29 protein-coding genes and 2 pseudogenes are annotated in these 43,523 nt (G+C 69.2%); 17 read left to right on the top strand and 14 right to left on the bottom strand.

What is annotated here, in order from left to right; genetic code table 11:
* Nucleotides 1-327 precede the first annotated feature (327 nt).
* The 4 genes from ABT186_RS23540 to ABT186_RS23525 are packed head-to-tail and all read right to left on the bottom strand — an operon-like array spanning nucleotide 328 to nucleotide 3,502.
* Nucleotides 328-1,200 carry a hypothetical protein gene (locus ABT186_RS23540; protein ID WP_351926681.1) on the bottom strand — a complete coding sequence of 291 codons (873 nt, stop codon included), beginning with the start codon at nucleotides 1,198-1,200 and terminating at the stop codon, nucleotides 328-330.
* A gap of 2 nt (nucleotides 1,201-1,202) precedes the next feature.
* On the bottom strand, nucleotides 1,203-1,883 hold the full coding sequence (locus ABT186_RS23535; protein WP_351926679.1) for an SAF domain-containing protein: 681 nt from the start codon (nucleotides 1,881-1,883) through the stop codon (nucleotides 1,203-1,205).
* A 42-nt stretch (nucleotides 1,884-1,925) separates the two neighbouring features.
* On the bottom strand, nucleotides 1,926-2,876 hold the full coding sequence (locus ABT186_RS23530; RefSeq protein WP_351926677.1) for an ATP/GTP-binding protein: 951 nt from the start codon (nucleotides 2,874-2,876) through the stop codon (nucleotides 1,926-1,928).
* 38 nt (nucleotides 2,877-2,914) lie between these two features.
* Nucleotides 2,915-3,502 (bottom strand): hypothetical protein, encoded by a 588-nt coding sequence (locus tag ABT186_RS23525; RefSeq protein ID WP_351926675.1) that lies wholly within the window; start codon nucleotides 3,500-3,502, stop codon nucleotides 2,915-2,917.
* Nucleotides 3,503-4,065: 563 nt separating this feature from the next.
* On the opposite strand from ABT186_RS23525, the pseudogene ABT186_RS23520 reads away from it, so the two are divergent.
* Nucleotides 4,066-5,019, top strand: a pseudogene (locus ABT186_RS23520) (ABC transporter ATP-binding protein); the annotation flags it as partial.
* A gap of 9 nt (nucleotides 5,020-5,028) precedes the next feature.
* Here ABT186_RS23520 and ABT186_RS23515 read toward each other — a convergent pair.
* From ABT186_RS23515 to ABT186_RS23500, 4 genes are all read right to left on the bottom strand, one after another.
* Entirely contained in the window at nucleotides 5,029-5,364 is a 336-nt protein-coding gene (locus ABT186_RS23515) for a P-II family nitrogen regulator (RefSeq protein ID WP_351926673.1), read from the bottom strand.
* A gap of 125 nt (nucleotides 5,365-5,489) precedes the next feature.
* On the bottom strand, nucleotides 5,490-6,908 hold the full coding sequence (locus ABT186_RS23510; RefSeq protein ID WP_351926671.1) for an ammonium transporter: 1,419 nt from the start codon (nucleotides 6,906-6,908) through the stop codon (nucleotides 5,490-5,492).
* Nucleotides 6,909-7,311: 403 nt separating this feature from the next.
* Nucleotides 7,312-7,569 carry a hypothetical protein gene (locus tag ABT186_RS23505; RefSeq protein WP_351926669.1) on the bottom strand — a complete coding sequence of 86 codons (258 nt, stop codon included), beginning with the start codon at nucleotides 7,567-7,569 and terminating at the stop codon, nucleotides 7,312-7,314.
* A gap of 84 nt (nucleotides 7,570-7,653) precedes the next feature.
* Nucleotides 7,654-9,084 (bottom strand): DUF3560 domain-containing protein, encoded by a 1,431-nt coding sequence (locus tag ABT186_RS23500; protein WP_351926667.1) that lies wholly within the window; start codon nucleotides 9,082-9,084, stop codon nucleotides 7,654-7,656.
* 1,279 nt (nucleotides 9,085-10,363) lie between these two features.
* On the opposite strand from ABT186_RS23500, the gene ABT186_RS23495 reads away from it, so the two are divergent.
* The 11 genes and pseudogenes from ABT186_RS23495 to ABT186_RS23450 all read left to right on the top strand — a co-directional run bounded on the left by ABT186_RS23495 (nucleotide 10,364) and on the right by ABT186_RS23450 (nucleotide 30,179).
* A complete protein-coding gene (locus ABT186_RS23495; RefSeq protein WP_351926665.1) occupies nucleotides 10,364-12,259 on the top strand; it encodes a 3'-5' exonuclease in 1,896 nt (631 codons plus the stop codon).
* 153 nt (nucleotides 12,260-12,412) lie between these two features.
* A pseudogene (locus ABT186_RS48010) lies at nucleotides 12,413-12,726 on the top strand (transposase); the annotation flags it as partial.
* Nucleotides 12,727-12,800: 74 nt separating this feature from the next.
* Nucleotides 12,801-15,629, top strand: coding sequence for a DEAD/DEAH box helicase (locus tag ABT186_RS23490; RefSeq protein WP_351926663.1), 2,829 nt, complete (start codon nucleotides 12,801-12,803; stop codon nucleotides 15,627-15,629).
* On the top strand, nucleotides 15,626-17,947 hold the full coding sequence (locus ABT186_RS23485; protein WP_351926661.1) for a hypothetical protein: 2,322 nt from the start codon (nucleotides 15,626-15,628) through the stop codon (nucleotides 17,945-17,947). Before ABT186_RS23490 ends, ABT186_RS23485 begins: the two co-directional genes overlap by 4 nt.
* 720 nt (nucleotides 17,948-18,667) lie before the next feature.
* Nucleotides 18,668-19,920 (top strand): IS3 family transposase gene (locus ABT186_RS23480; RefSeq protein ID WP_351926659.1). Its coding sequence is split into 2 segments (ribosomal slippage): nucleotides 18,668-18,950 and nucleotides 18,950-19,920, totalling 1,254 coding nucleotides; the frame shifts between segments, so codons are not numbered across the junction.
* Between the two features lie 184 nt (nucleotides 19,921-20,104).
* The gene (locus ABT186_RS23475; RefSeq protein WP_351926657.1) at nucleotides 20,105-21,721 is read left to right on the top strand and encodes a serine/threonine-protein kinase; all 1,617 of its coding nucleotides are present in this window, start codon (nucleotides 20,105-20,107) and stop codon (nucleotides 21,719-21,721) included.
* 1,043 nt (nucleotides 21,722-22,764) lie between these two features.
* Complete coding sequence (locus ABT186_RS23470) at nucleotides 22,765-24,507, top strand: ATP-binding protein (RefSeq protein WP_351926655.1); 1,743 nt, start codon at nucleotides 22,765-22,767, stop codon at nucleotides 24,505-24,507.
* Nucleotides 24,508-24,584: 77 nt separating this feature from the next.
* Nucleotides 24,585-25,754, top strand: a complete 1,170-nt coding sequence (locus ABT186_RS23465) for an exonuclease SbcCD subunit D (protein ID WP_351926653.1) — start codon at nucleotides 24,585-24,587, stop codon at nucleotides 25,752-25,754.
* 39 nt (nucleotides 25,755-25,793) lie between these two features.
* Nucleotides 25,794-28,982: an AAA family ATPase gene (locus ABT186_RS23460; RefSeq protein WP_351926651.1), complete on the top strand. Its 3,189-nt coding sequence runs from the start codon at nucleotides 25,794-25,796 to the stop codon at nucleotides 28,980-28,982.
* A 16-nt stretch (nucleotides 28,983-28,998) separates the two neighbouring features.
* Nucleotides 28,999-29,148, top strand: a complete 150-nt coding sequence (locus ABT186_RS23455) for a hypothetical protein (protein WP_351926649.1) — start codon at nucleotides 28,999-29,001, stop codon at nucleotides 29,146-29,148.
* Entirely contained in the window at nucleotides 29,145-30,179 is a 1,035-nt protein-coding gene (locus ABT186_RS23450) for a hypothetical protein (protein ID WP_351926648.1), read from the top strand. Before ABT186_RS23455 ends, ABT186_RS23450 begins: the two co-directional genes overlap by 4 nt.
* Before the next feature lie 405 nt (nucleotides 30,180-30,584).
* On the opposite strand, the gene ABT186_RS23445 is transcribed toward ABT186_RS23450, so the two are convergent.
* The 3 genes from ABT186_RS23445 to ABT186_RS23435 are packed head-to-tail and all read right to left on the bottom strand — an operon-like array spanning nucleotide 30,585 to nucleotide 35,309.
* Nucleotides 30,585-32,882, bottom strand: coding sequence for a stress protein (locus ABT186_RS23445; protein ID WP_351926646.1), 2,298 nt, complete (start codon nucleotides 32,880-32,882; stop codon nucleotides 30,585-30,587).
* Nucleotides 32,875-34,941 carry a DEAD/DEAH box helicase family protein gene (locus ABT186_RS23440; protein ID WP_351926644.1) on the bottom strand — a complete coding sequence of 689 codons (2,067 nt, stop codon included), beginning with the start codon at nucleotides 34,939-34,941 and terminating at the stop codon, nucleotides 32,875-32,877. The genes ABT186_RS23445 and ABT186_RS23440 overlap by 8 nt, the downstream gene beginning before the upstream one ends.
* Nucleotides 34,938-35,309, bottom strand: coding sequence for a hypothetical protein (locus ABT186_RS23435; RefSeq protein ID WP_351926642.1), 372 nt, complete (start codon nucleotides 35,307-35,309; stop codon nucleotides 34,938-34,940). The genes ABT186_RS23440 and ABT186_RS23435 overlap by 4 nt, the downstream gene beginning before the upstream one ends.
* An 815-nt stretch (nucleotides 35,310-36,124) precedes the next feature.
* On the opposite strand from ABT186_RS23435, the gene ABT186_RS23430 reads away from it, so the two are divergent.
* Entirely contained in the window at nucleotides 36,125-36,808 is a 684-nt protein-coding gene (locus ABT186_RS23430) for a DUF6308 family protein (RefSeq protein WP_351926640.1), read from the top strand.
* 82 nt (nucleotides 36,809-36,890) lie between these two features.
* Here the strand turns inward: ABT186_RS23430 and ABT186_RS23425 are convergent, their stop codons facing one another.
* The 3 genes from ABT186_RS23425 to ABT186_RS23415 all read right to left on the bottom strand — a co-directional run bounded on the left by ABT186_RS23425 (nucleotide 36,891) and on the right by ABT186_RS23415 (nucleotide 39,592).
* Complete coding sequence (locus tag ABT186_RS23425; protein ID WP_502973294.1) at nucleotides 36,891-37,262, bottom strand: GntR family transcriptional regulator; 372 nt, start codon at nucleotides 37,260-37,262, stop codon at nucleotides 36,891-36,893.
* A gap of 419 nt (nucleotides 37,263-37,681) precedes the next feature.
* The gene (locus ABT186_RS23420) at nucleotides 37,682-38,326 is read right to left on the bottom strand and encodes a hypothetical protein (protein ID WP_351926638.1); all 645 of its coding nucleotides are present in this window, start codon (nucleotides 38,324-38,326) and stop codon (nucleotides 37,682-37,684) included.
* A 198-nt stretch (nucleotides 38,327-38,524) separates the two neighbouring features.
* Nucleotides 38,525-39,592, bottom strand: a complete 1,068-nt coding sequence (locus tag ABT186_RS23415) for a hypothetical protein (RefSeq protein ID WP_351926636.1) — start codon at nucleotides 39,590-39,592, stop codon at nucleotides 38,525-38,527.
* A gap of 177 nt (nucleotides 39,593-39,769) precedes the next feature.
* Between ABT186_RS23415 and ABT186_RS23410 the strand changes: the two genes are divergently transcribed.
* From ABT186_RS23410 to ABT186_RS23395, 4 genes are all read left to right on the top strand, one after another.
* On the top strand, nucleotides 39,770-40,033 hold the full coding sequence (locus ABT186_RS23410) for a helix-turn-helix transcriptional regulator (protein WP_351926634.1): 264 nt from the start codon (nucleotides 39,770-39,772) through the stop codon (nucleotides 40,031-40,033).
* A 247-nt stretch (nucleotides 40,034-40,280) separates the two neighbouring features.
* On the top strand, nucleotides 40,281-41,063 hold the full coding sequence (locus ABT186_RS23405; protein ID WP_351926632.1) for a DUF6083 domain-containing protein: 783 nt from the start codon (nucleotides 40,281-40,283) through the stop codon (nucleotides 41,061-41,063).
* Between the two features lie 2 nt (nucleotides 41,064-41,065).
* Nucleotides 41,066-41,542, top strand: a complete 477-nt coding sequence (locus ABT186_RS23400; protein ID WP_351926630.1) for a hypothetical protein — start codon at nucleotides 41,066-41,068, stop codon at nucleotides 41,540-41,542.
* Entirely contained in the window at nucleotides 41,539-43,008 is a 1,470-nt protein-coding gene (locus ABT186_RS23395) for a UvrD-helicase domain-containing protein (RefSeq protein ID WP_351926628.1), read from the top strand. The genes ABT186_RS23400 and ABT186_RS23395 overlap by 4 nt, the downstream gene beginning before the upstream one ends.
* The last annotated feature ends 515 nt before the right edge of the window (nucleotides 43,009-43,523 follow it).

The following is a 43,523-nucleotide window of genomic DNA, read 5'->3' as shown; positions in this document are numbered from 1 at the left end:
GCCTTCTGCACCCTCCGACGCCTGGCAGGCGCCCCAAAAGACACGGCGCAGGACTGAGCCTCTACCAAGCAGTCCGCGAGCTGCAGACACTCCTCACCCTCTGGGCCGGCACCTGCCCCACCTGCCACCGAGACATACCCACCCCAATACGAACCTGACCAAGCCCTACTAGTGGTTGCGCCGGATGCCGTCGGCGGGGCCGCCACGGCGGGACGCGGTGGGGGCGCCGCCCGTCGCTCGCCGAGTTTGCCGGTCAGGAGGTGGGCGATGTCCTCGCGGTCCATGGGGGCCGGGACGTGTCCGTTGGCGCCGGTACGCGGTTGGGTGTCAGCCACGGGCACCTCGGCGGTTGGCCAGGCGGTCCAGGACCCCCGCGAGCTGCGGGTGGGACGGCGGGGCGGGGAAGTGCTGCTGGACCTTGCGGCGGGCGGCGATGGCCTCGAACTGTTCGGTGGCCGTGCGTGCGTAGCGCAGCAGCGGGCTGCGGGCGAAGCCGCGCGGCGGCTTCCCGCCGGCCGTGAGGTAGGCGGCGGTGTCGGGGTCCCACGGCAGCGCGGCCAGCACGGGTGTCTGGAGGGCCTCGGCGACCTGGTGGGAGCGGAACGGGCCGTCCTCGATCAGGAGCAGGCCGAGCGCGTCGGCGCCCGTGCCGTGCTCCTCGAGCTCGGCACGCAGCGGGTGGATCAGGTGACGGGCGAGGGTCAGGGACTGCTCGGTGCCGCGGACTGCGATCAGCACGAGGTCGGCTTTGTGCAGCAGGGGCGCCGGGGTGAGCGTGGGGTGCAGGCGCCCGGCTTCCAGGGCGAGCCGCCCGGCGTCGATGAACACGTCGTGGCCGGCGGATTCGGCCATGACGTGCAAGACGTCGGAGAGTGCGGGCCAGGTCCTGCTGAGTGCGGCGGCCTGAGCGGGGTCGGTCAGGCCGGGCAGCACCTTGCGGTGCCCGGTCTGGCCGTCCAGCGGCCATAGATGCGAGGCGAACGCGTTGGCCAGCTCGACCGGGCCGACGCGCTCGGCGGCCGCCAGGTGGTAGAGGCCGTATCCGGCGCTGACTTGTCCGGTGAGCAGTCCGGCCCGGATGGTGCCGCCGGCCGGGTCGCACTCGGCGAGCAGAGACGGGCGGGCGGAGGCCAGGGTGAGGGCGAGCGTGGCGGTGGTGACGCCGCAGGATTTGGCGGAGGCGATGCTGGTGACGGGCATGGTCAGTTGCTCCGCGGTTCACGGACCAGGGCGATGCGGCCCTGGGAGGCACGGGTGGCCAGCACGGGGCCGTCGGTGGTGGCGACAGCGAGGTTGACCACGACCGAACCAGTGGCGTCGGGCCGGGAGACGCTCACGACGACGGCGCTGATCGAGGACGGCGGCGTCTCGTTCTTTGCGCTGGTGTCGTCTCCTTGTGCGGGCGTGGTGACAGCGAGGACCTTGTCGCCCGAAGCGAGGGTGCCGGCCGGGGCCTGGCCCCGCTTGACCAGGACGCCTACCTGCTGCTGGGAGTCGCCCAGGCCGCTTCCCGGGTTCAGCTCCGAGGCGAGGAGCAGTCCGCCCTTTTGGAGGTCGACAGCGGCTCGTCTCCCGAGGACGGAGTTCTTGTCGGCGGCAGGGAGCGGGGAGAGGGCGGCGTCGGCGGAGACCTCGGCGACAGTCACGTCCGCGGCGGTCACGGCATGCCCCGCAGGTACGTCGCGGGCAACCGCCAGCACCTTGCTGCGGCTGCTTGCGGAGTTGACGGCTGCGGCCGCGGCGAGAGCGGACAGAACAGCGAGCAGGACGTACACGGCGACCATGGACCATCGGCGTTCCCGCTTGACCGGCGGGGTCGTGGTGATGGGCACCTCAAGGCGGGCCGGACGCGGCAGCGCCGGTGCGGCGGCGGGGGTTTCCATGACGGTTGGGCCTTTCCGGGGTGTTCGAGAGGCGCGGGCCGGTCAGTTGAGGACCTGGACCTCGGCGACGGTGATGTCCACGGCGCTGTTGCGGATCTCGGTGAGCTGGCCGGTCTGGCCGCCGCCCTGCCAGTCGATGGTCCAGGTGGAGGTCGCCGTGACGTGGAACTTGCCGCCGGACTCGGTGGAGGAAGACTCGGTGTAGCGGTAGCCGCAGTCCGGCGAGGAGCTCTTGCCGTACGCCGCTTTGTACGGGGTTCCGGCATTGGTACAGGGGACCGCGTTCCCGTCGCCCATCTTCCACACGATCTTCGAGACTTTCGCGGTGGCCGTCACGGTGACGCCGCCCGCGGAGGCACTTGCGGTGTTGGGGCCCCACGTCTCGGCTTTCTTCTGGTTCCACAGCCACACCGGCATGCCCACCACGCCCTTGCCTCCAGGCTTGGGAGTGATGCCGATCTGTGGGCCGCGCAGCGTCATCTTGTCGATGGCTTCCTGGGCGAGCTGCGCCGGATCGACAGCGGCCACGGCCGGTGGCTGGGCCATCCACACGAAGCCCTCGGCCAGGACACCGTTGCCAGGGACGCCGAAGGGGCAGCTGCGCTGATAGATCGCCCCGTCGCCTGGCTTGTGCCCCTGCCAGGCGGGATCACCGGCCGGGGGCTGAGGGTCGGCCTTCTTGTAGTAGCAGCCGCCGGAGAAAGAGCCCAGGTCAGGGTCCTCGCACGGGACTTCGTACCCGCGAGGGCCCTTTTCGTCGATTCCGCCAGCCTTGCTAGCGGAGAAGTAGGTGCTACAGGTGCGTTTCTTGCTGGTTGAGGTCTTCGCGGTGTGTGTTCCGCTGGTGCCGCCGGAGGGCTTGGCGTCGGATCCGCCGGTCCCGACGCCGATGCACACCCTCATGTCGCCGCAGTCGGTGGGCTGGGCGACAGTGGGGTGCGGGGAGACGGTGGGGTCGTTTCCTGCGTAGGCGAGACCGGCGGGGCCTAGCACAAGGGCTAATACGACAGCGGCCGCGGATCTCGGACGGGTCAGCATGCGAGCTCCTTGTCCACGGTGTAGTCGACGATCTTCCATTGCGCGCCGATCGTGCGGACGGATCCGGTCACGGTGTAGCGCTGGACCTGGTTGGGACTGGTGACGTTCTTGCTGCCCTGCATCGCCTTCCAGCCTGTGGTATCCAGGCATTCGGTGATGGTGGCCTTTTGCGGGGTGGACTCGATGTCGACCGCGGTCACCTTCGCTGTCGACTTCGGCTCTCCTTCGAAGTGCACGCCGGCCTGGCGGTACTGGAACAGCTCGCTCTCGATCTTGGAGAGGGCCTTGTCCGCGGCGTACGTGGAGAGCTTGGTGCCGGAAGACTTGCCGCGGTGGTACGCCTTGACCATTTCGGTGTCCATCCCGCGCCAGGCGGCCAGCGCGGCGTCCCCAGCTGCCTGCTCCTTCGAGTCCTGGGTGGCGGACGGACTGGTAGCAGCGGATGACGGGGACTGAGAGTGTTTGTCGGAGCTGCTGCACGCGGAGAGGGCGGCCAGTACGGCACACAATCCCGCGGCCGCCATCATCTGATTTCGGAAGCGAACACTGGAGCGGGCGGTGTGGTGTGTGCGGCGTGTCACGATGCCTCCCCGTTCGGCGGCGCCATGGACGGGCGTCTCTCGAAGGCGCGCCCCCTCATAGCTCACCTGTTGAAACCTGGTCGAGCTGTGCTGATGCACTTTGTGTAGTCGTCAGGTTACGCATATGGCAGTCAACTTCCCAGCGTGATAATCGAGTTCACTCGCACAACTCGGGACGTACCCGGTCACTTTCGAAATCCGAAGGCGATTTGTAGTTCTGTCACTTCACTCATTGCGTGCGCAAACGTCCCCTTCATGCCTGGCTGTTGGAGCCGACGGCACACCAGGCCAACGACGCACCGCGGCGGAGGGGCACCCTCATCGGATCTACCGAGTCGGAGCCGACTCCATAGGCGGCGGCTTACAGCTCGGTCCACGGCCGCGGATCGCCGCCGGCCAGAGGCACCCACACGTCAGTGGTAGGCCCCCGGTCCTCGAGGTCGTCCAGGACTGCCGCGCCCATCGGCACCTGCCGGGCCAGCTCAGAGCCGGGCGCGGCGGTGGGAGCCGCGGGAACCTCGGCGGCCAGCGCATCGTCCGCCGAGGCGGCGGGGGCCTCGGCGGTGGTCGGCGGGGCGCTGCACGCGCACGGTGAGCTGAGCCTCGGGGCCGTGGTCGCGGCCGCGCTGTATCTGCGCCAGTTCACCGAACCCCTCGACCAGATCCTCGTCCGGGTCGAGCAACTCCAGGCGAGCAGCGCCTCGTTCGCCCGCGTGGAGGGGCTGGCCCGCGCACCGCGGTCCGCGCCCGAGGGCGACGCGCCCGCTCCGGCCGACGACCGCATCGATGTCACCGGTGTGCGCTACGCCTACGGCCGCGGCGGCGAGGTCCTGCACGGTGTGGACCTCACCGTGCGCCCCGGCGAACGGCTCGCGGTCGTGGGCCCCTCCGGCGCGGGGAAGACCACTCTCAGCAGGCTGCTCGCCGGCATCGACGCGCCCACCGCCGGCACGGTCACCGTGGGCGGGGTGCCGATCGCCGGGCTCGAACCCGAGCGGCTGCACCGCCAGGTCGTGCTGGTCACCCAGGAGCACCACGTCTTCCTGGGCACGGTCCGCGACAACCTGCGGATCGCCGAACCCTCTGCGGCCGACGCCGAGTTGTGGTCGGCCCTCGCCGCCGTCGGCGCCGACGACTGGGTGCGATCTCTGCCCGACGGCCTCGACGCCGAGCTGGGCGAGGGCGGTTGCCGCACCGACGGCTCGCAGGCCCAGCAACTCGCCCTGGCCCGCGTGGTGCTGGCCGACCCGCACACGCTGATCCTCGACGAGGCGACGGCGTTGCTGGACCCGGCCACAGCCCGGCACACCGAGCGCGCCCTCGCCGCCGTCCTCGAAGGCCGTACCGTCATCGCCATCGCCCACCGCCTCCACACCGCCCACGACGCGGACCGCGTGGCGGTGATGGAGGACGGCCTGCTCACCGAACTCGGCACGCACGACGAGCTGGTGGCGGCGGACGGCGCGTACGCGGCGCTGTGGCGTACCTGGCACGGGGACCGCACACCCCCTGCCTGACCGGGCGGTTCAGATGGCGTCCGGCCCCCGCTCCCGGGTCCTGATGCGTACCACCTCCTCCACCGGAGTCACCCACACCGTGCCGCCGCCCGTGCCGCGGGCGCCTGCGGCACGGATGACACGGACCAGGTCGGCGGCGTCGAAGTCGAGGGTGAGGATGTCGAGCCTGAGCCGCGGGGCGAGGTTCACGCGGTACTCGCTGCCCCGGTAGATCTCCACCCGGATGGGCCTCGGCTCGTACGCCCGCACCTCGGTCACGGTCACTCCGCGCACCCCGAAGGACTGCAGGGCCTTCATGATGTCCGGCACGCGGTGTGGAGGGAGGACCGCGGTGACCAGCTTCACCGGAGCCCCCTGACCTTGTGACGCTCGGTCACGCCGGGTCGGTTGGGGGCCCGGGGGCCCGCGGCGAAGCCGCTGTGAGTCGCAGTCCCCGGTTGACGCTGCACCGGTCCCCAACTCCCGTCGAATCAGCTTGAGTCCGTCTCGGGCTCCTTCTGTGGTGCGGGCGTCGGTGTCGCCGCCACCGCCATCGGCTCCGACCCCGTCGCCACCGCAGTCTCCGCCGGGTACGCCTCCTCGTCGTGGACCGCGAGGTCGCCGCTCTCCAGGACCGGGTCGGGGGCCCGCAGCTTCACGAACAGGCCGATGGCCTTGAGGATCAGCAACGTCATCACGCCGTCGTAGAGGATGACCGTCCCGGCGGCGCCTGCCTGCTTCCACAGCTGGTCGAGGTTGCCGTAGAGCCAGCCGCTGGTGGAGAAGGCCGTCGTGCCGTCCTTGTTGAGGTACACCGCCATGGCCGGGTCGGCGAAGATGCCGACGAGCATGCCGCCCGCGAGGCCGGCGATGCCGTGGGTGTAGACGACGCCGAGCGCGTCGTCGACCTTGTTGAACGGCCGGACCTTGGACAGGTAATTCCAGGCCAGCCAGACGATCGACGACGAGATGACGCCGATGTAGATCGCGCCGATTCCGGTGACGAAGCCGGCCGCGGGCGTGATCGCCACCAGGCCGACGATCATGCCGTTGATGCCGCCGAGGAAGGTGGGCTTGCGCTGCGGGCCCGCGAACATGTCCCAGAACACCCAGACCAGCAGGGCGACGGCCGTGCACAGGTTGGTGTTGAGGACGGCGGCCGCCGCGTTGTGGCCGCCGAAGTACATGTCGCCGCCGTTGAAGCCGTTCCAGCCGAGCCACAGGATGCCGGCGCCGACGGCGACCATGGGCAGGTTGTTGGGCACGCCGTGCGCGCGGTCACGGGCCAGGCGCGGGCCGATCACCGCGGCGGCCACGAAGCCGGACGTGCCGGCGGCGAGGTGGATGACGTAGCCGCCGGAGTAGTCGAGCGCGCCCTGCTGGGCCCACCAGCCGCCGCCCCACAGCAGGAAGGCGTTGACCGTGTAGACCAGCGTCGACCACAGCGGGACGAAGAGCAGCCAGGCGCGGATGTTCATCCGGCCGATCACGCTGCCGAGGAACAGCAGCGGGGTGATCGCCGCGAAGGCGAAGTGGAAGTAGGCGAGCGTGGACTGGGGGAAGCGGAAGCTCGGCATCGCCCCGGTCGCGAGCGGGATGGTCGCCTGCTGCTGCTCGCTCGCCGAGCCGACGATGGTGCCGGGGCGGCCGACGAACGCGCCGAGGATGCCGGGCCAGTGGGAGTTCAGGGGCTCGCCGAAGCCCATCTTGAATTCCCAGAGCACCCAGGCCACCAGCACCAGCGAGAAGCCGGTGAAGGCCATGAACATGGTGTTCACGACCCACTTGCGCTGGACCAGGCCGCCGTAGAGGATCGCGATACCCGGGATGCTCATCAGGCCGACGAGCGTCGCCGAGATGAGCTGCCACGCGTTGTCGCCGGCGTTCAGCCAGCTGGGATACGGAATCACTGCACCGTCAACTCCCCTCGTGGGAGCGGCGGTCCGGCAGACCGCCGGTTGTGCCCCGCAGGATCCTGCCGGATCTGTTGCCACGCGGTTCCGGGGGCATGTCGGCGGCGCAAATTTCCGCTCACCGTCAAACGGATCTCCCACGGCCAGTTCGCATACCGGACATGAACATCCGGTCAACGAACGATTTCCGGCCAACTTTTTGACGCGCTCGTGACAGGTGGCGTGATCTGCCACTCGTCCCACGACCACGTCACAGCAACCCCACATGATTCACCCCGCTGTGCACCGGCCGGCACTCCGCACCAGGTACCGCGTTCCACCTGTTTTTCCCTGCTCTGCCCGGACGGGTGACCCACCGTCAATACGCGCTTATGGGGGGAAGTTCAACGCTTCCGCGGTATCAGTCGGCGCTGAAGACACATTCACCGTTGACCGTGATCCGGATCGGGATCGTTCCATCCGGGCTGATCAGGTCGCCGGGTACCTCACCGGTGTCCAGATGGACGGACACCATCAGGCCTTCACCGCAGTTCCAGTAGGCGTAGACCTGGGTCCCGCCGGTCTCCAGGCACGGCAACGTGCCCCGCTGCTTCCGGCGTTGGTGCAGAAACCGCGCGCGTCGGTTCAGGGTGGTCGCTCGGCGCTTGCTCAGTCGCATAGCTGTGCTTCCTCTGAGGAATCCTGGGAGGCTGCCGGTGCCGTGGGCGCCCGGCCATGGGGTGGTCAGGCGGTGTGGTGACGGTCAGGCCGGCGGCGACGGCGGCAATGAACCCGGTGTCGGGGCGGGCTCCGGGGTGATGTCGCGCGGGTCGGCGGGGATCGCCTCGCCCGCCAGGGCGGCCCGCATCTGCTCGGCCGACATGCGCCCGCTCACCTCGTTGTAGGGGAGCGTGTACGTGCTGCCCTTGTGCCGGGTCTCAGCCGTTGCCGCGCGGGTGACCACGCGGCAGCCGCCGACGGCGCCGACGGTGCCGCCATCGAACGCGGCGTGGATGTGCGGCACGGTCGCCGTCTTGGCGTTGACCCGGGTCACCTCGTACCAGGACCCCCGCCACTGCACGAAATCGCCCTTCACGAAGTCGGCCCGTCCCCACACCTTGAAGCCGCGCCGCTCCGCCTCCTTGATCGTCTCCGCCCAGTACGTCAGCTCTTCGTCGTACTCGGCCAGACGGCGCGTCAGCTCCTGGTGGCGCGCCTCGGACGGCTCGCGTCGCCACACATCAGCCGTGCGCCCCTTGTCGTCAACGCCGTCACGCTCCCGCAGAACGCCCCGCCGCTCCGCCTCCAGCTTCTCGATACGGCGCAGCGTGCGCCCCGGGTTCTTCCGATACCGCTCGTAAGCCTCCGCCGCCTGGGCGCGATTGGCCCAGTAACCGGCCCGCTCGCCCTCGGCGATGCTCTTGCGCATGGCGTTGTGCATGCGCTCCTGGTCCCTGCGGGCGCGCCCCTCCGAATGGTGGCCCACCAAGATCGGCTGGCCCATCCAGAACCGTTCGCCGATCCGGTCCGAGGCATCCCGCGCAGCCTGCGACGATGCCGCCGCACGTCCGGACCGGTCCGCGTACCGCTGCGCCCGGTTCTCGGACGCATCCACGCGGGCGGCCTCCCGCTCGGCGAACGACATGCCCTCTTCGATCACCACAGCGCATGACAGGCCGAGTGCGCGCACCGCGTCCGCAGCCCGGTTGATCTTCCACCGGTCGGCGCTCTTGTAGCGGCTGCCACGGATGAAGATCCCGGGGTTGCGCCGGTAGGTCCAGCCCAGCGGGCGCAACGCTTCCCACACCCCGTCACCCTTGGCGGAGCCCTCAACGGTGGTGCCGTCTTCGTGGGTGTGCCGGATGACGATGTCGGCTGCTTCGGCCTCCTCCTCCGCCTCCGCGACGTCCCCGGGCAGGGTGAGCGCGCGCAGTGCCGCCGGAGTGTGCCCCATGACCCGTGCGGCGCACTCGGCGCAGCGCGGAGCACAGCCGGGCACGTCCCACAGCAGCACCCCGAACCCGCCACACGTGTTTGCCGCCGCGCAGTCACCGCGCCCGGCAGGCTTCGCCCAGTCGATCGGCATAACCGCCGCAGCCGCCGCGACGGGGGCCGGGGTGTCGACGCCCGGCACCGTGCCGCCCTCTGCCTCCCACACGTCCGCCCCGGACGGGTCGGACATCACGTCAGCCACCCGCGGGGACACCTCATCACGTGTTGCCGGCGGGGGGAGCTCTCCGCCGTGCGCGAGCGCTCCGCCCTCGCCCTCCCACCCGTCCAGGTCGACCGCGTCCGCGTGCGCGTCCGGCCGTGCGTGACAGTCTGCGGGCGAGTGTCAGTCGGACATCGTCATCTGAGTGTCAGCGACGCAGCCTCCGCGACCTGGTGATTGGCACTGAGGGGTAGTGCTCACCGGTTGCTGACGTGAGTGACGAACGGCCAGGTCATTCTCACGCCGACTGCTATAGCGGGTGCAGAGTTTGCGCTGGTCAGAGATGTGGCTGAGCGGTGGGGCGGCAGTGGGTGGGCGTCAGCCAGAAGGCGGTCCCACGCGGTGTGCGATCGGAGCGCGGGACCGCCGAGCCCCGGTTGTCCTGACAGAGCCGGACGGGTCAGGAGCCGCCGTGGCGGTGCCCGGCCTGGATCTGATCGCCCAGTGGGCCGCGGCCGGCCGCGCGGATCACCGCCGCGAGCCGATGATCGCCGATCGCCGTCTTCAGCCTGCGCGCCACCCGCTGCTGGCCAACGAAGAAGTCGCCTCGACCAACTCGGGGGAGTACCTGGCCTACTGGCTGGGCCGCCACCGCCACGCCATGGTGTGCTTCACGTACGACTGCCTGTCCAAGATCGCCCGAAGCCCAGCACTCGGCCGTCTTCCCGCCCACCGGTCTTCGACCTGCTGGTTGTGGACGAGGCCCACGCCACCGCCGGCACCTAGGAGAAGTCGGCGCCCGCGAGCGCGTCGCACGCTCGTCGACGCGGGTTTGAGCCGGGTACCAACAGGATCGCCCCATCGCCTACATGTGCGCCGGTAGTTGTTGTGCGCAAGGAAAGTGCAGGTCAAGACCTTGATCGCATCTTCCGTCTTCAGCTTTGTTGAACATAGAATCACGCCGCTACGAATGGGGAGGAACTGTAGAGAGTGGGTATTGCGGCGTGAAGAAGGTCACCGAGGGGGCGCACATCCCAGGCTGACCGGCGGAGTACCTTACGGATCCGCACGTGGGGGGCGTGGTGCAGGAGTGCGAAGCCTCTCTCGGCCCCACCGCTGGTTGCCCACGTCCAAGCCGGGCTTGGTGTGCTGGTGTGTGATCAGCGGTCGGCCGCCGAGTGCGTGCACCAGTGTGCGGCTTTTGTGTCATGTCACGCGGTAGACGTGTCCGTTTCATGGATCCCCGGTGGTGTTGCTGATCGGGCTGCCGACCAAGGAGTCGGCACTTGAGTGAGGGATGTGGGGGGAAGGAGTGTGCGCGGTGTTTGAGCCGGTGTTCTTGCGGCGGGGGCTTCAGGGCGTGGATCCCTGGCAGGTTGAGTACACGGTTGTCGATGTGGAGACGACCGGTTTGTCTCCTGCGCGCGGTCATCGTGTGTGTGAGGTTGCGGCGGTGCGGCTGCGGGCCGACGGCACGGTGGTGGAGGAGTTTTCCACCCTGGTCGACCCGCAGCGGGCGATGTCGCGGCAGAACCAGTCACATCACGGGATCAGCGAGAGCGACGTCGCAGGGGCGCCATTGTTCACGGATGTTGCGGGGACGCTGCTGCGGTTGATGCGCGGCTCGCTGGTGGTGGCGCACAAATTGGCCTTTGACGCCTCGTTCCTGGAGGCGGAGTTCGCGCGGGCTGGGGCCGCCAGGTTGCGGGTGGCTGGCTTGTGCACGCTGACGGCGTTCCGTGCCCAGACCGACCTGCGTGGCTACACGCTTGCGGGAATCGTCAAAGACCTTTCCGGAGCCTGGCCGTCCCACGGCCACGCGGCATTGGAAGATGCCCGCAACACCGCCCGGGCCCTGACCACGCTGCTGGCCACCAGTCCGCAGCCGCTGAGATTGACGGGCGGCCCATCCGGAACGCTTCCGGTATGGCCCGAGGCCGTCCGCAGCCGGCCGCGTATCGCAGGGGCACCCGGCAGCCGTCAGGGCTGGCCCGCGCACATCCACGCGGCGCTGCCGAGCGGCAGGACGGTGCCGCCGGATCCGGTGGCCGCCGGCGAATACCAGCGCGTGCTCGAAGACCTCGCCGTCCAGGGGCGCCTGGCCGGCCCTGAGGCACAGCGACTTGTCACGTTGGCCAGTGCAGCCGGCCACCATCAGACCTCGGTGCGCCAGATACACTCCGCCGTCTGGCACACGGTGCATTCCCGTATACCGGACCCGTCGCCGCGAACCGTCCGGGAGCTGACCGACCTGGCGCGCCATCTCGGCGTGTCCGATTTCGCCGCCCGCGATCTGCCCAGCGTTGGGGACGAGCTCAAGGGGGTGCGCATCGTGCCCCTCAGCCAGGACGCGGCCGTGCGTGACCTGACGGCCTGGGCCGAGCGGCACGGGGCCACGATCGGTGTGCGGCCCTCCAAGACCACCCGACTTGTCATCGCCACCGACCCGACAACGGTCCCCAGCCCCAGCGCGGTGACCCAGCATCGCCTGCCCGTACTGGCCCCGGCCGCCGCCAGACAGTGGCTCGAGCAGCAGATGAAGCCCGCCGCGCAGCCCGCTGCGGCGGTCGCAGCTTGTGGCCCGCTGGTATTCACCGGCCCTGGTGCGGGCCCGGTGTGGCGTCTGCACGAACTGCCTGACGAGCTGACCGCGGGCACGTTCACCGCTCCCGTCCGATGGGTGATTGAACAGTGCGTCGCCCCTGAAGCGACGTTCGTCCAATTCAGCCGTGGCCGAACGCCCCGCCTGATGGTCGACAAGTCCAAAGCACCCCACGGAAGCGAGCAGACTCTCGAAAATGCCCTGACCGAACTACGCCAGGCCGCCGGGCTCGCTCTCACTGTGAAGGGACGCTACCGCCGCGCCGGACGGACAGCGGATGCCGCCCTCGTGCCTCCACGTCGCCCCTATGGCGGCGCACCGGCCGCTCGCCCGGCCAAGGACCCCGAGCCTCGCCAGGTCATCGTTTTCGAAGGGCCTCGTGGCGAACCCAGGATCACCCCTACTACCCTTCCGGCGTCACTGGGAGAGCCAACCCGACATCCTCGCTCCGCTGTCGCGTCTGCTGCGGCGACTGCCGCCGCTGGGGAGGGTCATCTGCGGCGACGCCGCCAGTCGTTCTCTGTGCACTTCTGGCTGTTCTGCTTGACGGGGGGCATTGGCAACATCATCTACGCGGTGCGCGTCAACAACTGGAACAAGGCGCGCGGCCTGTGAGGTACGTCTGAGATGCTCCGGGCCTTCTCGTCCATTTGGGACTGTGAATCGTTCGATGTAACTCTCGATCATGGAAGATGCAGCGTTGACCAGTGAGAAGGCGCGGCCGAGTAGGAGAGTGTCGGGTCGGCAGCGGCTGTGTCGGCGAAGGTCATGGATGACTGGCTGATCGACGAGCTGGTGAGTCGGGCTCAGGCATAGGGCCTGCAGCTGTCGGGCGAGGGCGGACTCCATCAACTGGTCAGGCGGCTGCTGGAGTCCTTCTGGTGGGCGAGGTCGCCGAACACCTCGGCTATGAAAAGCACGATCCGGCGGGCAAGGATGGTGGCGACTCCCGCAAGGCAAGCGCTCCAAGACCGTTCTGACCGGCGTGGCGCGGGTGGAGAAAGCCGTGCTCTGTGACCGGGGCGGCTCGTTCGAGCCTGACGAAGACTGTCAAGAAGCGGCAGAAACGCCAGACCGGCGTCTGGCCTGGAGCTGTGGGTGGCCAGTAGCCAACCGCTCAAAGTGGCGACAGAGGGGAACCTTGGTGGGGGATGGCGTGAAGACGCTGGGAGACGCGGACGCGGCGTCCGTGCTGTTGGAACCGCATCGCTGGGTAGGGGTGTTTCTTCCCTCGCGGCTTCCACGGGCTGGTCGTTTCGCCCTCTGGCGTCCTGATGCCGTCGATGGGCAGGACGAAAAGCCCAGCAGCGACATGCTCACGGTCGTGTGCCCGGGGCAGCACGGGCTGCGCGAGGCGACCGTGCCGGCTGTCGAGGTCGCAATGGCTCAGGCCCTGCCGCTGCTGATGGCAGTGGACAAACCGGATGCACCGCCTGTTCCCGGGTTGTCACCGTGGGCGTCCGCCGCCCGGATTGCTCTGGAAGCGGTTGTCCGCGGCGATGTCGAGCCCTCGGCCGACGACGAGGGCGACGAGTCATGGCGGTGCGGACGCCTCGACGCGATTGCGAAGGCCGATCTCGATGCTCTGGTGGCCGGCTTCCCGCCACACGCTCATGCTCAGCCGCTGCCGGGCGGGCCGCCCTGGCGTCTGCCCAATCCGCGGCACCTGCTGTCGTCCTTCATGGACGCGGTCGTGGACACGCTGCTCGCCTCTGCGGTGAGCGATAACTCTGCCCAGCAGGCCGGCTCATCCGATTCTTCGCTCCCCGCTGCCGCCGAAACGACACCGCACCCCGCCGCAGCGGAGACCGGCCCAGCCGTCCGGTGCGAACTCCGTGTCCAGCACAGCGAGGACACCCCGTACCCGGTCCGCGAGGACGGTGCAGTGGACCTGGTGCTCCAGGTACGAAGCCTCAAGGACGCATCCCTGATCGTGGATGCTGCCGACCTCGCCGACCTTCCCGCCACCACGGACGAGCCCTTCGGCAAGAGACCCCTTGCAGCAGTCTCCGCCGTCCTCACCGAGCTCGGGAGTCTGTGGCAGCCACTCGACCGGCTCACCACCAACGACGACGACGAGTTCAAAACCCGCCTGACTCCCCAAGAATTCGAGGAGTTGCTTCGGCCACGTGGCCCGGCACAGGCACTACGCCGCCGCGGTGTTGCGATCCTACTTCCCGCCGAGTGGGCGTCATTGGAATCGGTTGCCGTGATGGACGCCCCGAACGGCTCCTCGATCGTGGACGGTCTTCTGCAGTCCTTCAACTGGCGCTTCTCCCTCGATGGCCGACTGCTGACCGAGGAGGAGATGGACCAGCTTGCCGAGTCGCGCAGGCCATTGGTGCGCCTGCGCGAGGGGTGGGCATTGGTCAACGACACCGTCCTCCGCAGGGCCAGAAGCCGGTTGGCGACGCAACTGGAACCGGGCGACGCACTGGCAGCCGCAGCGGCGGGCGAGCTCGTGGTCGACGGCGAGTCCGTGCCCTACACCGCGTTGGGCGCCGCGGCCCGCCTTGCGACGCAGGAACCACTGCTGCCCGCACTGGAAGAGCCTCCAGGCCTGGTCGCCACCCTGCGGGCCTACCAAAGACGGGGCCTGGCTTGGCTGGCGGACCGCTGCTCTCTTGGACTCGGTGGCTGTCTGGCCGACGATATGGGACTGGGCAAGACCGTCACAGTCATCGCCCTGCACTTGCACCGGCTGGCCTGCGGCGAGGCAACGGGGCCGACGCTGGTGGTCGGGCCCAGCATCGTCCTGGACAACTGGACGAGAGAGGTGGAGCGGTTCGCCCCGGGCGTGACGGTGCGACGTTTCCACGGGCCTTCCCGTTCCCTTCGGGACCTGACGCCAGAAACCATCGTTGTCACCACGTACGGAGTTCTGAGCGACTGGAGGCTCGCCCGGATCGAGTGGGGTCTGGTCGTGGCCGACGAGGCCCAGCGCATCAAGAACCCCAGATCGAAGACGTTCAGCCACATCTGCGAGCTGAACGGCCAGGTGCGGGTCGCGTTGACCGGAACGCCGGTGGAGAACCGGCTCCGGGACCTGTGGGCCATATTGACGTGGACCACCCCGGGTCTTCTGGGTTCCCATGAGGCCTTCCAGGAGCGGTACGTCCAGCCGATTGAGAACGGAGAGGATCCCGAAGAGGCCGAAGCTGCGGCCGAGCGATTGGCGCGGTTGGTACGGCCGTTCGTCCTGCGTCGCATGAAGACCGACCCGGCTATCGCGCCTGAACTGCCTGCGAAGACTGAGACGGAGCACATCATCGGACTCACCGCACGGCAGACTGCGTTGTACGAGGCAACCCGGCGGGAGGGTATGGCGCGGATCCAGGCCGCGGACTCGGGAGCCCGACCTCTCGAGGTCACGAGGCTGCTGACCCACCTCAAGCAGATATGCAACCACCCGGTGCTCTTCCAGGGCGAGGGCTTCCCGGAACTGACGGACTCGCGAAAGCTGGAGCTCCTCGACGAACTACTGGAACAGGCCCAGGACAACGGCGAATCAGTGCTGGTGTTCTCCCAGTACACGACGATGCTGGACCTGATCGAAAACCACCTGGGCAAGCACCGCCCTGCCGTCGCCTACCTGCGTATCGACGGCAAGGTCCCCCCAGCCGAGCGTTTTCGGCGAGCTGAGCGCTTCCAACACAAGCAGGCATCGCTCATGCTTCTCTCGGTCACCGCGGCAGGCCTGGGCATCAACCTCACCCAGGCCACCCAGGTCATCCACTACGACCGCTGGTGGAACCCTGCCGTCGAAGACCAGGCCACCGACCGCGCCTACCGCATCGGGCAGACCCGACCGGTGCACGTGCACAAATTCGTCACTCGCGGCACGGTCGAAGAGCGGATCGCCGAACTCATCAACCGCAAACGTGCTCTGGCAGAAAGCGTCGTTCCCAGCGACGACAGCTATGTCACCCGTCTGACCAACGCCGAGCTCGACGAGTTGCTCCGCCTCAGGGACGATGCCGAATGAGCTCCACGCCGAAGATCACCACCACAGTCGGCCCGCTGCCCACCGAACTGCACCCCCTGGCAGCCGACTGGCTGCACGCGCTCGGTGCCTTCCAGTGGAACAGCTCACTCCACGGGGAGGCACTCAGCCTCGTCGGGCGCGAAGCCGTCCGGCTCACCACGGTCCAGCCGGGACTGGTCATCGCGGACGTCGTCACCGGCAATATCATTCAGGCACCTCAGCTCCGCCTGGCCGGCCACGACATCGGCAATCCCGCCGAGCTGATGGACGCCTGCTTCCGCTCCGTGGATCGGTCCGAACCCGTGGAACGCCAAGCCCGGCACTGGCTGGCAGACATCCGCCTGCGGACCTGGCTGCGCCCCACACCGCGCGAACTGTCGGCTGCGACCTGCACCTGCACCGCCCCAGAGCAGGACTGCCTGCACCTCCTGGCACTCGGCTACGCCGTCGTCGCACACCTTGACGCCGATCCCCGAAGCCTGCTGTGCCTGCGCGGCCTCGACCTGAACCTGTGGCCAGCCTCCCTCCGGCCGATCGCGTCGAACACGGTCGACAGACAGTCCTTGACCAGTCCGACCGCATCCAGCGCCCACCCCCGTCATGTCCCGCCATCGACTGATGCCGCTGAGCCCCCCAGCCGGCATGACGAACAAGCCGATGAAGTCGATCATGCGCCAGTGGCGCAGCCCCGCTCTTTGGACGCCGCGAACCATCCCGAGCCGCCCCGACTCACCGAGCCCACATCGACCCAGGCCCCACTGCCGAGTGAGCGCCTAGCCTCTGCCGCACTCACAGCCGCCCGCCTGCTGGCCGGCCAACCGCTCCGACTCACCCCCGCACTCCAGCCGGCCGCTGCGAAGCCAGCCGGTACCCGATCGAGACAAGACCTTCGGCACTCGGGGGGTGTCGACGCCGCAGCGGCCTATTCCGCGTGGGCTGCGCCCCGGACCGCCACGACCACCCCCGCGCGGGAGCAAGCACCGCCCGCCCCACCCGGCTCGCTGCCGCAGGCGTCCGCGCCCGCGGCGCTTCCCCTACCCGCCGCCCTTGACCGGCCCGCGGCCAAGCCGCGCTCTGCGACAGTCGCCGTGCGCGGCGCCATCGCTTGGACCGCGCAGTGCTTCTGGGAGGTGGACTACTGGACATTCCGCATCGACGCCACAGAGGCACTCCTGGCGGGGCTATCGTTCCCCGTCCCGGAGCGCTTCGCCGAGCAGGCCCGTGCCCGCCGTCACCAATCCCTCAGCGTCAACACATCGCTAGGGCACGTCACCATCGCATGGACAGGCGACGGCTTCACCGGCCGCATCGTCGCCAACGACGGCCGCCTGCGAGGCATCCACGAGGGTGACCATCTGTTTCTGCTGGCCAACCGAAGCGGCCTCGAGGTCAACGTCGTACCCGACACCAACAAACCTACCGATGGCAACGACCCTGCACGGTTCGGTGTAGCCGCGCTTCGACTGGCCGGCCACAGCGGGCCCATCCCCCAAAGCGAAGCAGACGTCTGGACGGTCCTCGCGACGCGACTCGGAGCACTCGACACTGACCTGCTTTCCCCTGAGGAAATCCGCACTCTGCTTCGGACGCGAGGCGACAGCGACATCCTGGAAGCACTGGATCGCATTCCTCGCACCGTCCAGCAGACTGCGCCCCTGCCGCAGCACTCACAGACCGCCCGACCCAGCATTGGACCATCCGGAACCGGTGGCGAGGCGACACTCATCGCCCTGATGGGAAAAGCCCGATACCGCGCTGCCGACAAGCACATACGTGCCGGCCGAGTCAGCGGATTGCGAACCACGGAGAATTGGACGATCGGCTTCTTTACGGTTTCGCGGCGCTTGCAAGTCAACGTAGCCATGTCAGGCGGTAAACTGTTGGGACTCTGCTCGTGCACGATGCCCCACCCATGCGCGCATGTGGATGCCGTAGCGCTGCATGCCACGCGTTCGGCAACCGGGATCAAAATCCGTACCCTGCCGAACGCGGACCAGCCCACCACATCCCCCCAGCCAACAACAGCGGAGGCCGACGCCGCCGACGCCAGGCTGGCAGCCCTGGTAGGCCGGCTTCGGGCCCGCTCCGCTAAGGAACAGTCGCAGAGGTGGCACCTGACGAGGCTGGCGGTCAGCGCCAACACGGCCAGTGCCTACCTGAGCGTGGAGCGGGTCACCTACGACGTCCGAGTAGTGATCACGCGTGGCCAGCTCACCGGGCGTTGTGACTGCTGGACATTCAACGATCTGCGGCGGGCCTGTCTCCACATGGATGTCCTCACCCTCCACGCGCTGGACCGAGGACTCAAACTGCTCTGACGTTGGCATGCGCTGGACCTGACGTGAGCCGGACGCAGACAGGCGGCGAACGGGTGCCGGACTCCGTGCGGGCAGGTGTAGGTGGCCCGCCGCCGGGGTCTGGGCCGGCGCGCGAGGAACTGCAGAGTGCACCACCTGGATCCTCAGAGCGGGCCCCGAACGAACTGGCGCGGCGGTGAAAGGTTGCCGGCTACCTCACAAACGGCAAGTCCCGGCCACCGCCGCAACCTGATACGGGGGATGAGCTGGTCGCCCCGACCGCCCTGCCGGCGCCCCCGGCCCAGAGTCTGAGGGCACATGGCCGCCGCCTGACACGCGCTGGGACGAGTACCGGCACGAGTCGGAGGATCGGCCGGACCACCTTGGCGACAGGGCGAGGACCTGGTTTAGCTTGGGCATCCGCAGGAGCGTGTCGCGTCCTGGTCGAGCCGCTGAATGCACCAGGCATACGCGGACGGCTGCCCCGCGATCTCCCGCGCTGGAAGGCCGAGCATGGCGAAGGCGAGGACCCCGCCGTGCTTGCGGGGCTGCCCGCCGCGCGGGGTCGAGCGGCGCGGGCCGGCGTCGCGGAGCATGACCCGGCCCGAGCGCAGCCGGTGAGCCGACCGCGCGCGAGTCGCTGTCAGGCGAGCAGTTCCAGAGCTTGCGCACCCGGCTGCGCAAGGCTCCGTGAACCGCCCCGATTCGAATAGAGACTCGATTTCATGAAAGGATCGAGTCATGGCACGACCTTCCCGTTACCCGCTTGAGCTCCGCCGCCGTGCGGTGCGCATGGTCGCCGAGATGCGCGACGACTACCCGAACGAGACGGCCGCCTTGCAAGCGGTGACGGAGAAGCTCGGCATCGGCTCCCGCGAAACGCTGCGGAACTGGGTGAAGCAGCACGAGATCGACGCGGGCCAGCGCCCGGGGACGACGACGGAGGAGTCTGCCCAGCTCAAGGCGCTGAAGAAGGAGAACGCCGAACTCAAGCGGGCCAACGAGATCCTCAAGGCCGCGGCAAGTTTCTTCGCGGCCGAGCTCGACCGGCCACACACGCGCTCGTAGCGTTCATCGACGAGCACCGGGACCGCTTCGGCGGTGTCGAGCCGATCTGCAGGACGCTCACCGAGTACGACTGCAAGATCGCCCCTTCCACCTACTACGCCCACAAGAAACGACTGGCCGCCCCGTCCGCACGATCGGTGCGGGACGCTCAGCTCAAGGAGTTGATCAGTCAGGTCCACACCTCCAACTATCGTGTCTACGGAGCGAGAAAGGTCTGGCGTGAGCTGAACCGGCAGGGACGCGTCGTGGCCCGGTGCACCGTCGAACGCCTGATGCGTGAGATGGGCATCCAGGGGGCGGTCCGCGGCAAGCGTGTGCTCACCACGCTTCCCGGCGGGCAGGTCGAGCGAGCTCCCGACCGTCTCGACCGCGACTTCGTCGCCGCCGCCCCCAACCGCTGCTGGGTGGCGGACTTCACCCACGTGAAGACCTGGTCTGCCACCGTCTACGTCGCGTTCGTCGTCGACACCTTCTCCCGCCGGATCGTCGGCTGGTCGGCAGCCACCGTCAAGGAGACCGTCTTCGTCCTAGACGCCCTGGAGATGGCGATCTGGCAACGCGACCGCGACCAACAACCCATCCGGCCAGGCGAGTTGATCCATCACTCTGATGCCGGGTCGCAGTACACGTCGTTCAGGCTCGCCGAGCATCTGGACGCCGCCAGCATAGCCGCGTCCATCGGCTCAGTCGGCGACGCCTACGACAACGCCCTGATGGAATCGGCGATCGGCCTGTATAAAACCGAGTTGATCAAGCCCCAGCGGCCCTGGAAGACGCCTTCCCAGGTCGAGCTGGCCACCGCCGAATGGGTCGACTGGTACAACCACCGCCGACTCCACGGTGAGATAGGCCATATCCCGCCCGTCGAGTACGAAGCCAACTACTACACGGAACTCACGAAACCCCAGGTCACAACCACAATCTGAGATCTCTACCGAACCCGGGGCGGTTCACCGGGACTGTTGTGCAGCTAGATGAGCGTGACCGATCCAGGGGGGGGCAGCGGCCTGCTCACAGAACTGGGTTCCGGGTGACTCAATGGTGCGCTGTGTGGGCCATGATGTGCGTGGGGAGCGCTGCCGTGCGGGTGGCGTGTAGTGGGGGTGAAGCGTGTTGCAGGAGTTGGGGGAGAAGGATCCGTGTACCTGCGGTGGTTTCCGGCTGTTGGGCCGGCTGGGAGCCGGTGGGATGGGCGTGGTGTATCTGGGCGAGGACGATACGGGCCGGCAGGCTGCCGTGAAGATCATGCGCTCGGAGTACGCGGACGACGCGGTGTTCAGGGAGCGTTTTCATCGTGAAGCCCGGGCTCTCGCCGCAGTCAGCAGCCCCCACGTGGTCGAGGTGGTGCACCTGCCCACAGCGGGGGAGATGCCGTACCTGGTCACGGAGTACGTTTCCGGAGGTTCCCTCGCCGAGCGCCTGGAGGCCGGCCCGCTGCCCGTGGAGGATGTTGCGCGGCTTGCGGAGGCCTTGGCGTGGGCGTTGGAGACGATTCACGCGGCCGGGATCGTCCACCGCGACCTGAAGCCGTCGAACGTGCTGCTGGGCGCGGACGGCCCGAAAGTGATCGACTTCGGCATTGCGCAGCTGGCCGACGCAACCGCGGTGACCCGTACCGGCTGGAGGCTGGGCACCCCGGGATACCTGGCGCCCGAGCAGTTGGCCACCGGAACCGCGGGTCCTGCGGCCGATGTGTTCACCTGGGGGCTCGTGATCGCCTCTGCCGCCCTGGGTCGTCACCCCTTCGGTACTGGGCCTGCCGAAGCGCTCGCCTACCGCATCCAGCACACCACACCGGATCTGAGCGGACTTCCGCCTCGCCTTGTGCGCGCGGTCAGCGCAGCTCTCCGCTCCGATCCACATCAGCGACCCTTGAGCAGGGACCTGCCCCGCCTGCTGCGGGAGCCGGCTACGCTCACCGCGTCCTACACCTATCCAGGCACTGCCATGCCGGCCGACCGCGGCATGCGCTGGTGGCACAAGGCCGCTATCGCCGCCGCCGTCTCAGGTGTCCTCTCGGCGGCGCTGGTCGCCTACGCCGTCTCCCATCAGTCACCCGCAGCTGGCCACGTCTTGACACCGTCTGCACCCTCCGTCCGCCACGGCGCCGGTTCCACCGCACAGGCTCAGGCGGCCGCCTCCACCGCACCCACTTCGCCATCAAAGGAGCCGCATGCAGCAACCAGTTCGCTAACCGAGTCCGCCCCCACACCGTCTTCGCGCCCTGTCACCCAGGTCAGCACCTACACGCCCTGGACATTCGGCGAGCCCGCTGATGACGTCCGCGTCGTCGCGAGCGCTGACGGCAGCTGCTTCGCCTCCTCCCAGGCGGCCTTCCGCCCTGACGCCTACCGGTGCATCGTCGGCAGCGAACTGAAGGACCCCTGCTTCAGCCCGCCCAATGACCCCAGTCCAGCCGTGCTATGCCCCACCTCCGGCGCCATCGGCAAGGTCTTCAAGATCAACCTCACCGAGGCACTCCCTGATACCAGCGACATGGATGAACAGCAGCCCTTCCCCTTCAAGATCGTGCTCGCCGATGGACAGGTCTGCGATTCCTATCAGGGGTCAGGCATCGCCATCGCCGGCAAAACCATGTCTTTCGCATGCCCCCACGGTGATCTCTTCGGCGGCCCCGATACCACCAGCAGCACCTGGACCATCGACTACCGTCCCACCGGCGCCAGCAGTTTCCACTCCACGGACATTGCCGCGGTCTATCAGTAAGCACCACTGCGGCCTGCGCGGGCCGACGGGACCAGATGATCGACGCAGCAATGTCAAAGGACCACATCAGCGGAGCGCCAGTACGCCGGATACGTCCGCGTGTCTCGAGAGGCCGCATACCGGGCTCGTCGCTGCGCATTCAGATCCGGTGACGAAGGGACGCCGGTCAGCCGCACGCTCGTGTCGCTTCCAGGGGTGGTGCGAGAGGTTGTGGGATGTGTGTGCATGGTGAATGGATCGTGTGTAGTATGCGCGCAGACCGCGTACGGGTGGGGTACTTGAGGCGGTTATTCACCGCCTGTGCCGTCAGTGGTGCGGGCCCCAGCACGCCGGGGGTGTGGATGTATCTGGCATCTCTGTGTGCCGGGAACTTTCTGCTCTTCGGCTGCGCACGGCAGAACGAGGGGGCCAGGATGCGCGTCTGCAGGCCGACTTCGGCCCGGCCACCAACGCTGCGGTTGGGGAGAATGACAGCAGCGAGACCGCTTCTCGTCGCTGGCATCCGCCTGTGCCCTGTGACGCGGATCGTCCGACCACGACGTCACCCGTCGGCGATCAGCGATGTCGCGCCTTTGGCCAACACGTGGGTAGTCCGGCGCCGATGGTGGAGCGCTCCGGCGAGGGAAGTTAGCCAACGAGCTCTGGCACGCGTCCGATTGCGAGCTCAAGAGCCGGGGGACCGGTGGGCGGGACTGACGGGTACCGGCCTTGGCCGGGTTGCGCATCTGCAGGGTAAGCCGCCCCGTGCCCGTCGGGACTGGGCACCTTTGGAGGCCCGGCAATCTGTGGAACTGCGCAGTAGTTTCGGCGCCCCGGCGTACGGTGTCCACCGCCAGCCGCCAGGGCCGCCCCGACGCACGACGAGATAGGCACAGGGACCGCCGATGACCGACACCGACTCCAAGACCCCTGGCGTCGACAGCACTACCTCAGGCCGCGGTTCAGCGTCTCTGACGAGTCAGCAGCCGCTTGGAGGCCTGCCTCCCAGTGGGGGTGCTGAGCAGGAGGTCGGGAAGGTTGCAGGCACCGAGGACTCCACGCCTTTGAAGTTTCACGTCGCCCTTTCCCCCGACGCGTACCTGCAGCTCGACGACGTGGTCAGCACCCGCCGGGAGATACCCGGGGTCGGCACGGTGGTCACCTCTGGCGTGGTGACCGAGGTGGTCGCCCGCCATGAGGGTGCCGCGTTCGGCTCGGACGTGTTTCTCATCGCCGACGGGATCTTGCCGGCGACCGTGCAGGAGATCGCCGAGGTCACCACCACCCGCGTCGAGCCTGAGTGCTACGTCCCGCCACGCCCCGGCGCAGTCGCGATCCGGGCCGCGGGTGCTGACCGGGACGCCGCCTTGTACTTCGACAAGATGGACGCGCGGATCCCCGCCGGCACCGGCCGTGACGGCGAACCGATCTATCTCAACCTCGAGTTCCTCGACGGAACCCGCGGCGCCCATGTGTCGATCTCGGGCATCTCCGGGGTGGCGACCAAGACCAGCTTCGCGCTGTTCCTGCTGCACTCGCTGTTCACCTCGGGTGCCCTGGGAGCCCGCGCGGTCAACGCCAAGGCCCTGATCTTCTCGGTCAAGGGCGAGGACCTGCTGTTCGTCGACCAGCCCAACACCCGCCTCGACGAGACGCTACGCGCCGCATACGCGCGGCTCGGCCTGCCCGCTCGCCCCTTTGCCTCCGCCGGCTTCTATGCGCCGCCGCTGCCTGGTGATACCACCGGCCGCCCCCACGTCACCGGCCGGACCAGCGGGGTGACCGCGTTCTGGTGGACGCTCGCGGAGTTCTGCCAACGCGAACTGCTCCCGTACGTGTTCGCCGACGTCGAAGACGAGAAGAACCAGTACACGATTGTCGTGCACCAGGTCACCAGCCGGCTGCGCGGCGAGGCCCAGGCCGCAGGGAACGACGGCGCGGTCGCCATCGACGGAGCCACCATCCGCACCTGGGCGGAGATGATCGAGTTCATCTGCGAGAAGGTCACCGACGAGGCCACTCGCGCCCACTGGGCGGGGCCGGCGGTGGGGATGGGTACCGTCAACGCGTTCGTGCGGCGGCTGCGGTCGTCCCAAAGGCCGCTGGGCCCCCTGCTTCGTGGCGACTTGAGCACGGTCACCGACCGTGCGGTCACGCACTCCATCGATACCTCGGGGCAGCAGGTCACCGTGGTGGACCTGCACAACCTGCCGGAGCGGGCCCAACGCTTCGTCGTGGGTGTCGTGCTCGCCGCGGAGACCGACCGCAAAGAGCAAGCCGGTCCGGGCGGGCTGCTGTTCACGATGATCGACGAGCTGAACAAGTACGCGCCCCGTGAGGGCTCCTCTCCGATCAAGGACGTCCTGCTCGACATCGCCGAGCGCGGCCGCTCGCTCGGCATCATCCTCATCGGCGCTCAGCAGACCGCCTCCGAGGTGGAACGGCGCATCGTGTCGAACTCCTCGATCAAGATCGTCGGCCGGCTCGACCCCGCTGAGGCCGGCCGCCCTGAGTACGGCTTTTTGCCCACCTCGCAGCGGCAGCGCGCCACCCTTGCCAAGCCCGGCACCATGTTCGTCTCCCAGCCCGAGATCCCGGTGCCGCTGGCCGTCGAATTCCCCTTCCCTGCCTGGGCCACCCGTCTCTCCGAGGTCGCCGATCCCACCTTCACTACCGGCAACTCGCCTGCTGACTCGAACGCCGGTGGTGCGGCGCGACCGGACCCGTTCAGCAAGCTGCCCCAGACCCAGAGCGACTCGTGGTTCGACGATCCCGACGACGGGGCCATCGACGAGCCGCCCTTCTGACGTCCGCCGACGCGCCTTCAGATCACGCCTGACGCAACCCGCTGCTCTGCTTCAGCCATCCGAAAAGGACCGACCCGGTGAAGTTTATCCACACCTCCGACTGGCATGTCGGCAAGACCCTCAAGGGCCGTAACCGGCTCGAGGAGCAGGCAGGCGTACTGCGCGAGATCACCCAGATAGCCGTCGGCAACGACGTCGATGCCGTCCTCATCGCCGGCGACCTCTACGAGAACGCCGCGCCCACCGCGGACGCCCAAAGGCTTGTCGTGCGCACCCTGCTGCAACTGGCCAAGCAGGACATCGAGGTCGTCCTGATCGCCGGCAACCACGACCACGGCGCCACACTCGAGGCCTACAAGCCGCTGATGGACATCGCCGGCATCCACGTCTACGGTCAGGCCCGCCCGGCCGCAAAGGGCGGCGTGCACAGCTTCCGCGCCGAATCCACCAACGAGCGCGTCAACGTCGCCGTTCTGCCGTTTCTCTCCCAGCGCTACGCCGTCCGCGCCGCGGAGATCATCGCCAACACCCCGTCCCAGAACGTCGGCGCCTACGACCAGCTCATCCGAGATGTCCTGGACAACCTGACAGGGGCTTTCACCTCCGACGCCGTCAACATCGTCATGGCCCACCTGACGTGCACCGGCGGCGTCTTCGGCGGCGGCGAGCGGGCCGCCCAATCGATCATGGAATACCACGTGCCCGCCGCTATCTTCCCCGTCGAAGCGCACTACGTGGCCCTGGGCCACCTGCACCGCCGACAGACGATCCCGGCCGCCTGCCCGGTGCACTACAGCGGATCCCCCTATGCGATCGACTTCGGCGAGCAGAACAACACCCACGTGGTCTGCCTCGTCGAAGCCTCTCCCGGAACCCCCGCGAAGATCACCGACATCCCGGTCACTGCCGGCCGCAGGCTGCGCACCATCGAGGGGACCGTCGCCCAGCTCACCGCCGACCACGCCGTCTACGGCGAGGACTACCTCCGGCTCGTGATCACCCAGCCCGCCTACGCCGGCATGCGCGACGACCTGCTGGAAGCCCTTCCCAACGCCCTCGAAATCCGCATCCACCCCGACCATGCGAGCACCGGCGCCAAGGCGGGCATCGCCACCCACCAGCCGACCAAGACGCCTGCGCAACTGTTCTCCGACTACTGCCACAGCGTCGGCGTCAGCGACGACCGGGTCACGGCCCTGTTCAACCACCTGCACGACGACCTGACCCGCTCGACCGCCCGCTCCTGACCCAGCGGCCCTGACACCCGCTAGAAGGAATCCCTCAACATGCGCCCCGTTCGCCTGGAGCTCAACGGCTTCGCCGGTTTCCGCGCTCCCACCGTGGTCGACTTCACCGACGCCGACTACTTCGCCCTCGTCGGCCCCACCGGGTCAGGCAAGTCCACCGTTCTCGACGCCCTGACCTTCGCCCTGTACGGCTCGGCCTACCGGTGGGGCCGCAGCAACGCCATCGCCTACGCGCTCGCCCCCACGAGCAACCGATGCACGGTCTCGCTCACCTTCGACGTCGCATCCCAGCGCTACCAAGTCGCCCGCGAAGTCCGCCGCGTCGGCCAACAGATCCAGCAAAAGACCGTCAGCCTGGTGAAGTTCACCGACCCTACGGCGGTCGTCACCGACGCAGACGGGCCACAGCCGGAAGTACTGGCCGGAGAAATCAAGGAACTCAACGCCGCCATCGAGCAGTTGCTCGGCCTGTCCTTCGACGACTTCTGCCAGTGCGTCGTCCTGCCCCAAGGCGACTTCGCCCGGTTCCTGTCCGCCAACGCCCGCGACCGGCAGCAGATCCTGCTCAAGCTGCTCGGAGCCGCCCACTACGAAGGCATCGGCAAACGCGCCGGCGCCCAGGCGGCCGAAGCAGCCAAGGAGATCGAGGTCCTCACCGACCAGCTGAGCCGGCACGCCGACGCCACCCCGCAAGCCGAGGCCGACGCCCAGGCCCGCCTGTCGGCACTGGGACAGCTGGCCGCCACCGTCGACCAGCTCGTGCCCCGCGTCGCCGAGGCACACTCCCGCGCCAGCGATGCCCACGCACGTGTCGCCACTCTGCGCACCGAACTCGCCCGGCTCACCCCCCTCCGCACCCCAGATGGCATCGGAGAGCTGCAGCGCCGTGCCGTGGAGGCCCAGACAGCCGCCCACACGGCCCGCGACGCCGCCGACGCGGCTGCCCAGACCCTGGCCGACGCCACTAAAGCCGCCCAATCCGGCCCGCAGCGCGCTGTCCTCAACATTGCCCGCGACCGCTACACCGAGAAAGCCGGCTTGGTCGGGCGCCGCGACGCAGTCATCGCGGCTGCACAGCGTGCCCGCCAAGAGCTGGCGCAGAGCGAGGAGCGGCTACGGGCGCTGGCAGACGCCGTCACCGAGGCCCGGCGCACCGCCGAGGAGACCCGCGGCCGCCGCGACCGGGTACAACAGGCGTACGCGGCATTGCAGCGTCGCCAACAGCTGCTGGCTCCCGTCCAAACCCCCGACGGTGTCAGTGACCTGACCAGCCGGGAAGCGGCTCTGGCACGGCAGGCCGACGCCGCCGCCACCCAGCTGGCCGCGGCCCGCGACCGGCACAACCAGGCCGCTTCCGCGCTCACCGCCGCCGGCGACGGCAGCCGGCTCACCGAGGCGCGCGAGGTACTCGACCAGCTCCTTGACGTCACCAGTTCCCTCACCGAGGCCACCAGCGAGCTGGATGACGCGGTGGAGGCAGCTGCCCAGGCCGACAGTGCGGTCACCGGCGCGCAGGTGCGTCTCGACGCGGCCACGGCCGCCCTCGAGGAAGCCCGCACCCTCGCCGGTGCCGCCCAGCTACGCCCTCAGCTCCAGGTGGGTCACGCCTGCCCGGTCTGCGAGCAGAGCGTCACCATCCTCCCGCCGCCGCTGTCCGACCCGGCCCTGGCCGCCGCCCAGGCCGCGCGTGACGCTGCGGTCCGCGAACACCGTGACCTGCTTTCCCAGCGTCAGGCCGCCACCACGACGGTTGCCGCCAAGCAGCGCGCCGCGGACACCCTGAGCCAGCGGCGCACCCTGCTCGATGAGCGGCTGGGCACGCTGTTGCCCGATCGTCCTGCCGACACCGAACGCGACTGCGACGCCGACCGCGCCCATCTTGACGAACGCGTTGCAGCCCGTGACCAGTTGGTCGCCGCCGAGCAGCAGGCACGTGCCGCGGTACAGGAGGCCGAAGCCGCGCACACCTCCGCCACGGCGGCCGTCGCCACGCTGCAAAGGGAGATCGATCGCACCCGCAGCGACCTCCACACGCAGCTGGGCGCCCTGGCCGAACTCGACCCACCTGCCGTCGACACCCATGACGTGACCGCCGCCTGGTCCGACCTGGAAGCGTGGGCCCAGGCCCAGAGATCCACGGTGGAAAACGACCTCTCAGCCGCCCAGGCCGAGGCCGCCACCTCCCATCAGGCCCACCAGGAAGCGACCGCCACGCTGGAAGCAGCCGAGCAAGCACACGCCACCGCCCACAGCGACCACACCACCGCCGTCCAGCAGAGCGCAGCCGCCGACCACGCGCAGAGCACCCTGACCGACCGCCTGAGCGAACTGCAGACGCTGCTGGACCAGGCGCCGCCCACAGATGCACTGCCGGGCCTACTGGAGGAATGCGACCGCCTCGAAGCGGCCGTGGAGAACGCCACAGCCGAGGCAAGCCAGACACGCAAGGCACTCAAGGCGGCGGAGGCCGAACAGCAGCAGTGGCAGGCTCGCACCGCGACCGCCTGGTCCGAGCTGACCGCTGCCCGGGACGCGGTGGCGGCCCTTAAACCGCCGAGCCTGGACACCGACGACCTCGCCGCCGCCTGGGCCACCCTGGCCGCCTGGGCCACCCGCGCGGTCGACGACCGGCAGGCCGACACCCTCCGCGCGCAAGCCGACGCCCACACCGCACACAGCGAAGCCGAGCAGCTCCTGGGCCAACTGGAGGGTCTGCTGCGCGACCACGACCTGGATCCACAAGACCTCGGCGACGGTCCTGGGCGCGCCGCCCAGGCCCCCCGGGTGGTAGCGGTCGCAGCCGAGCGGGCCCGGGGCCGGGTAGAGATGATCCAGCGCAGCCTCGCCGACGCCGCCGCCATACAGGACAAGATCGACAGCGCCAGCGCCCAGCAACAGGTGGCCGCCGAGCTGGCCAGACTGATGCGGTCCAACAAGTTCCCGCAGTGGCTGGCCGATTCAGCCCTCGACACCCTGGTCGCGGGCGCCTCGCAGTCGCTGCGCCGGTTGTCGGGTGACCGATTCGACCTCAGCCACCACAAAGGCGAGTTCTACGTCATCGACCACTCCGACGCCGACTCACAACGCTCGGTTCGCACCCTGTCCGGCGGCGAAACCTTCCAGGCCAGCCTGTCACTGGCGTTGGCCCTGTCCGACCAGCTGGCCGGCATGGGCGGCGCGACGAAGCTCGAGTCCATATTCCTCGACGAAGGATTCGGCACCCCTTGATCCCGACTCGCTCGAGATGGTCGCCGACACCCTGGAGAATCTCGCCCAAGGGGAGCGGATGGTCGGGGTGATCACGCACGTCACCGGGCTCGCCGAACGGGTACCGGTCCGCTTCCAAGTACACCGCGACCCCCACACTTCCGCCGTCACCCGGGAAGGCACATGACAAGCACGGCACATGCGGCCCGGATGCGATTCCATGTCGACGGCTGGGACCCCACCTACGGCTCCAGCGTCGAAAACGCCGAGAACACCATCGGGGACTCGACCGCCAAAGTCATCCCCGACCTCGAACTCGCCCCGGCCGACTGGAAGCCCATCTCGACCTCCCACATGCCCGACCCCGGCGCAGTCCTGTTCGTCGACGGCGTACGCCGCGTCGAGGCCCGCATCTGGATCGAGCAGCCCGCGGCCGCCGAACAGGCCCCAAGCGCCAGCAACCGCGCCGACGACGCCCAGATGGCACTATGCGCCTCCTATGCAGCCGGCACCGTGTGCTGCTGTTCCGACCGTGGCGCGCACCTGCTGACCATCGAATCCCGACGCGGCTTGTTCACCACCGCCACCAACGCCGTCGACGTGCCCACCACGGCCGGTACCTACCAGGCCAACATCACCTTTGACGACCAGGAAGAAAACCTTGCAGTGCTGCTCTCTGCGGCACTGCAACGCCGACTCGGCGACCTTGAAATTCTCGTCGCCGCCAACGCCCGCACTGCCCTGGCCAGCCACGGCGTCGCCGCCGGCTCGGACCTGCTGGTGGTGGACGGTCCGCTGCGTGGCCGCACCCATCTGCCGCGAGCGCTAGGTCTCATCAAGTCCCACCGCACCGCCTACCTGCCGCCCGACCTACACGCGATGGTCAGCGTTCTGGCCGCCGGCGAACGCACCCCGGTGTTCTTGATGGGCACCTCCTGGGACCGGCACGCCTGGTACCTACGCCTACCGTGTACGCCCGGGGCCCCGTGGGTCGGAATAGTACGGCTGGAATGCGCCGCCGACATCCCCACCCCGGAGGCGATCGCATTGGCCAACCTCTCGCAACTGGTACTGCCGCGGTACGCCAGCTGCGAGTACAAAGACGCCCGGGCCCCCCAGAACCTGGTACCGGTCGCCGGACTGGAGGGGGAACTGCGCCGCCGCCTGGGCAACCCTGCCCTGCTCAGCAGGGCCCTACGCGTGGCAGCGGTGAGCTGAGCCGCAGTTCCTCCAGGTCCTCACTCTGACGGGTGACGCCCTCGGAGCACTCGCGCAGCACGCCGAAACACAACATCAGAGCACCCAGTAGAGGCGCACGCCGACGGACAGGGGCGGCCCGCCGCCATGGCGGACCGCGGGACGGCAACGCGTGCGGGAGCTGTGGCGAGGTCGCGACGCGGCCGCGATGCAGCCAGTGCCGGTTATTGGAATGCGGCTCGTAGCGCCTCGGTGCTCAGGGCTTTGGTGCGGACGCACGGGTTCTGAGCGGCGTCCAGGCCGAAGAGCGCGTAGACGCGTTGGAGCCTTTCGTACGCGTCCTCCTCCGGATCCCCGTGGGAGGTTCAGGTCATGTTCCAGTTGTCGGCGAGAGCGTGGCCCCGGGCGGGGCCGCCGCCCTCTGGCTCAGTTGCGTCCGAGTAGGCGGTTGAGGAGTCCGCGTCGGCGTTCGGGCTGCACCGGAGGTTCGGGTGGTGGGGGTGGCTGGTGCGGGGTCGGTGTGGGGTTGTTTGCGGGGGTCTGGGGGAGTGGAGGGGGTGTGGGCTGCGTGGCGGGTTCCTGTTCTGCCTGGGTGGTACGGGTGAGGGGGAGGGCGAGACGGGTCTGCTGGGTGGCGGCGGTGTAGGCCGGGTAGGTCAGGCCTTCGGGCCAGGTGTAGGACGGTGCGCGGAATTCCTTTTCGGTGGGGGTGCGGCCGAGGAGTTCTTCGAGCTGGATCAGGCGGGGGGCTTGGGCCACGAGGCGGGTCATGGCCCAGCTTTGCTGGAAGCCGGGCACGTCGCCGCTGGTGTTGGTGACGTAGCGGCCGCCCAGGGCGTGGAACAGGTGGCGGCACAGGGCGGTGCGGTCGTAGGGCAGCAGGTGGATGCGTTCTTGCTGCACAGGGGTCTTCTCGCCGATGGCCGCGCACAGGGCGGCCAGGTCGCCGCCGAACCACCGGTTCGCGACGGGCGCGGCGGTCCGGGCGAACTGCTTGACGGTCAGGGGTTTCCCGCGGCTGTTGGCGGCCCGGTTGAGCTCGCGGGAGACCTCCTGCAGCTGTCCTTCCCATGAGCCGAGTGCGGTCTCGAGGTGTTGGCGGGCCCAGGTCCGGCGGTGGCGCGTGATGATGTCGCGTAGGAGGGGGAAGCCGTCGCGGCGCTGGCCGACGGTTGTGGTGGCGGTGATGGTGTAGCCGTCGGGGTGGGTCATCTTGATGGGGCGCTGGATGTCCTGGGGCGGCCCCAGGCGCTGGTCTGCGTCGGCGAGTTCGGTGAACAGGCTCGGACCGACCGGGGTACCGGTGGCCTTCAAAGCGTCGGTGCGGCGGGCGTGGTAGTCAGCCAGGCCGTGTAGGTCGCTGCGGGCGTAGGGCCCTTCGCAGATGTACCACGCGCTCAGGGCGATTTCGTGCCAGAACGTGAGCGCGGGCCCGAACGCTTCGGCCATGCTGGCCTGGGGCAGCAGCGCGGAGACCAGGCGGTCGGGGTAGCGCGGATGGCATTCCGAGCCCCACAGCTTCTCGGTTTCGGCGAGGAGCTGCGGCGGCAGGACGCGCTCGTAGACGGGGGTGGGGAAGGCTTCGTCCTCGTCCGGCGGGATCCAGGGGTTGCCGACCAGCTCGAGCAGCGGCGGCTGGCCGGGGCGCTGGGCGGCGTGGAGGGCGTCGAAGGTCTCCCAGTAGCGGCGCAGCACGGTGACGCGCTGCTCGATGGGGGAGCGGATCTCGTCGCTGCCCAGGTAGCTGGCGACCATCGAGGCGACCTGCTCGACGGGCAGCTTCTGCTGTGCGGCGATCTGCTCGACCTTCGCGGAGGCGCGCACATACAGGCGGGGGGTGGGCAGGGTCGTGACGATCTGTTCGTCGTCGGCCGGCTGCTCGCCCAGGTAGTCGAGGAACGCTAGCCAGTCGCCGTCGAAGAACGCGGCGAGGGTGGGCTGCAGTGCCTTGGTGAGGACGGTGCGGGCGGTAGGGCGGCCCTTCTTCGCCTTGAGGTAGTAGCGCTGCAGCAGCACCGCCAGCTGGGTGGCGCGCCAGCGGGCGGTGGTGGTGGTGTCGACCGCCGGCGTGAGCGCGTGTACCAGGGCTTGGCGGGCGGTGATCTGCTGGTCCCCGGTCAGGCGGGACCAGCCGCCTCCCGGGCGCAGCCGGGCGAGCGCTGTTTCCACGGGCGCGGTGAGCAGGCCCAGGGCGCGGTAGCGGGCCTCGGCGTCGGCCCAGGCGGCGCCGGCTGCGGTGGGCTCGAGGGCGCCGGCCTGCGGTCCGCGCAGGGCCAGCGGGGCGAGCAGGTCGGTGGCGTAGGGAATGAGCAGCGCCCAGCAGGCGAACGCGTCCGGGTTGCTGGCGAGTGGGGAGCGCGCGGAGACCATGGCGGCGATGTTCGCGGCCCACCGCGGGTTGCCCGTGTAGTAGGCGGGCAGATTGACCGGGCCGGCTTTGACCACGGTGCTCTCGGGTAGCCACCAGGCCCCCTTGGCCTGCTGCCTTGCGAGGTCGAACCAGCCGCTCATGGCTGCGCGCGCCGACGGCGGCAGGTACAGGGAGAAGTGTCCGTCGGCGGACAGCTCCACCGGCGCCGTGCCGGTGAAGCTGGTCGTCATGACGGTCGCGGCCAGCTCCTCGAACGGAGCGAAGCGCCCCTCCTGTCCGCCGGCACGTTCGGCCGCGAGGAAGGCGTCGGGGCCGGTGGCGGCCGCGAGGGTGCGGCCGAGGCTGTCAGTCATGCAGCGCTCGTACGACATCGACGTATTGCTCGAACGACACGGGGCTGTCGGTGCCGGCCGCATACAGTGCGTAGCGCTGGGCGAGGGCTTCGCGTTCACGTTCGGCGCGCCGGGTCTCGACGCGCTCGGAGTCGTGCACGACGCGGCTGGTGATCTCGCCGCGTTCGAAGAGCACGAACGCGTCCATCCTGCCGGTTTCGTCGCCGCCCCGGCTGCCGGAAAGCGGGGCGGTGCCGATCGGCTCGGGCGCGTCGTCGGCGACCGTGCCGGTAGCCGGGTCCATGTCGTTCTCGGCGTAGAGAGTGTCCAGGTGGTCGTCCAGGCCGAGCTCGGCGTGCAGGACGATATCGAGGAACTGCTGCTGAGGGCCCACCCGGCCCTGCAACGAGGGATGGGACAGGACACGGATGCCGCGCCCGATGAACTGGTAGAACTCGCTGAAGCTGCCGTAGGGGCGCATGGGCACCACCAAGCAGATGGGCGGGAAGTCATAGCCCTGGCCCAGCATCTTCAGCTGCACGATGCCGTCCAAGTCGCCGGCGTCCGACTCGAACCGCTCGCGGACCTTGGCGATGGCCGCGTCGGTCATCGAGTGGTGCAGGACGTCGCAGGCGATGCCGTGCTCATTGGCCAGACGCGCGATCTGCTCCGCGTGCTGGCGGCCCATAGCAGCGAATAGCACCCGGGGCTTGACCGGGAACAGCAGGTCGCGCTGCTGGTCGAGCAGGCGTTTCACGACGCGCATCACCTGGCGGATCGGCTCGGTCGACCTGGCCGTGATACGCGAGAGCTTGCGCTCGTCTTTCAGGACGGCCAGCAGCTCGTCCCGGCCGGTGATCTCCTCCCGCCGGCCGTCCGGCCACACCAACTCGTAGGTGGTGGCCGCGCTGTCAGGGGCGAACCGGTGCACGCGCAGGTTCTTGGCGTTGCCGTCCGCGATGGAGTCGATGAGGCGGTACCGGTAGACCACCTCCGCATCGATCGGCTTGCCGTCCAGGCGGGTGAAGCAGGCACTCATCAGCACGACGCGCGCCGAGGCGAAATGCGCGAACAATCGCTGGTAGGACTCGGCCGCCGCGATGTGCGCCTCGTCGACGACGATGAAGTCCACATCGTCCGGGGCCAGCTTGGCCAGCAGATCGTCGGGGTCCTGCCCACTGCCCAGGGAGTGGAAGTTCGTGACGATGACGTCGGCGGCCAGCAGCTTCTGCCGATCTACCTTGCGAACACCCCCGGCGTCCCGGTCCACCGTGAGGACCGACGGCGGCCGGCACCCCGGGATCAGCGGCCCGCCGTGCAGCCCGTAGAGGGCGTTGCCGACAGCCCGGTGGTCCAAAGCAGTGTCGAACGTCCCGCGGATCACGTTGCCCGGTGTGACGACCAGCGCGCGCCTGCGAGCCACGGCGAGCAGAGCGGCCACCCCCAGCGCGGTCTTGCCGGCGCCGACGCTCATCACACACGCCGCCTTGGTGCCGCCAGCTGCGTAGAAGTCCTTCAGCGCGGCCAGCGCCTGCTTCTGGCACTCGCGCAACGTCCGCACATCGACGGCCTCCCGCGCGAGCGTGAAGTAGTCGCAGTCGCCAGCCACGGTGCTGATACGCGGCGAGGGGCCGAAGGCGGCCCGGGGATCGGGGTCCATAGCGGGTGTCTCCACAAGCGGATGGGCGATGACAAGCAGGGCCAAGGCGGGGTCACGGGCCATGACCGCCTGCAGTTGGGCGACGCAGCGGGCCGTGTTCGTGCGGATGGAGTCGTAGGAGAACCGGACCACCGCGTGCCCAGCAGCAGTGATGTCGTTCTGCCGCAGCCGGTCGCTGGTGAACGCCTCCCGGCCGCTATGGGCCGCGAAGCCGTCGAGTTCGACCGCAACCTGCAGCCGGTCGCCCGCCACTAGATAGTCGAGCCGGTAGCAGTGCCCACCCACATCCAGCGGCGCCTGCGCCCGCACCCGGTCGACGATGGCCGGATGAGCCGCAGGCGTCAGCACCCATCGCACGAACGCGTACTCCAGGAACGACTCGCTGGGCAGGACCTGCGCCAGACCAGGATGCCCCGTCATACCGCCGCGTCCTCAGCGGCCACACGCGCTGCCCGCTCCCGTGCCTTGCGGACGCGGGGCCTGTCACCGGCCCCGACGCGATCGGCGACCTCCGCCACCCACAGGGCATCCGCCAGCAGCCCCTCCGTGAGGTACATCTCCAGCAGCCAGTCCAAGGCCCCTATGTACACGAACTGGCCCTCGGCGAACGAGACCGCGTCCGGAACGGCCAGGGCCAGCTGCAGATCCAGGCGGCACAGCCGCTCGATCTCGCCAAAGAGTCCCGGACTTGCCTGGCGTCGCCTACGCAGCTCCGCGACCGTGCTCTGCAGCGCGTAGTGGTAGTCCGACCCCTGGCCCGGGAGCTCGAGCACCTCCGCGAGGTTCACGAGCAGCTCATCGGTCGAGACGTCTTCGGTGCGCTGCAGGGCATGCTGCTGAGCTGGCGACTGGGTGGTGTTTCCCCACCACAGCGACGGCTCATGCCCCTGGAACCGCTCGATCCTTGGCTGTTGTCCCCAACCAGCGGCCCGTAGCCGGTCCATATTCAGCCCGGCCGGAGGCTGATAGACCACACCGCGTACCGCAGCTAACCGCGCATACCACCCGGGTGCCGGCACAACCCCCCCGTTCCAGAGCCCGCTTCCGCATCCTGGCAGGTATGTGAAGGTGATGTGATGACCAACGACGCTTCGTGACTAAATAGTTGCCGTAGCCACAGAGTCATGGTCCGTGCAGTCAGCAGTGCGCGGGCACTTCCGCCCCTGACTGACTTCGCCGCCATGGCATACCGCGACTTCGAGGCCAGCACCACCCGCGGCGAAGAGCTCGTGCGCACCGTCCTGCTGAGTACCTGCGCCCCGCACACCGCTGAGCCAGCAGCGAAGCGTTAGGGGATGCCCTTTCGTAGGAATTACGGTCGGTTGCTGGCCACGGCAACCCTTAGCCTGGGCACGTCCCGGCCGCACCCCCAGGCTCTTCGCCGGCCGTGTCCCGCTGACGGCTTCATACCTTGGGCATGCCACGCTGCTGGAGAGGGCCCGAACGGACCGCAACCCGGTTGTGCCGCTTCGCGAGTACAAGCTGCCGTCGTCCTGCCGTGGTGGCGGTGTGGCGCCTGACAGCTGCGTCTGTATTGACACGCCCGCCTGACCGTCCTGCTGCAGACTGCTTTGCTTATGATCTCGATGAAGGATGGATTCGCGTGATCTCTCCCAGTGGAGCGTCGTTGTCGCCGTTGGGACAGCGATTGAAAGAACGGATGGGTGCCGAGCGTGCTGTGGGTGATCTGCGGCGCTACTTCGGTGTAGGTCTGCCGACTGGAGTGGCCGGGTTCACCGGCAGTCGGTTCGAGCATCTGGCTGGTGGGGGAGACAGGCCGGATGTGGCCGACCGGATCACGGCGGAGGACCTGGTCGCGGTGCAGGCGTTGTCGGTCACCGTTCCGGCGCCTGTCGCGTTGGACCTCTTGGAGGGCCGCCTCGGCGCGCGGCTGTCCGGTCTGCTGCAGGCCATTCCCAGGGACATCGACATGGTTGATGCCGACGCGGTCGTTGTGGCCGACGGCTCGCCGGCAGACCGCGCCTGGCGACTGCTCGAAGGTCAGTTTGATGTCGGGTGGGTGATCGCTGGGAAGCTCCTGGCCAGGAAGCGGCCGCGGGTGCTACCGGTCTACGACAAGGTGGTGCGCTGCGCTCTGGGCCGCCCCCGCCCCTCATTCTGGCTTGCGCTGCATACCGCGCTGCGCGCGGACGACCGCGCCCTGCACCGCCAGTTGCTCAAGCTGCGCCAGGTTGCGGGGGTGCCGGAGACGGTGAGTGCGCTGCGGATATGCGACGTGGCGGTGTGGATGGGGCACCGGGCGGAGGGGCACGCCTGTCCTCGCTGACGTCGGCAGCGAAGCCGGAATGCCGAGCGGCGTGCCCCGGTGGTCGGTTGTGGCGTGCCTGGCTGTGCAGGAGAGCTGAATTCTACCGGTGATCTCGCCGGATGCGGCCGGGACCGGCACGCCCGGAGTCAGCCCGGCGAGCATCCTCGGCACGCTTGACTGCACAGCCCGGCGAGGGGCACGGAGCGTAGGACGCGGTCCCGAGGGCGCGGCGCTGTTCAGTGCGATTGTTCCTGGAGGGTGTGCCATCCGGGGGGCGGCACCGAGCGCTGCCACCCCCCTCTTGGGGGAGGGGACCGGCGACAAAGCTGCCTCTGCCGTGCACGATGCCGATCAGCCCTTCGGCGGGCAGTACGCGCAAGGCCGCCTGGGCGGTGGCGCCGGCGATCGCGTACGGCTGCTGGAGGCCGCGCACGGGAGGCAGATGCTCGCCCGGCTTGAGCCGTCCGGACAGGATCTGTCGCCGAAGGTCCGCGGTGGTCCGCTGGTACGGAGGCGTCAGGGCCTGGCGGTGGTGTCGCGGCGCGGCCGGTTCGGCTGCTCATCACGTCGAACGGGCGGGCGACCGCTATCACGGTCGACGCGTACGGCCATGTCGAGGACGCCGACAGCGCCGACACCTTCATCCCACCGGGCGAGGAACTGGAGTCATCGGCGGAAGCCTGATCGGGCTGCGAACGATCTCGCTCCTGACGGTCAACAGGGCGACTTCCCTTCCCAGTTGGCGAAGCCCCCGCCAGTGAGCGAGGGTGTGGCGGGTGGCGAGCGTGACAGGGTGGTCAGTGCGGTGGCCGGCCCGCGCTGCTGGCCGACTCGCCGTGCCAGGCGGCCCAGCGCCGTCTTCGTTCGCGTACTGTCAGCGGCACACTTGGCTTACTCGGACGGCTGCTCCTCGTTCGCCGGTGTGGCCATCTGTTCAGCCGCACCGGGGGCGGTGTAGAAGACGGACGCACCCTGCTTGGTCCGCTGGGCCTGGTTCTTGGCCACGAGGCCTTCGAGGGTGGTACGCACGACGGTGGCCTTGATGCCGCGCTCGGGGTGGGCCTTGTCGAGTGCGGTGGCGACTTCGGCCGCGGAGCGCGGTTCGCTCTGCTCGGCGAGGTGGCTGCGGACGAGTTCGACCAGCGTGCGCTGGGCCGCCTTCGTGGCTGCACCCTGGTCCGCGGGCTTCTTGGCCGGTGACCTCTTGCCGGTCGTGGCGCCCTGTGTGCCAGCCGTCTTCTTCGCTCGCGTCCGCTTGCCGGCCCCGGGCTCAGCGGAGGCCTCCTTGCGCGGAGCAGGCACTGCGGCGCTGCTCGGGGCGGCTGCGGGCTGAACCGGTGCCGGTGCGACGCCCAGCACTTGCTGCACATTGACCAGCACGGAGTGGTCATGCTGGAGAGCAGCCAGCTGCTCCTGCAGCGCGGCGATCTCCGCGGTGATGCGTTCCTGCTCCTTGGTGTTGGCCTCGAGGTCGTTGGTCACCTGTGCGGCGTACTGCGATGTCAGGCCTGTGGCGGCAGTCGTGCTCTCGGACATGGGTCGACCTTTCTCTCGGGGTCCTGGCCGGGCGTGCAGCACCTGTGGCGCAGGCGCGGAGAACCATCCGCCTGTGGTCTCGGGCTGGGATCCGAGCGGCAGTGGCGATGACTGCTGCGCGTAGCCCGGCGTAGAGATAGTACGGATGGGTGGAGTCTGTTGTTCTTCTTGAGTGATGTCTTTTTCTCAACCGGAGCTTCATGGTTGTGGTGAGTGGCGCTGCCTGGGGCGTGCAGCGGGATGACTTGAGGCCTGTTGATGGGGGAGTTGCCACAGGACTTCGTCGGTGTCCCGGTTGTGCTGCCAGGCGGTCAGAGTGCCGCTGCCCGTCAGCCGGTCCAGCAGTTCCGCGGTCTGGTGGGGTGAGTGTCCGCACAGGTGGGCGAGGACGTCCATGTCGGTGCTGTGGTGGACCTGGGTGGAGGTGTGCGCGGCCAGCACGAGCGCAGTCAGCCGCAGGGCATGCGGTGCGGTGGGTGGCACGAGCAGCGGCGCGGGACGCAGTGCCCAGAGCGCGGCACGGCGGCGTGCGCAACGACTGGGAGCCTGGTCCAGGACCGCTGCATCCAGCAGCCGCACCTCCAGGCGGGCCGGCCTGAGGTCTGGTGTCTCCAGCCAGCCGCTGTGAGCGAGTTCCTCCCACAGTTCCCTGCGCCCGCGCAGACGCATGCCGCTCAGCAGACCTGCTGGCAGCCGGACCTCACCGCGGGTGTCGGCCCGCAGAGCGCACTGCAGGGCCAGCAGCCTAGCGGCAGGAGAGGTGAACCGGGGAAGCGCGGCGGCGAGGTAGGTGAGCATCTCCCGCACTCGCACCCGCTGGTCGAACCCGGGCTCGGGCCCGCTGAGCGGAGGAGGGGACGGGCAGCGGGAAGGGCGTGGCCGGTGAGGGCCGACCAGGGTGTCCGGCACGACCGCGGTGTGGCTCGTCGCCGCTGCGCAGGCCGCACAGGTGTCGGCCAGGCGCCAGGTGCGGCCGCCGCGGTCGCGGGTGAGGGCGAGCAGTACCGGCCCTGCGCAGCCGCGATGACGCGGATGCCAGCAACAGCCTTGTGCCCGGCACTGGCAGGTGCGCAGGTGCCCCGGCAGTACGTCGGTGCGGGCGTGGCAGGCCAGATGCGCCAGGGCGGCCGACCGCGCGGACGCCGTCCCAAGGACGGGAGTGCGCGGAGTGCAGCGCGTACAGACAAGACGTGGCGCGCCTGCGCGGGAACACAGTTCCACGGTCCAGATACGCCGCACCGCGACGTGCCCACCGGCAAGCCTCATCGGCGGGTTGCCCTCCTGTCGTTCACTGCCGCCGTGGCCGGTGCGTACCGGGGAAAGGCACCTGGACCAACGCACGGACGTGCAGATTCCCAAACCGTAAACGGCACCCTCTCGCAGAAACCGAAAGTGCAGAAATTCGCACTGACAGGGCGGGTGGCGGGACCGTCGGATAGTCGGGTGTCGATCTTCCAGCCCGATCCCGACCTCACCGCCCTGCGCGTAACGCTGGCGCGTCTGAGGAACGACCGCGGCTGGACCTTCGACGAACTCGCCGACCGTAGCGGCCTGGCCCGGCGCACCGTCATCGACCTCGAACACGGCCGCGGCGCCGGCAACATCACCACCTGGCACGCCCTCGCGCACGCCCTCGACGTCCCCATCGGCGAACTCCTTGGCGCCCTGTGCGGCAACCACACCCCGCCCGGTTCACAGGACGCCTGACCCCGCGCCAGTTCACCGAGCACAGCACCGCAAAAATCACCCGAACGGTGAACCGTGCTAGAACGCATGACAGCCGTAAGCTCGCCTGTTCGAGCAGGCGGGGCCGTCCGGGGGACACCACAGCCGCCACGTCCCCCGCCGTTGAATGCCGCCTGGCACGGTCGCCGCCATGTGCCCCAACCACACCCCCACCGGCCGCCACTGGGACTGCAGCCCGCGCACTAGGCATCCACGCCGCTGTCTCCACGTGGCCGCACACAGCCCCAGCCGCCTGTTGCGCCACGGCCAAAGCGGCATCTGCCGCAGTTGCGGCCACCGCATCGACATCTACCCGCGCCCCGACCAGCGGCCCATCGCCCTCCACCCCACCGAACTCACCACCCAGAGCGTCCCTGGGACCTGCCGCTGGCACCTGAGCAGCGGCATCGCCCACCCTCATGAGGATGGCAGCGGCTGGTGCCGCATCCCGCACGCCGCACTCTGCCCGGCCCTCACCCCCCACTGCCCGACCAGCCCGTACGTGAACGAGCTGCGCCGCCAACTCGCGGTCCGCACCCGCCGCCTGATCGACACCGGCCACCGCGCCCCCATCACGCCCGCCCCCGACGCGCCGTCGGTCGCCACCGGTCAGCCCGCTCGTCCCGTCGTGAACATGCTGCTGGGCCGCTACCTCGCCGACGGCCCCCTCGAGCACATCCGCTGCGTGGCCCAGACCCGCCACCGGCAGCGATGCCCCCAGCCCGTCCTGCACCCCGACAGTCCGGCCGGAACCTGGCGACTGCTGCCCACCAGCCCCCGCCGCCACCAACCACCTCTCCCCGACGCCCTGATGGTCGTCTACGACCTCGGCTCCCTGCCTCACACCGAACAGCGACGCTGGCGCACCCAACGCTGCCCCGCCCACGCTGCCCTCACCGCAGCCGCCGACCTCACTCTGACCACCTGGCAGATCTTCGACCCGTTCCGGCACGCCCCCCACATCCACACCCGCCTGCCGCACCCCACGGCCGGCCGGCGCCGGCAGGGATAACCATGCCGCACCACGCCCTGGAGATCACCCTCACCCGCCCCCTCTCCCCGGCAGCCCTGCACCACGCCGCCCGCCTGCTACCGCTCGCCGCTAACCACGACGCCACCCGCCTCATCGCCCTCATGCCCGCCAAGACACCCCACCGGGCCCTACGCAGGCTGCGCCACCGACTCGGGGCACGGCTGCCCATCGACGTGATCACCACGCACTACCCGGACGCCGACCACCACGTGCTGCTCAACGTCGCCTTCCCACCCGCCGTACACGCCGCCCTCACGGCCCAGGCCCGGCGCGCCGCACAGACACCCGAGCACTTCCTGGAACTGGCCCTGCACCGGATCCTGGCCGAGCACGCCGACCGGGAGACCGACCGCCTCGACCGCGTGGTGCGCCAACTGCTGGCCCACACCACCCCCGCCTACCTGCTGGCCGCCGTCGGGCACGCACTCACCCGACTCCCCGAGAGGCCCACCCCGTGAACCCCACTGACGAACAAACGGCAGCCGCCGACGCCTTCCACGCCGGCCACCACCTCGCCCTGCAGGCCGGCGCCGGCACCGGCAAGACCACCACCCTCGCCCTCCTCGCCCACGCCACCACCCGCCGCGGCCGCTACCTCGCCTACAACCGGGCCATCGCCCAGGACGCACGCGCACGCTTCCCACACACCGTGCAGTGCAAAACCGCCCACGCCCTCGCCTACGCCGCCATCGGCCACCGCTACACCCACCGCCTGAACGCACCCCGCCGCCCGGCCTGGCAGACCGGACAAGCCCTCGGCCTGACCACAGCCGTCCGCATCGGCGACCGCGAGGTTTCCCAACGCGCCCTGTCCAACGCCGTCCTACGTACCGTGACCCGCTTCTGCCACACCGCCGACGAGACCATCACCCGCCACCACGTGCCCCGTCTGCGCGGCCTGGAAGACCCCGACCTGCACGCCCAACTCGCTGCCCACCTCGTGCCGTTCGCCGCCAAAGCCTGGGCCGACCTGCAGCACCCCGACGACGGCGCCGTCCGCTTCGACCACGACCACTACCTCAAGATCTGGGCCCTCACCCGGCCGCGCATCGACGCCGACTTCCTGCTGCTGGACGAGGCCCAGGACACCAACCCCGTCGTCGAGCAGATCTTCCTCGCCCAGCGCGAGCACGCCCAGCTTGTCCTGGTCGGCGACTCCGCCCAGGCCATCTACCACTGGCGCGGCGCCAAAGACATCATGACCGGCTTCGACGGCACCCACCTGACCCTGTCGCAGTCCTTCCGCTTCGGCCCCGATCTCGCCGCGGAAGCCAACCGCTGGCTACGCCTGGCCGATGCTCCGATCCGCCTGACCGGTACTCCCGCCGTGCCCACCGAACTCGGCCCCGTCACCCGGCCGGACGTCGTGCTGTGCCGTACTAACGTCGGCGCCATGGCCCAGGTCATGACCCTCATGGCCGCCGGATACGGGGTCGCTCTGGCCGGGGGAGGAGACAGCCTGCAGGCGCTGGCTCTCGCCGCCCGCGACCTGAAAGAGGGCCGCCGCACCCACCACCCCGAACTCATCCTCTTCCCCAGCTGGAGCGACCTGCAGGACTATGCCGCCCACGATCCGGCCGGCCGCGACCTGCAGCCCCTGGTCAACCTCGTCGACACCCACGGCACCGACGCCATCCTCGTCGCCGTCGCCCACCTTGCCCCGGAGCCGCACGCCCAGGTCACCGTCTCCACCGCCCACAAGGCCAAGGGACGCGAATGGCCCCGTGTGCTTATCGCAGACGACTTCACCCGCCCCGAAAACGACGCTCCTGACGAGCGCACCGACACCGCGATGCCACCCGACCCCGTCGACGACGCCGAGGCCCGCCTGGCCTATGTAGCCGTCACCCGCACCCGCCAATGCCTCGACCTGGGCGGTCTGTCCTGGATCCACGGCCATCCCGACGGCACCCTGCCCGTCTAAGCGGCTTGGGCGAAGTTCCTTGCTTGATGCTCGGAGTCTGTCTCGCTGCTGGGGCATGGCCTGGTCGACGGCCTTGCCGAGGGAGTCGGTGCTGGTCTGGGCGCGCTGTGCGTAGTCCTCGTACTTCGCCTGCCGCCGGACCAGCTCGATGTCGTTCAGCTCCGGGCTGTATGGCGGCAGATAGAACAGCTCCACCCCAGCGGACGACGGCGGCCCTTGAACGCCTTGGCCACATGCGCCGAGGCCTTGTCCAGCACTATCGTGCACCGCCTGCGCCGTTCCCACACCGGCATCACATCGGTGCCGAGGCCGTCGGCGGCCAGGTCCAGCACGGCCGCGCCACCACCCAGGCCCGCCAGCCGCGCGCAGACGAACTCCAGCAGTGTCCACGCGTTGATCTTCCCGCAGGTGTGCTGCCAGAGGAGGTCCGGCTCGATACCGACGATCTTGGCGCCGAGCACATTGACCCGCCGGTTTCTGGTGTCCGCACGCGGCACCACGGCCCGTCGGCCGAT

Source organism: Streptomyces sp. NPDC001634, from assembly GCF_040298185.1.
In the GTDB taxonomy this organism is placed as follows: domain Bacteria; phylum Actinomycetota; class Actinomycetes; order Streptomycetales; family Streptomycetaceae; genus Streptomyces.
The sequence above is the reverse complement of the archived record's forward strand: the minus strand, read 5'-3'. Positions and strand labels throughout refer to the sequence as shown.

Excerpts from the sequence above, each read along its gene's own strand:
- ABT186_RS23540 (WP_351926681.1), bottom strand. The coding sequence starts at position 1,200 with ATGCCCGTCACCAGCATCGCCTCCGCCAAATCCTGCGGCGTCACCACC.
- ABT186_RS23535 (WP_351926679.1), bottom strand. The coding sequence starts at position 1,883 with ATGGAAACCCCCGCCGCCGCACCGGCGCTGCCGCGTCCGGCCCGCCTT.
- ABT186_RS23505 (WP_351926669.1), bottom strand. The coding sequence starts at position 7,569 with ATGCGACTGAGCAAGCGCCGAGCGACCACCCTGAACCGACGCGCGCGG.
- ABT186_RS23485 (WP_351926661.1), top strand. The coding sequence starts at position 15,626 with ATGAGCTCCACGCCGAAGATCACCACCACAGTCGGCCCGCTGCCCACC.
- ABT186_RS23460 (WP_351926651.1), top strand. The coding sequence starts at position 25,794 with ATGCGCCCCGTTCGCCTGGAGCTCAACGGCTTCGCCGGTTTCCGCGCT.
- ABT186_RS23455 (WP_351926649.1), top strand. The coding sequence starts at position 28,999 with ATGGTCGCCGACACCCTGGAGAATCTCGCCCAAGGGGAGCGGATGGTC.
- ABT186_RS23450 (WP_351926648.1), top strand. The coding sequence starts at position 29,145 with ATGACAAGCACGGCACATGCGGCCCGGATGCGATTCCATGTCGACGGC.
- ABT186_RS23445 (WP_351926646.1), bottom strand. The coding sequence starts at position 32,882 with ATGACTGACAGCCTCGGCCGCACCCTCGCGGCCGCCACCGGCCCCGAC.
- ABT186_RS23440 (WP_351926644.1), bottom strand. The coding sequence starts at position 34,941 with ATGACGGGGCATCCTGGTCTGGCGCAGGTCCTGCCCAGCGAGTCGTTC.
- ABT186_RS23420 (WP_351926638.1), bottom strand. The coding sequence starts at position 38,326 with ATGTCCGAGAGCACGACTGCCGCCACAGGCCTGACATCGCAGTACGCC.
- ABT186_RS23415 (WP_351926636.1), bottom strand. The coding sequence starts at position 39,592 with ATGAGGCTTGCCGGTGGGCACGTCGCGGTGCGGCGTATCTGGACCGTG.
- ABT186_RS23400 (WP_351926630.1), top strand. The coding sequence starts at position 41,066 with ATGCCGCACCACGCCCTGGAGATCACCCTCACCCGCCCCCTCTCCCCG.